This is a genomic window from Catenovulum maritimum (genome assembly GCF_001050375.1).
Classification (GTDB): Bacteria; Pseudomonadota; Gammaproteobacteria; order Enterobacterales; family Alteromonadaceae; genus Catenovulum; species Catenovulum maritimum.
Map to the genome: position 1 here is coordinate 1 of NZ_KQ130510.1, position 42,734 is coordinate 42,734.

Consider the following 42,734-nt stretch of genomic DNA (forward strand, 5'->3'; position numbering starts at 1 on the left):
AGCTCTATATAAAAACCAAAAAATACATTTCTAACAAATAGCGCTAAATCAAAAGAAAACACATGCAGAATAAATATTGTAAAGTAAATGCTTACACCTTTATATCTCGAGCTTCACTAAGCAGGTTGTTTTACAGCGTCAAATATATCTTAATCCAAGTGTTCAGGGCGTAAATCCATACACCTAACAAATAGAATAAACACATATGGTGTAAAGATTTACTATGTATGGCAAGTCAAGGTGTAACGATTTACGCGCTAAAAGTTGAATTCCCCCAAATGGTGTATAGATATACTTCAAATAATGCTGGGCTTTAGCCAAGGTGTAGTATTTTACTAGAGCAAACAGCTAAGGAAGCTATAACTAAAACGAAAAATATAGCTAAAGTGTAGAAATATACGCTCTAAGCACTGAAAGGTGTAGTGATTTACTCTTATGTTTGCTTTAAAGGTGTAATAATTTACGACCTTTCTTAATAAAGGTGTATATATATGCGATCTTTGCGTATTTCAGGATAAGAGAGAAAGAGTTAGGGCCTTTACAGTGAAATAACTAGATAAAGCGAGCTTAAACGCCAAAAACTCGCTAAAAATAAAGGCTAAGGTGTAAGGAAAAACTTGTGTAATAGCACATAAGGTGTAGTTATATACTTCTAAGGTGTATGATTATGCGCTTTTTAAAAAGTAAAACATTACACCTAAACCAAGTAAAAAATTACACCTTGGTAAAACAAAACAAGTAAAATTATACACCTAATAAGTAGATGCATACACCTTAAGCAAGTACAACACTACACTTAGCAAGTAAACTTCTACACTTTAAGTATCTAAGTGATTGAAAAATAGTAAGCAAAAACGATCAGATCAGATCTAAATTGTTTTTAAATAAAAAAGATCTAGATCTTAAACAGAGCTAATAAATATTAGTTTTTCATATTAAGAAGTAAAATAATACACCATTAAAGTAAAAGCTTACACCTTTAATATATAAGTTGTTGTTTTTTATAGGGCACACAGGGATCGTAAATGCAATAAAAATGTAAAAATAACCTTGAACATAACACTGTGTCATGATAATTTTGTATGATTAAAGGTGTAAAGAAATACGATTATGAGAGAAGAGTTAGAAATTGTAGGTAACAGTAATGAAGATGATCACGTCATCGTAAAAAGTGACAGGATTGTATCTTTTGCTACGCCCAATGGCTCACTCACATCTGCTGTTTACAAATGTATGAACGCCGTAATCCTTGCACTACAAAATGATGTAAAGCAAAAGTTTGAAAATTTTGAAGATGTCGATAGAGCATATGGGGATAGTGTTGTATATGAATTATCTTTACCATTTGTTAAATTTGTTGATTACATGGGGTGGAAAAGCAACAACCGTACCGGTGCAAGAAAAGCGATAGATTTACTTGCAAATTTAAAAGTCGAGTGGGACATTTTAGAGAGCCAAGATGGCAAGGGTAATAAAGTCTCAGGCGATAGAATCGGCTTTAGACATTATGTTATGGCTGCTGAAATTGATGATGGCAGCCTTAAAATCCAAATTGCGCCTGAGATCAGAAGAGAACTTTTAAATTCATATAGTTCTAGCTTTTTAAATTTAAACTTAAGAATCGCGAACGATATCTGGTCAGATAAATATACACCTAGATTGTACGAACATTGTTTAATGTTTAAACGTGATGGCGTTAAAAAATTCGAATGGAGTGTGGCTAAATTCAAAGAATTGATGAATGTCCAGTACAACATAGTCGATGGCAAAAAAGAGTACGCTTATCCTGATTTTAAAGAGCTAAAAAGGATTGTTATTAATAAGTCTATTAATAACATCAATAATACCAATTTCATCGACTTTACCGTTACAGCTCAGTACGTTGGTAAGCCGGTGCGAAATATAATGTTCTTTATTCAAGATAAGGTTCCTAACTTTAGCGCTTCTCCAAGATATATTGAGCTGAAAGACAAAATAGTAAAAGAGCTAAATGAACTTGGTTTCCTTCAAGTTGCTAAAGACTATTTTGATAAGAAACATTCTACAGAAGACTATTTTGACAAAGAAATATCGGTCAAAGAATTACATTACCTCAATTATAATCTTAATCTTTATACCAACCAAAAACGTGCGGTTGAAAAGCCTTTAAGATATTTTCAAACTATCCTTAATAAAAATACCGCTTCTTTTGAAGATGCATGGCTAAAAATCAAAGAAGACGAAAAAGTGCTTGAAAAGCAAGAGCAGCAGCGTAAGTCGATTGCTCAAGCTAAAAAGAATGAAGCGATGCAAAAAATAGAAAACGATGTTATTAAAGAATACAGGAAAGAGCTAGTAGACTCGTATTTATCGACACTGACAACGATTGAATATAATGAATTAGAAGCCAAGTGTAAGAAGCATAATCCTACACTTAAAAACAACCCATTGATATTTAAAGCAATGTTTCATAGTTACATTGTTGATCATTGTTTAGGTGATTTATTCGATCAAAAAGAGTTAAATAAGCTGATTAAAAAAGCTCAAGCCGAAGCAGAGCTTATTCTTGATTTTTAATCGTAACAAATAGTTATATACCTAAATACTAATAAAAGGAGCGTTTTAAGTGTTTTTAGGTATATAGCGTTATCCCAATTTGTTCATATTTAAACAATTACCTACTTAAATTAAATTTATCAAAAAACTTACAAAAATTTACACTTCTTCAGAATAAAAAAAATTACTTGTAACCAACTGTATTTTAATTAAAAAACTCATTTCCATAATAGTTTTGGGGATTTTTAGCATTTTCTTATTTGATAAATATTGTTAACAATGTACAATTAACCTTAAGTTGTGAATGTTATTGGTGGTGTCGTGGTTGTAGCAAATATGAAATCAGATATATTAAATGTAGATAATACGCCTTCGTTAATTAAGTCGGTTAAAACTGAGTATTATCAAATCCCACTTGCTGAAGTGTTAAGTGATGCTAAACATGGCGATCATACACACTTTGAAGTGATCGTATGTAAAGTCTTATGCCAAGATGGTTTTGAAGGTGTTGGTTATACTTACACTGGAGGAAAAGGGGGCAGGGCAATTTATTCATTAATTGAAGATGAACTAAAGCCTAGCTTAATTGGTAAAGATGCTTCTAGAATTTCTCAGTTATGGGAAGAAATGACATATCACCTGCATTATGTTGGTCGTGGTGGTTTACTGAGCTTTGCTATTTCTGCCGTTGATATTGCATTATGGGATATTCGGTGTAAGCGTCTAGGCGAGCCTTTATGGAAAGTTGCAGGCGGACATGCCGATCGCACAAGATGTTATGCTGGCGGTATTGACCTTAACTTCACACAAGACAAATTACTTTCAAACATACAAGGTTATTTAGATTCAGGTTTTAAAGGAGTCAAAATAAAAGTTGGCAAACCTGATTACCGTGAAGATGTCGCTAGAGTAGCAGCTGTTCGTAATTTAATTGGCGATGATACAATTTTTATGGTTGATGCTAATTACTCATTACCAGTAGAAACGGCAATTCGCTTCGCTAAAGCAATCGAACAATACGATATTAAGTGGTTCGAAGAGCCTACGTTACCTGATGACTATGATGGTTTTGCTCGCATTGCTGAAAGCACATCTATCCCGCTTGCTATGGGTGAAAATCTACATACAGTTTATGAATTTAATTTAGCAGTTCAAAAGTCTAGATTAGGTTTCTTACAACCAGATGCATCTAACATAGGTGGTATTACTGGTTGGATGAAAGTCGCTAATTTAGCGTATATCAATAATTTACCTATTTGTACTCATGGTATGCATGAGCTTCATGTATCTCTAATGTCTTCTCAGCCTCATGCTGGTTACATGGAAGTACATTCATTCCCGATTGATCAATATACCATAGAGAAGTTTACGGTTGATCAAAACGGTAATGCTGTCGCGCCAAATGTGGCGGGTACAGGTGTTGAGTTTGATCCAGCCCTAGTTGGTCAGTATTTAATTAAACAATCTTAAGAAAGGTGTAACAAAATGATTGCAGCAGAATATATCGGTAATAAAAGTTTTAAATTAGTAACCGCAGCAGAGCAAAAACCAGCAGCAGGTGAAGTAAAACTTGCCGTGGGTTATGTTGGTATATGTGGAACAGATATGCATATTTATCATGGTGTTATGGATCAGCGTGTTGCGCCTCCACAAACAATTGGCCATGAAATGTCAGGCACAATCACTGAAATAGGTGAAGGCGTTGAAGGATTTGAACTAGGCGATCAAGTTGTCGTTAGACCATTAGATTGGTGTGGTACATGTCCAACTTGTGAAGCTGGCCATACTCACATTTGTCAAAATTTAAAATTCATGGGTATTGACTCTCCGGGTGCTTTCCAAAAGTACTGGACTGTAAAAGCAAGAACATTACATAAATTGCCAAAAACAGTAGACCTAAAGAAAGGTGCGTTAATCGAACCTTTATCAGTTGCTTGTCATGATATCCGTCGTTCTCGATTAAAAGCTGGCGAAAAAGCGGTCGTTATTGGCGGTGGTCCAATTGGTCAATTAGTTGCTGCAGTAGCTAAAAGTGTTGGTGCTGAGGTATTAATCTCAGAAGTTAATGAAAGCCGACGTGAATTTGCTAACAAAATCGGTGTAGAGTCAGTAAATCCGTTAGAAACAGATTTAGCAGCTTACGTTGATGAATGGACAGGTACAAAGGGTGCAGACGTTGTATTTGAAGTATCTGGTGTACAACCTGCTATTGAAGCAATGACACAAGTTGCTGGCCGTAGAGCTCGAATTGTAATGGTTGCGATTCACTCACAACAACCGCCGATTGATTTATTCCAATTCTTCTGGAAAGAGCTAGAGTTATTAGGTGCTCGTGTATACGAAGCTGAAGATTTTGACTGGGCAATTGAATTAATTGCGTCAGGTAAAGTTGATGTTGAACCTTTCATTAGTTCAGTTAACTCACTACAGTCTATTGGTGACGCATTTGCTTCTATGGATAACAATCCACAGGGTATGAAAGCATTAATCTCATGTAACGAAGAATAAGGGTCGAAAAATGTTAGAAAAATTTAGTTTAGAAGGTAAAGTCGCTCTAGTTACAGGTTGTAAACGAGGCATAGGTAAAGGTATAGCGCTAGGTTTAGCCGCTGCAGGTGCTGATATCATTGGCGTTTCAGCTAATTTAGAGCTAGAAGGTTCTGAAGTTGAGAAAGAAGTAAAAGCATTAGGTAAGAACTTTAAAGCATATCAGTGTGACTTTTCAGATCGTGATGCTCTGTATCGTTTTATTACTGAAGTTAAAGCTGACTTTCCAAAGATCGACATTTTAGTTAACAATGCAGGGACTATTTTAAGAGCGCCTGCCGCTGAGCATGGTGACGATATTTGGGATAAAGTAATTGACGTAAACCTTAACTCTCAATTCATCTTAAGCCGAGAAATTGGTAAAGAAATGGTTGAGCGTGGCGAAGGTAAAATTATCTTCACAGCATCATTACTTACTTTCCAAGGCGGTATTACAGTACCTGGCTACGCGGCAAGTAAAGGTGCTATCGGTCAATTGGTTATGGCATTATCAAATGAGTGGGCTGGCAAAGGTGTTAATGTTAATGCTATCGCTCCAGGTTATATCGATACAGATAACACAGAAGCTTTAAGAAATGATCCAGAGCGTTCAGCTGCTATTTTAGGTCGAATTCCACAAGGCAGATGGGGCAATCCTGAAGACTTTAAAGGTCCAGCAGTATTTTTAGCTTCAGATGCTGCAAGTTATGTTAATGGCGCCATTCTTTTAGTAGATGGCGGCTGGATGGGGAGATAATCTCATGCAATTTAAAAACAATGTAAACTTTATTAATGGCGAATATATTGCTTCAGCTACTGATGGCATAATTCCTGTTCTTAGCCCTTCAACGGGTGAACAGATTGCCGAAATACCTTCAGGTTGTGCAGAAGATGCGCAGCTTGCTTTAGATACTGCTAATGCTGCTCAGAAAAAATGGGCTAAGTTGACTGCAAGAAAGCGTCAAAGTATTTTACGAGGTTTTGCTCAAAAAATTCGTGAAAATAAAGATTTATTAGCACCAATGTTAGTGGCAGAACAAGGTAAATTGCTTTCTGTTGCTGAAATGGAAGTTGAGGTAACGGCCACTTTTATTGAATACGCTTGTGATAATGCGTTAACAATCGAAGGTGATATCGTTCCTTCAGACAATGAAAATGAAAAAATTTATATTCATAAAGTACCACGTGGTGTTGTTGTTGGTATTACCGCTTGGAACTTTCCATTAGCATTGGCAGGGCGAAAAATTGGTCCGGCTTTAATCACTGGTAATACGATTGTTTTAAAGCCAACTCAAGAAACCCCTTTGGCGACGACTGAACTTGGTCGAATTGCAAATGAAGCTGGTCTACCACCTGGCGTATTAAACGTTATCAATGGCTCAGGTTCTGTGGTTGGTCAAGCGTTATGCGAAAGCCCAATTACTAAAATGATTACTATGACTGGTTCTACATTTGCAGGTAAGCAAATATATAAAACGAGTGCAGAGTACATGACACCTGTAATGCTTGAGTTAGGTGGTAAAGCACCTATGGTAGTGATGGATGATGCTAACATAGATGAAGCTGTGGATGCTGCACTATGGGGCCGTTTCACTAACTGTGGTCAAGTTTGTACTTGTGTTGAACGTTTATATGTACACGAAGCTGTGTATGACACTTTCATGGATAAATTTTTGCCATTGGTAAAAGGGTTAAAAGTAGGTGACCCTATGAACCCTGAAACACAAATGGGACCTAAGTGTAATAAGCGTGAAATTGATAATATTGATCATATTGTCCAAGAAAGTTTGAAGCAGGGCGCTACACTGGCAACAGGCGGTAAAGTTGCCAATATTGAAGGTTTTGAAGGCGGTTGCTGGTATGAGCCAACAGTATTAGTTGATGTTGCTCAAGATAATATTGCTGTACATGAAGAAACTTTTGGTCCAATTTTACCAATCGTTAAAATTAGTAGTATGGATCAAGCTATCGAGTATTGTAATGATAGTATTTACGGTTTGAGCGCATATGTGTACACCCAAAGCTTCTATGATATTCAGAAAGCAATTAATGAATTAGATGTCGGTGAAGTATATGTGAACCGCGGTATGGGTGAACAACATCAAGGCTTCCACAATGGCTGGAAACAAAGTGGTTTTGGTGGCGAAGACGGTAAGTTTGGTTTAGAACAATACCTTGAAAAGAAAACAGTTTACTTGATGGAAAAGTAAACAGATATCAATAAGGTGATAGTAAAAACTATCACCTTTCAATTATCTCAAATTTATATTTTTGGTAGATCACAAATCGCGCACGACCTTGTAATTGAATCAAAATGTTCACACACCAGTTTGCTCATTTTATAAATTCGTATGCTGCCATTTGTAAGGAAATAGGAAATAACGGACTCAGAGATACCTACCACAACCAGTCAAAGAGGTTTTAATGCTTAAGTTTCCTTTATTTTTATTTTTACTTACTTTCAGTTTTAATTCTTTTGCTAAGTTATCTGTAACATTCGCTACAGGCGCGCTTGCTAATATCAAAGATGAATACGAATATAATGTCCTAAAGCTCGCACTCGATCACTCAATCGAGCAATATGGTGAGTATGAGTTAAATATTCGTCCTGGTAATGATGTACCAAGTTATACGCGCCTTAGAGTTGAAACTGAAAATAATCGTTATGAAAACATGGTGTATAAAGACTCTGTTTCTAATGAGTTAATGGATAAATTACTTGGAATTCCTTTTCCGGTTGATTTAGGTGCTGCTAGTTATAGAGTCGGTTTTGTTTCACCTGAATCTAGTCAGAAAATAAAGCATATAAAGACTAAAAATCAATTAACCAGCTTAACTATGATCCAAGGCCGAGGCTGGTTAGATGGCGAAATATTAGAGTCACAAGGCTTTAAAGTCGTCGAAGGACGTTATATTGAAGGTTTATTTCATATGGCTGCTAACATGCGCGGTGATTTATTCCCATTAGGCGCGCATGAGCTTAAAACGGCTTGGGAACAGTTTAAACATATTGAATATTTAGATTACGATAAAAGTATTTGTATTTACTACCCATTACCAAAATTCTTTTTTACACATAAAGATAATGTTGAATTTGCCGAAAGGGTGAAAACTGGTTTAGAGAATGCTTATCAGTCTGGTGATTTGTTTAAGTTATGGAAAAAATATTTTTACGACAAGGTTATGTTTTCAAATTTATCTCAGCGAAAAATTTTCAAATTTGAAAACCCTAAAATAAGTGCTGTTGATAAAAGTTACGAACAATACATATTGGATCCAAGCACGCTGTAAGAAAACTTTGGCCTGTAAAAAGGCACCTCTGTTGCCTCATTCTATGAGGCTTTTTTTTGCCCAAAATAACCAAAATATTAAATTAGCTCTGTGAGCTTCTACTTGACGATATTTAGCTAAATCATTAAATTGTATTGGGTGCCCTACAATATCCTCTTAGAATTGATTTAAAAGGCCATTTTTTTGCAAGGAAGGTGATAATAAAGGCGGGGGACGTAATTCTTTACACCATCAAATTTAACTAACCTTAACTCGTGGGTCTTAATCTTTGTTTTATTTCTGCCTTGTCCAAGATCCTAAGTTAACGCTCAACTCTAATTATAAAGAAGGCAAAACAACTCACTAATTGATGGTTTCGTTATGGATTTAAGACTGACCAGTCGTTTGCTAGATCGTTTATAAATCCTGTCTTATGCAAGAGGTTTTTTATTTGACCGGACTGCTTCATTTTAGCTAACCCTAGCTGCAATGCGTTATATATTTTATCCGCATTTGGTGCTTGCTTATTAATTATAAAGTGTCTGCTATCTCTAAAAACTACCTTTACACCTGGTATATTAAATAATGTGATGTCGCCAAATTTGAATTGCATATTATTTGAAAACTCACCAAAACAAAAATCAGCTCTACCAGCTTGGATCATTTTGTGGATAGATATTTGATTTGGAGCATCAACAATAAGTGGTGTTATTGAATTGATAGCTTGCCAATCATATATCCATTTAGATGGCGTGATACCGACGTACCTTTTTTTGTTTTTCACAAAATATTCCGCAGAGGAGCTTCTGAGTACATGTTCTTCAGAAGTAAATAATGCTTTTTGGAATTGACCAGAATTAAAAATCGGACTACTAATATTTACATTTAATACCTTGGCTTGCTCGTACCAAATAGTTTCTGCAATGGTATGTAAATCTTGGTTGACGAGTAATAATAAATTTCGCGTATAGTTACCTGACTCTATCAGGTTCATCTTGTAGTTAAAGTTTGCAGCATTAAGGGCTTGGCAAAAAATCAGTAACTCGATAGCGCCTCTTGGGATACTTTCTTTTGGGAAATCAATTACGGCTTCACAAGCGGTGTTTTCAGTCCATCTTTGAAATATTTCATTTACTTCAATCGCAATACCAACATTGATATTAACCGGCTCTGCTGAAAATGTTTTAAAATGAATAGGCAAAAGCGAGACTACAAATAATATTTTTGTAATGGATAATAATAATTTTCGCATTGGTTTCTCTTTATCTACTTGCGCTTTAAATATAGCGCCTATTCAGAGTATCTACAATTAACGCTTTTTAGTATTCTGTCCTAATCAGAATGAGCTTTATCTACTATATAAAGTGTCACACGATTTAAATGTTTTGCAAAGAATAAAAATTATTCCACACTGTACCGTTCAATTTTACGGCTCAAGTAGGCTGCTAGTATCAGTATTCTAGTAAATCACGATTTAGATTCTTAGGATTTAACCTGTTGCCTATAGTAAATATAGACAATTTTAGGTGGAAAGGGGATTTCCACCTAAAAATTTTATTTAGCTATGCGAAATTCAAGTATATATTGATTAAGCTTAGATCCTGTCTCTTCTAGTTCTTTAGATGCTTGCTTGGTCGTATTGGTTTTGTTAGATACTCTATCTGCATCATCTCTAATCGCGATTATGCGTTCATTGATTTCATTGGAAACACTCGTTTGTTCCTCTGCAGCCGTTGCTATTTGAATTGCCATTTGCATTACCTGGTCGAGTTCTTGTTTCATTATAGAAAACGCTTCTGCACTTTTTACCACTAATTCAACAGCAGCCTGGCCTTCTTTTTGTAATAACGCCATATTCGTAGTTGCGTTATTCGCGCCATTCTGTAATGTTTCAATTTGCTTTTTAATTTGCTCTGTCGACTCTTGTGTGCGGCTTGCTAAGCTTCTAACCTCATCCGCTACAACAGCAAACCCTCGGCCTTGTTCACCGGCTCTAGCAGCTTCTATGGCCGCATTTAAGGCGAGTAGATTGGTTTGTTCAGCAATCCCTTGGATAACGTTTAATACATTTCCAATTAGGCTCGCTTCTTGATTCAGTTGCTCTACCACTTGACTCGTTTTGCCTAATTCAAGCGTTAAGTTTTCCATTGTTAATTTACTAACATCCGCATTTTTAGCACTGCTTATTGAGATTTCATGAGCCTTATGTACGGTTTCAGAGGTTGTACTCGCCATGTTTGCAACTTCACTAATCGTGGTTGCCATTTGATTGATCGCCACAGAGATGCTGTCAGTTGCTTGCAGCTGACTATTTGATAAATGAGATGACTCGTTCATTTCAGATGATACTATATTTGTTTTGTCTAGGATCGTCTGCGCTTCTATAGTTACCCCTTTTAAGGTTTGGTTAAAGTTAGCTATCAAACTATTGAAACTTGTTGCGACTTCCGCTAATTCATCAGTACCACTTTGATTCAGCTTAATGGACATATCTTTACTCTCTGCTAGTTCTGAGCACGAATGTACGACGGCTTTTAGTGGACCCGTAATGCTACGAGCAATAACGTAAGAAACGGCAGAAATTAGCACTATCAAAATGATTAGAAACGCGAGCGTTTGGTATACTAAAAATTGAGAATCAGCTAAAAGTTTGTTTTTATTTTCTACTAACTCATCAGAAACAACTTTTGTTGTTTCTTCATATATGTCAAATACATCACTTGTTATTGCATCCCAATCTATTGATGGGTCGATCTTTAATGGTTGATTAACCGTTTTATAGATATTACTTCGCGCTTGTAAGCCAATTTGCTCTGCAATTTTATAATTTTTATCATTTAACATATTTTGGTATGCGTTTAGTGCAGTTGGTGATGCAAAGCTTCTAAATAGCTCTAAATCGCTTTGGGTTTTGGTTGCACCTCGAAATATCTCACCGAAAATATAAACATCAAGTCTCATGTTTTTTGCCGAAAAAACGAAACTATTGTGAAATGTATTTTCTACATTGGCAGCGATTAGGTAGTAGTAAGCATTCGCTAATTTTCCAAGCGTTTCATTTTGAGTTGAAATAACCACAATTTCACTGAGTGACAACAATAGACTTCTGATCGTACGCGTCATCTCATACATAGTATGTAGATCTCCGCCAAGCTCTTTTTTGAAGTCTTTGCTTAAATGTTGTTTTTTATCTGCGGCTTGACGATAGTATTTAAAGTTATTAATGGATACTTTTATTGCTTTTATCTGGTTATGTAGTAGTGAAAATTGAGATAAGGCTTCGTCTTGGTTGTTCACAAATTTAAGAAACAGTGCTTCTTTTTGTTGAGCTGCCTGTCTCGCATTAAGCATTTTTCGTCGATAAAACTCAGTTTTTTCAGGGCTACTATCTATATATAGTCGGCTGTAAAATGTTTCTTTTAAAGTTTGAGAAATATAAGGTGTTGTGACGTCCGCATAGTTAAGTACTACATCTAATGATTTTATTTTATTTTGTTCATCAAATGCTCGATTGAGCCTTTCTATTGATAAGCCTAATGTTGCAATCAATGGGATGAGGACGAGTACAGTAATACGAGTTTTAATTTTTAAATTATTTAAGAATTTCATAATGTCACTCTGTTTAAGATCGGCAGTATTTTCATACCCTGTTTTTATCATTGTTTGAAATATGAATCACAATGAAGACTACAGCCTAGGCTATGCATATACTCTAATAACTATCTTTAGCAAAATTGTAGTCTCTAATTTTAATATTAGCGAATACCCGAAGTACCTTATCTTTATGTATTTAAATGGTTTAGTTTAAATTTTTTGTAACTGTGTTTTAGATCAAAATACGCGAAATAGATTAGGCCTTCTGGACTTTTTGAGATGTCTAATTAAAAACTTCTACAAGGTTTTTGCCCTATAGCTGACGTTCATTGTTTCTTGAATCAGCGGAGTGCTATTGTAATTTTGTTACTACTGTTGCCAGTATCAGATGCGATATCGAGAACAAAAGAGGGATTAGTATTTAACATAATTAGGTGCTTCATTTTTGGAATTTACAACACTTTATCATTTGTTTTGTTTGTTGTTAACAATTTTTAATGTTTCGCTGGGTAGAATTTTATATGAAGTGGGCAGGGGTCATTGATATAAAAAGTAACCGACGTCCGTATCAGTTACTTTGGGGAGATAGTTAATTATATATCTTGGTTATTTCTCTTGTTTGAGATCACCAAACCTTCTTTCATAAAGCTCTGTATGAAGTTCTCTCGCTGCTTTGACCATAGCGTTATACGGAATATCAGTTACAGAAACAAAGCCTACATTATAGTTCTCACCATCATAAGCTCGGCCTGTAATTGGCGAGTCTAAGTACTGGAACCAATGAGCACCGATAAAGTAATTATTATCGATAATTGAATGCATGTAGTCTTTGTACATTCTTGCTCTATCTTCTTGAGTTGCTGCATGGATTAATCCAGGGTGGAAGAAACCTGAAGCTGTTGTACCCATATGGAATTCACCTATTACAGTTGGCATATCTAACTCTTCTAAGAATTTCCATTTTTTCGGAGTTAAGCCTTCTTTGTATAAATTGAAGCTAACAACATCAACATATTTTTTAGAGGCTTGAACAACTGGCATAGGCATGCCCCAGTCAGCAAACCTAACGCCCATGTATAAGTGGTTAGGTAAATACTTCTCCAATGTGGTATCTACAATGCGGAAGTATTCGCTTGCATATTCATATAAAAGTTGTGAGTAATCAGCAATTTGAGCTTTATTGTTGGTATCTAATTTGCTATTGAATCCACCTTTTTGGAAGATATCCCAGCTAGGAATTGAAAGGTTCCAAGCTTGGTTTAATTTACTGATATCACCATATTTAGCTTTCATTTTCTCAGTGAACATGTTTTTGGTTGGAGACTGTTTGCCATCTCGAGTTAGCGTATGAATTACAATACCAAGCTCAGTCACTTTTGATTCAGGACGACCCCAGCTTTTCTCGTTATCAATGAAGACACCGACACACCAAGGGCTATTGTCTACTTCTTTGGCAATTTGCTTAATTGTTACTTCAGCTCTTTCAGCAAATAATGGGTCAAATACGTCTGGTAAACCACCCCAGAAATCATTACCACTAGAAACCGTTTTAAAGTCACCTATGATCCAACCATTAGCAAAATATGGAATACGATCATTGTCGTAGTACATAGGGTCAATCCAGTTACCAAAAGAGGTGAAACCCCAGCTTAGCATGCGATCAACAGTTACTTTAGACCAATCGTTAAGGTATGAATAAGGTGTTGTTTCACCGTATTTACGCTCTAAATTTGCCATGTAGAAGCTAAATACTTCACCTTTTTGTAATGGCCCTGAGTGAGCAGAGCGACGGTAGCCAAAATTATTTGCTAAAGGATGATCGTAATCTTCAGGTAACCACTCAAACATATCAGCACGAGTTTCTGAAACTAAATGACGTGTACCCGTTGCACTTTTTGGCGGTGGGTTTAAGCCTTGAGAATCTTCAGGTGTTACGTCAGATGAAGTTCGTTTATTGATAGCGGCTTGATCAAAATCGTAACCGGTTAAAGTCGTCGCGTTAGACATACGAACATTGTCTATACCGGTTGTAAAATACAGATAACCTTCTGGATCAACTAGAGACCATTTTTCACCTACTTTCTCTGTTCGGAAATAACCTGTCGCTTCTAACTTAGGACCTGATTTCCAACCACTAAATTTAGAGCGGTCAGCAATTTTTTCACCATTGTTTAGACGCTTTATTTCCTTATCTTTAACGGCTAATAATTCATCCATAGAATGGATTTTTTCTTCATACTCTAAGCGAGTTGGTTGACCAAATTTATCAACAATATGTTTTAAATAATCTGGGTTCATTTTTGGATGAGGCATTAATCGAACATTGTCGATAGTGACCTCTTTATCATGCAAATTGTATTGAACACTTAAAGAGATACGCTTGATGCCAGAAGTATCTAAATTTTTGTTACCCCACATCCAGATGAATTGTACATCGTCTGTATCCCATGTTTCAGGGTTAGAACGTAAACCAGAACTTAAATTTAATTCTACTTTTTCGCTATGTGCGTTGTTAGGGCTACCTAGATCATGGCCGGCCATTTTTGAATAATATGTTTTCGCATCGCCAACCGGTACGTTGACACTACGAGTGTAAACTTGACCATTTTTGTCATATACATTTAAAAACAGTTGAGTTGAATACTGACCTTGGTTTGATATATCAAAAGCAATACTAAAACTCTTGTATTTGCTCCAGTCCCAAACACCATTTTCTGGCACAAAATCAACAGAGGTCCATTCATGTTTAGCTGAATTAAATTTCACATTCAGCGCTTTGCTGCCATTTTGATCGGTTAATTCTGTTTTCGCATTCGCTGTTTTAACTTGAAGTGGGATACTGGTATTTTCAAAATCAAATAAGATTTGCTCTTTTTTGATTTCTTTTTCGACTTTCGCAGTAGTTTCACTTGACTGGCAAGCAACTAAAGCTGTCGATAATATAGAGAAAGCTGAGATTTGTATCACTTGTCGCAATTTAGCTAAATTGCATCTTGGACCTTTCATATGTTTCACCTTAAATATAATATGACGGGTATTACTTGTTAATAGTTAACAAAATGTTTTGCTTTTTGTAAAGTAAATAAGCATTTATTTTTCGGTTTTTAATGTTCACGGTTATTGTGACAAGCAAGCTTTATTTTTAATGATCCTTTAAAAACAATCACTTGAAAATAAATTGATGATTATCATTATTTTAAAACAATTAAAATTGTTAACAATATACATTTATTGGTGTATATTCAATTAATGTTTTTATTGTTTTAGTTTTTTATTTGTCTATTTAGTTATAGGCGGCTAAAACTAAGGTTGCAAATTTCAGCATCTCAGACCAGTCTTAATGATGTGGTTGCTAAGTAATATAGGTTCTATAGAGGTTTTAATATGTCGGATAAAAAATTAAGTCTTGCCAGTAAAAGAGCTTTAGAGCGGGGCTATGATCAGAAAGATTCACAATGGTTAATTGAATTTGATGTAGAACCTTTAAAAGGCGATTTCGAATATCAAGAAGGTGTGATTAGGCGAGATCCAACCGCTGTTATTTCTGTTGATGGTGTATATCACGTTTGGTATACCAAAGGTGAAGGTGAGACGGTTGGTTTTGGTTCAGATAATTTAAATGATAAAGTTTTTCCTTGGGACTTAACCGAGGTATGGCACGCAACTTCTGAAGATGGTGTTACCTGGAAAGAGCAAGGCAGAGCGATTGGTGCCGGTGAGCAAGGTCAATTTGATGACAGAGCTGTATTCACCCCTGAAGTTTTAGAGCATGAAGGTCGTTATTACCTAGTTTATCAAACTGTTAAAACGCCTTATACCAATCGTCAGTATGAAGAAATTGCAATGGCACATGCGGATTCCCCGTTTGGTCCTTGGACTAAGTTAGATGCGCCAATCTTAAGCCCTTCAAAAGATGGTGAATGGTTAGGTGATGAAGATAGCCGTTTTCAAGTTAAGAGTAAGGGTAGTTTCGACAGCCACAAGGTTCACGATCCATGCTTGATGTATTTTAACAATCAATTTTTCCTTTACTACAAAGGCGAAACTATGGGTGAAGGGATGAATTTTGGTGGTCGTGAAATAAAGCATGGTGTTGCCATAGCAGATAATATTTTTGGACCTTATATCAAATCAGAATATAACCCTATTTCTAACTCTGGTCATGAAGTCGCGGTTTGGCATGTGAATGGCGGTATTGCTTCATTAATAACAACTGACGGACCTGAAAAAAATACGATTCAATGGGCTGCTGATGGGATTAACTTTGAAATTATGTCTCATATCAAAAGCGCGCCTGAAGCCTTAGGTATATATCGTTCCCCTGTCCACGAAGAAAATCAATTGCCTAATTTAAATTGGGGTTTGTGTCATAAATATGATGAAAGCTGGAACTGGAATTATATTTGTCGCTATAAAATTAAACGCCAAATTTTAGATTCAGGTACTTTTCAAAATTCCAATTAATTTAACTATATATTGATTATTAGGCAGTTATATTTCTATATTAAGCTTCAAATTTTATAATAATCCAAATTTGAAGCTTTTTTAGCTATACTACCCCCTATTAGTGCAGTTCATTCACTGCGTTTGTTTTAATTTATATTATGGTGTGATTATGGGTTCTTTATTGGCGCTTGGCGAAGGTATGGTTGAGTTAAAGCTTGACGAAACAGGCCAATTAATTCAAAAGTTTGCAGGTGATACTTTAAATGCTGCTATTTATGCGAAAAGATGGGCACCGAGCTTAGACGTATATTTTTATTCTGCCTTGGGCAAGGATATGTTCAGCGAGCAGATGCATCATTATTTAGAGTCAGAGTCTCTTAAAACGGATTGTATCTTAACTAGCCCTGATGCGAATATCGGGATCTACGCAATACAAACAGATGATACAGGTGAGCGTTCTTTTACATATTGGCGTAAAGAGTCTGCTGCAACTCAAATGATTCAGTTGCTACAAGATGATGGTGGTAGTAAGAGACTGGTTCAAGCTGACTGCGTTTTCTTTAGTGGTATTTCTCTAGCTATCTTATCTGAATCGGATAAAGAGCAATTGCTCACCGTTTTAGCTGAACTGAAGGAGCAGGGTTGTAAAATCGCTTTTGATCCTAATTACCGCGCGAGAATGTGGCGCGATGAAGCGCATGCTAAAGAGTGGATGTCTAAAGCTTACTTGTTAGCTGATATTGTTTTGCCTGGTTTAGATGAACATGAAGATTTATTTGGACATACTAGTATTCAGGATGTTGTAGACTTTATGCAGCAGCATGAGGTTGCAGAGTATGTTATCAAAGCTGGAAAAGATGGTGTTTACGCTTATAACCAGGAAACGAATTGTCACATTGAGTTTAATCCTGCGCCAACTCAAGTCGATTCTACTGCTGCTGGTGATTCATTCGCTGGTACTTATTTGGCTTCTAGGGTATCGGGTGAGACTTTACTTGTTTCTATCCAAAACGCGGATAAGGTTGCAAGAGAAGTTGTACAACACAGAGGTGCTATCGTGGACTCTAAAATATTCAATGCTAAGTTTAAATAAACTTACTCTTCAACTTTAGCTCGACCTCATATAGCTAAAGCTTTGTAATTCATACAAGCTTTAGCTTTTTTGTTTATAAACTATCAAGACTTCAAACAAACCTAGGTTAGCTATTTCACCAACCTAAATTGTTTATTAGAATTGGTAATTAACTTTTACTCTTATACTACGAGGCTCTAGTGGATGGTAGTGAATATCTTCAACTGGTGAGCTTTCTGCTTTTAATTGTGATTCATAGTAATATTCAATGTCATGATCTCCACTATCTAATAGATTCATAACTTCTAGTGCCAACCCTGCTTTATGCCACTGATAGCCTAAAGAAAAATTTATATTTTGGGTACTCGAGCCATTAATTTGGTTATAACTGTCGAGTGCTCTTGGTGCAAAGTATCTATATCTGAGAGCAGCCTGCCAGCCATGTTTTGTTACATAGTTGATGCCTGCGCTTGCTACAAAAGGTAATGCACCATCTATATATTTACCTTCTTCTAACACTGTATCTGAGTATCTTGCTTTGGTCCAAGCTAGCTCTAAGTCTATGTTCCAGTGGTGCTCAAACCAATAATAGCCGCTAAACTCAACACCAGACCTAGTTGATGGCCTGCTTGGCTCTGTATTGCCTGCATCACCTACAAATAAAAGTTCTGAGTCTAGATCTAGCATCCATATCGCAGCTGAAATGTTTAAATTTTCATTATTATGCCAACGGAATCCTGTTTCCGCTCCAAAAGATGAAACTAAAATATCTACAGCATCTTGCTTTAGCGTTGCGCCGCGGGCATCGTTTGAATGGTATCCTTCGCCGCTACTTAAATATAATTCTAAATTATCATTCCATTGATAACTTAAATTTGCTTTCAAGCTGACTAAGCCGTCGTTTTCTTTTCCGCTGTCGGCTGCTTGTTGGCTTTCTACTTTTAAAGCAAAGTAGTCATAACGTGCGCCTAGAGTTAAGCGCAGCGCCTCATTTAACTCAACACCTAATTGGCTCCATAATCCAATGGAGTATTCATCGACTTTATCTTGTTTGAGTGTGTTGTAAGCGATTTTATTTTCTGTTTGGTATAGCCCCACTTGGTTAATGCGGTCGAAGCGAGTTTGTAATCCTGAGATAATTTTTATCGGCTTGTTAAACCAGCTCAGGTAGTCAGAGCTTTTTAATTCACCGCCTAATATCTGGCGCTTATCGACTTGTTGAAATTGATCCCCTTGCTCTGGGTTATCTAAGAAATAAGTAAAATTAGAAAATAACTCTAATTCAGAATCAATGAGATAAGCCGATGCATCCCAATCATTTTTTTGCCAGTTGGCTGATAAGCTATAACGTTTGCTTTTGCCGCCTAAATTAGTATCTAAAGAACCGTACTCTGTGATTAAGCCTTGGTTTATAGCTCTAGTCGGTATTTGATCGGCTGATTGCCAAGTGTTTTGATATAGCATGGCCGTTATAGAGAATGACTCATTGGCTTGGTTTGAGCTGAGTCTCATTATTAAATTGGTTTTATTAATGTTTTCATCAACATCATCCCAAGGACCTGAGTAGTATTGTTTTTCTCCACCGAGTAAAAGTTGATACTGGTTTAATTGGGTCGAAGCTGCGGCAAATAATCTTTTATATTGAAACTCGCCAAGCGTTAAGCTTGCTTGTGGTGATTGATTCACATTCATTAGATTAAAGTGAGCTGCGCCTGCAGAAGAAAAATCACCTACATCAGCATAGTAACTGCCTTTTCTGTATTGAATGCTAGCAATTAGTTCAGGGATGATGAAATTAAGATCTGTATAGCCTTGGCCGTGTCCATGTGTTCGCATATTGACCGGCATGCCATCGATTGAGGTACTAAAATCTGTGCCATGATCTAAATTAAAACCGCGTAAAAAATATTGATTAGCTTTACCACTACCACTGTGTTGAGTTACAACCATACCCGGAACAAACTCTAGAATTTCGCCTGTTCTTAACAGCGGTCGAGTCCCAATTTCTTTATGATTAACATAACCCTGAGAAGCTGAAAGAGATTGGCCGATAGAGTTTACTTGGTATCCTCTAATATTAATTGTTTCTGTATCTTGTTTATTGTTTGTTTCATGGGCTATAACGCCAGAACTAAGGAAAAATGTAGAAAACAATATGTTTTCTAGCGAAGAAAAACGCATACTAGCCTCTAATTAGTTTTTTTGATAATTTCTAATTGATTGTTTTATATATCAATAAATATTTTTAATGATTCTTATTATCATTATGTATTATTTTAATGGTACTTTCTATATTTTTACGGGTTGGTGAATTAGGTGTAATGGTTTACGTGTTATTCATCTAATAATGTGTGATTGGGCTCTCTTATTAAATTTAATGCATTTATCTTGCTTATAAAATGGATACAAGCGAGTCGCAAGTTTCTACACCTTAGTATACAAAGCGTGCAGCCCCCTTTTAAATTAAGTAAATATTTACACCTTTGTGTGTATATTGCTCAGCGTGAATAAATAGTGCGAGTCACTTCTTTTTATGTGACTCGATGCAAAGGCAAATTTAACGACCATATTTGTTCTTTTTTGCAGAACTTTGTTGAATATGTGATACCAACCTAGAATGTGTAGCCGATTTATATACTTAGAGTTAGCTAATCTACTTGTATAGTATCAACAAAGTAAATAACTACACTTTTGTATATAAAATGATTAGTTTAATCAGTGTATTAATCAATATAGACGTAAAGTGCTACACCTTCTATGCGTCTTAGGTTATCTAACTTGATTTAAGGACGTAAAACACTACACCTTGTATGCGTTTTAGGTTACCTAACTTGGTTTAAGGACGTAAAATACTACACCTTGCATGCGCGTCTTAGGTTATCTAACTTTGTTTAGGACGTAAAATACTACACCTTGCATGCGCGACTTAGTTTATCTAACTTGGTTTTGCACGTAAAATACTACACCTTGCATGCGTATTAGGTTATCTCACTTGGTTTAAGGACGTAAAATACTACACCTTGTATCCGGTTTAGGTTATCGAGCTTGATTTTTCACGTAAAACACTACACCTTGCATCCGGTTTAGGTTATCTAATTTGATTTAGGACGTAAAATACTACACCTTGCATGCGTCTTAGGTTATCTAACTTGGTTTAGCACGTAAAATACTACACCTTGTATGAGCCTTAGGCTATTTAGCTTGGTTTAGCACGTAAAATACTACACCTTGTATGAGCCTTAGGCTATTTAGCTTGGTTTAGCACGTAAAATACTACACCTTGCATGCGTCTTAGGTTATCTAACTTGGTTTAGCACGTAAAATACTACACCTTGCACGAGTTTTAGGTTATCTCACTTGGTTTAGCACGTAAAATACTACACCTTGCATGCGTTTAGGGCATCTAACTTGGTTTAGCACGTAAAATATTACACCTAGTGTTAAGTGTTGGTCTTCGTTCAAAGCAGGGGGGAACCTGTGATAGACTTTAGCCATAATTATCTATTTTTAGGTTTATTAACTGAAAAATGAACGTAAAAAGATAGATCGAGTGCCTTTCTGACTAGCCTAATCAAGGTGAGCCGAAAATTATTTAACTTTTTGTGACCACTAACTCAAGTAAAAGGTAGCGCCTTATAATCTTAATCTTATCCAAACTCACTGTTTAGTTGTGAATATAGACATTTTGCAAATTTTTTAGATGAAAAGTGAAGTAATAACTAAAGCAATCACTAAGATTAAAACTACATAGAAGACGTAAATGTTTACACCTTCTATGCGGGAGAGGGAAGGGATTAAAAAATAGGCGTTAAACCGTATCTAGGCTTTGTCTTTCCTTGATTCCAATTGAGCAAAAAATTGTATGGTTTTTTGCACGTGATTGTGCCAATAAGACCATTCATGCCCACCTGGAAATGAATAAAATTGATGTGGAATATTCGCGCTGGTTAAGCATTGTGTAAACGCTAGGTTGCCAGAATACAGCTCATCTTCTGTTCCGCAATCAAACCTTATTTCAGGTAAAATATCTTTATTTTTTTGCATCCAATATAAGATATCTGCTTCGTTTTCTTGCTCACATTCGTACTCAGAGAGTGGTGTATCTACAAATTGGTTTAACTCAGTTATTTGAGTAATGGCGGAGTGGGCTGAAATTCCTTTAAATTTATCTGCATGCTTAGCACCTAACCTGAGCGCACCGTAACCACCCATGGATAAACCTGAAATGTATAAAGCACTGTGAGTTGTTACAGACTCAACAGTTTGCTGGACTGCTTGTATAACATCCTCCATTATCCAGCTTTCATAGTTACCATGCTTTAAAGTTGGTAAGTACCCACTGCCGTCAAAAAGTCCACCATCTGATGGCATTGCGAGAATAAACTCTGGTATAGATAATGAAGCTTTCACTTTTTGGTAGGCGCTTTCAATACCGCCTAAGTGACTCCAAACCCAGCTATTTCCATAAACGCCATGTAGTAAAATAATGACGGGTAAATCTTTGCCCAATGCATCGACATTGTAGATGTTAATATCATGCCGGCCTTGCAGATTGGACGAGTGTACCGTCACAATTTGATTATTGCAGGGAGTATATTCTGGGTTTGAAACTTCTAAACGAATGATTGCCATGACGCTTCCTTAATCAATTAAGATTACACCTTTAGCTATTCTGCCATTAAGCATGTCGTCGAAACCTTCTGCTAAGTTTTCTAAGCTGTAGGTTTTGGTGACTAACTCATCCAATTTCAATTGACCGTTTTGGTGAAGTGCTAAGATTCGAGGAAAATCACGGTCTGGATTACATTGACCATATAAAGGGTTAATATATATTTTATCCCATTCGAATAATTCACAGTCAAAATCGATTCTTTGTTCAATACCACTTACTTGTACAGCTGTGCCTGCATTTCTAATTAATGCCAGAGGCGCAGAGCCTAGAGCTGGTATTGCTGTACATTCAAAAGCGTAATCAGCCCCCGCACCATTATTTAAGGATTTTACCTGAGAAGCGACCTGCTTAAAGTCTATATCTTCTTTTGTCGCTATAACGCCGTGTGTTGCTCCAAATTGTTTTGCTTGATCTAACCTATCTTGATTTATGTCGATCGCTATTATTTTTGCGGCACCTGAAATTTTAGCGCCTTGTATTGCATTTAAGCCAACACCGCCACAACCAATAATACAAACAGTTGAACCCGCTTGTACTTTAGCTGCGTTTACGACTGAGCCCCAACCTGTCATTACGCCACAACCGACAATTGAAGCAGACTCAAATGAGATATCTGTATCAATTTTAACCACAGCGGATTCTTTTACGACTGTGTATTCTGACATAGTGCCTAGATGAAAAGACCTTTCAAGCGGTTTGGAATCTAACTGGCAAGCTTCTGGATGAGCGTGCCCGGCTAAACCACAGCCACACACGGGAGAGTTATTATCACAAATATGAGTGTTGCCTTCTAAGCATTGAAAACACTGTCCGCAAGGAATTGCCCAGTTCAATACAACTTTATCACCAACTTGGACTTTACTGATTCCCTCACCAATTGCTGTGACTATGCCCGCACCTTCGTGCCCAACGATAAATTCTTTGTTCCAGTTTTGCACTGAATCCCAGTCTGTGTGACAAATACCAGAAGCTTTAATATTAATTTGAACTTCACCATAACTTGGTTCGCCTACTTCGACACTTGTTAATTTAAAATTGCCTTGACCGTCAGATACGATTGCTCGGGATTTGATCATCTTAATAACCATTTAGTGATAAAAGTAAGATTAAATCATGTCGATACCATTTTTACTGTTAGATAGTGGCTATAAAATGTCAAAAATTTGCTATTTTTGTTTTTGTTTGCTGTAATTTGTAGACAAGTCTGGTGGGTGCTATGAAAAATAAAAAAGTATATTGTGAGCCTTTTACCATAGAAAAAGGCTATAACTTCGAAGTTCATCGGGTTAATTATGCAGAAAATGATGATTATTCATGTTTTATGCATTTTCATCAGGTACATGAAATTATTATTTTTGACCAAGTTGATGGTGTTTATTTTTATAGCCAAGGCCAATCTAAATTGCAAGATAATGATATTGTTTTTACTCCGTCATTAGAAACGCATGACTTTGAATTAACGCCTGCAGAAAAATCTTGGCATATTATTCAATTTTTACCTGAGTTTTTAGAGCAGCAAGGTTTACTCGAAGTTGCAGATTGTTTCCAACATGGTATGCATTTACGTTTGTCTGATGAGCATATTACTGATATTAAGACTCAGGTTCGCTGGTTAGTCGCTGCTTATCAGCAAAACCCACATAGTGACAAAAGTCTGACATTGCTTAAGTTATTATTGATTTGGATATCTGAAAATGCCATTTCTGTTGCCACCGAATCGAACCAAGCAGTCAAGAACCATTCCAGTTACTTAAGGTTAAAGCCGGTGATTGATTTGTTTAGGCATCAAGCTTGTGTTGATATGAATTTGGATCAAGCTGCTGGGTTATGTCATTTGTCTCCTGCGTACTTTTCTCGGATGTTTAAATCTGTATTTAGATGTAATTACTCAGAATACGCCAATCAGCATAAGATCTATAGCGCTGCCAGAATGCTGAGCCAAACAAACTTATCCATTACAGATATTAGTTTTGAGTTAAATTTTTCTAGTCCATCTCACTTTATTGCGTTATTTAAAAAGCAGTTTGGAATGACGCCGAAAAAATATAAGACGGAAATAGAAAGTCGAATTTAGTAGCAGAAAACAAAACACAAAAAATAAAACGGAGGTTTATGCCTTCAAAAATCTTATTTGAGCCAGTATTTATCTTGCTTTAGTAATGCTTTGGTTTGATGTGATAAATTAGGATTAATTAAATTGAATGATTTACGTTTGTGGAAATTAATTTTATCCATTGCTTCAGAATAGATGGGATGGTTGTTAAATAATTGGTCGAATTGACCTGTATCGATAAGGTGCTCTAGCCCCCAGGTTAATCTTTGGTGTAAAGCTTTATTGGCCGGGTTTACAAAGAAATATATTGGTAGAGGGTAATTAAGCATTAAATTTTTTTCTATGCTAATTTGGATATCGGGCTTGAGCTCAACCCAAGGCTCATGTATACCACGAGAGTAGATATCGAAGCGCTTAGCTAAGAGCATTTTAACGAGCCCACTGGCTTCTGCTTCTAATACGGTAAAACCGTTATGGCGTAAAATAGCATTGTCATTCCAAACTTTACCTTGTCCAATTGTAAACTGAGTGAGCTCTGCTAATGTGCTGATCGAATTAAATCTAGCTTGCTCCTCAGAGCGGATTAAAAATATTCTGTAGCCTAAAATACCTTTTATGACAGGTACATAAACGGCCGATAATTCGGTTTCTAATTCCTTAGAAGTCGTGTTCCAAGTAATTGCATTGTTTTGTGATTTTACTAGGTGGAAAACTCTAACTTTAGGGTAGGGGGTTGTGACTATTTGTATATCATAATCGCCAAATTTACTTTTTCCAGCTTCTAATGCTAATAGCAATAACTCGACAGGATAGCTAAGCTTTTTTACTGAGTTGTTGTAATTTTGTGAGTATCTATCATATAAAGTAAAATTTGGTTTTAGATTATCTGCCGCAACCTGAATGCTGATTGCGTGTATCAGTAAGATGAAACAGGTTAAGCGCGCTAACATAATATAATCACCTGCTTATTTTGTTTTAGCTAGAGCTTGCTGCGTTTAAACGTGATGAGTTAAAAGTATAGCTGAGGTTATTGAATTTTACGTAATAGGGGATGGCTATAATTAGAGTAGCGTCTTTTAAAGTATATAAAAAATTAAAAAACCGATGCTTTATTGCATCGGTTTTTTAGGTATCTGGAAGTATTATTCGCTTTCAATTTGCTTAGTTTTACTTCCAATTGGTATTGTTCTTGGTTTCAGTGCTTCCGGTACTTCACGGTATAGCTCTATGTGTAGCAATCCATTGTCTATATCTGCACCACTAACTTTTATGTGGTCACTCAGCTGAAATTTTCGTTCAAAATTACGCTCTGATATTCCTTTGTAAATAAAGCGCTTTTCGTCTTTAGTTTCTTGAGTTTGGGGTTTTTCACCCGTTACTGTCAAGGTGTTGTTTTCTATACCTAAGGTGAGTTCTTCTTCGGAAAAACCAGCAACGGCTAGCGTGATACGGTATTTATCTTCTGCAATTAGCTCTATATTGTACGGAGGGTAGCCAGAAGATTTATCACTTCGAGCTGCTGCATCCATCATAGACGCTAAGTGATCAAAGCCAATAAAAGAACGGTATAGTGGAGAAAGGTCAAAAGTTTTCATAATTCATATCCTCGCAATTAAGCAATATGTTAAATTTAAATTGTGTGCCACCTAGTTAGGCTGGCGGTTTTGAGCCCGTTATCGGCGCTCAATTAATAGATAGGGTCGGTTAAATATGTTTCAAGCATTTTTTGAAAAAAAATTTAAAAATAATTATCCTTTAGTTGACTCTCATTGCCATTTGGATTTATGTAATAAATCTAACCAGTTGAATAATATAATTAAAAAATCAGAATCTAAGCACGTTAAATTTTTTGTTCTACCGGGTATAAATTCAGATAATTGGATTGAAATATTAAATATTGCAGCCCATTATCCAAATGTATTTTTTGCTTTAGGTATACATCCGTACTTTATTCAGTGTGAAGTGGATGCTCAAAACCAATTTAATCAATTGCAAAATATGCTAGAAGCGACGGACTTTATTGCGAGTCAACAACAGTTTATTGCGATAGGTGAAATAGGTATAGACTCGAGTAGATCGGATATTAAACTACAGTCATTGATTTTTAAGCAGCAATTATTATTAGCACAAAAACTTGCTTTACCCGTTATTATTCACCATAGAAATTCCATTGATTTAATTTGCCAGCTTGTTCGCCAAACAAATTTTAGCCATGGAGGCGTAGTTCATGCTTTTTCTGGGAGTCAGCAACAAGCTGATAACTTAATCGCTCTTGGTTTTAAATTAGGTGTGGGTGGTGTAATTACCTACCCAAGAGCAAGCAAAACCAGAAGGGTCATTCAATCTGTCAGTTTGGCGTCATTGTTAATTGAAACTGATTCTCCAGATATGCCGCTTGCTGGCTATCAGGGCCAAGACAATCATCCCAGCCAAGCTGTCTTGGTGTTTAAAGCTTTATGCGAGTTAAGACAAGAACCGCCCGAGGTGATTCAGCAAGCGTTATGGCACAATGTTAAAGCTTGCTTTCCAAGATTCTTAGTCAGTTTGTAAGTGTTCACTTTTAAATAAGGGATTAAGGCATCGTTTATTTAATTATTCTGACGATACCATCTATTCTCAGCTGTTGTTTGATTTCAGCTTTAACTTTTATCGCCATTTGTTCTGTGTAATCTGCTGCAACTGAAACTAATTGAAAATTCCCTGATTGCGTTATTTTGCACTGGTAACCTAAATTAGCTAATTTAGTCGCTAATTCTTTTGCATTGGCTGGATTAGAAAACGCTGCAAGTTGAACTTTATAAAAAGTTTCATTGGTTTTCGTATTGGCTATCACTTCAGTTTTCGGGGTAACAATTGGTTTAGATTCAACTTCAATCTTAGGTTTATTTGATTCGGCTGCTACAGGTAAGTTTAAATTACTCTGCTGAGTCTGGCTTTTCTGCGTTTGGGTTATGGCTTGAACCTGTGGTTTGTTTAGTATCTTGGTTTCTGTATTAACCACAGACTGATTTGCATTACTACGAATTCTTTTATCTTGTGCAGAAGCTTGGCTTGAGCCTGTGAACCATGCAACTTTTTCTGTTTTGGCTTTTTTGGGGCTAGTAGATGAAAATTTGTATCTAAGACCTAAATTAGCGGTTGTTACTGAGCCGATAAAGTCCATATTGTTCACTTTATCCATTCCCAAATTGACAGACCAGCTTGGTGTAAGTGACCATTCAATTTCTGCCGCTAAATTTAATCCAGTGGTGCCTCTTTCGTGTTCAATTCGGTTAACGCCCGTTATTTGTGCTAACGAAGTTGCAGCACCTAAATGGATATTTAAGTTGATATTGTCAGTGAGCTCTAAAGGTAATTTATAGCCAAATTTTATTATGGGCAAGTCATGTGCTTGCTCAAAACCATCTTGGTCAATAAAGGCATATTGGCTGATTTGACCATAGCTAAGGTAAACCCCGCCTAAGTCACTATTGAGATAACTCGCTTGAAGCCTATAACCGCTTTGCTTATTAAGTTGATTCGCTTGACTAGCATAAACAGAAGTGGATATTTGATTTGAGCCTTCCGCCTGAACCAATTGAGTGGTTAAGCTCGAAATCAGTAGCGCTTGGCAAGTTATTTTTATTAGATCCATTTGATAACATCAATACTGTAAATTTCATTTAGTTTAATTCTTTTTTAACTTGAGTCAAAAAAACCTCATAGTTTAATTAACCACTCCTAACGCAACTGTAAAAATAATGGTGATTTCATCCTCTCGTTAAATTAGAAATGATCTAAACTTAATGGTAGTTTCATTATCAATGAGTACTTTGGTCTTACTTGTTTGTGATAATTTGGGAGGTTTTGATGACAAAAGCATATTTTGTTAATTACCTTGATAATATTCTGGCAGGTAAAATAGATGAAGCTAAGCAGGGTATAGGGTTAGGTGTAAATGGAAGCCTTAAACAGCTTACTGCTGGTGTCATTCAGTTTCAGCCTGTCGCCTCAACGAATCGAGCTTTGATTTTATCTTGTGGTGTGCATGGAGATGAAACAGCACCTATGGAGGTAATTCAGGTTTTGATTCGTAACTTGATCTGCAATCGAGTTGCGCTTAACTGCAATTTATTAATTATCTTTGCTAACTTAGATGCTGTTCAACAGCAAAAAAGGTTTTGCCAAGAAAATCTAAATCGATTATTTAAACTAGATGAAAGCAAGCTTGATAATTTAACACTTGAGGCTTCAAGAGCTAAGTTATTAATTGAATGTCTAGAAGAATTTAGTTCGTGCTACCCTAATTTCTATCATCTTGATTTACATTCTTCTATTTATGATTCGTATTTTCCGATCTTTACTATATTGCCTAAAATTATGAGTAGCGTTAAGGGTAATATGGGGAATGGGCGTTTGAGCTTAAGTTGTGATGCTTCAATACAATCGAATAGTCCTTCAAATACATTTAGTTATTATACTGCTAATCGATTTGGTGCTGTTTCTGCGACTGTTGAATTGGGCCAAAGCAAACCGTTTAAGCAAAATGATCTTACTCAATTTAATCAGTTTTACGCAGCGGTAACAGATTTTATTCAAGGGCTTGATTCAGCTACGCAGTTACCTTTTATTGTGGCAAAACATCAGTTTAAGGTGCACCAAGTGCTAATAAAGAAGACCAAACAATTTCGTTTTACAGCACAGTTGCCGATAGTTAATTTTACTCAATTTTCAGCTGGATACTGTGTCTCAACTGACGGTGAAAATCAGCCTTATCATGTTGGCGATGAAAGTGAATATATATGCTTTGCCAACCCAGGAGTGCCCATTAATGCTAGAGCAGGCTTGATGTTAAAACAGCTTTGAATATATTAATAGGACGATGTTTGAAGCCAGTCCTCTGCGCTTTTCGGCTCTGCTAAATAGTAGCCTTGGGAATAATCAAAGCCCATAGATTTTACTTTTTCATATAAAGCGGCTGAATCTACAAACTCGGCAACCGTTTTCATACCTAAATTTTGTGCTGACTCAATAATGGTTTGAACGACTAATTCTGCTTTTTTATCTATCAAAATACGCTGAATTAAACTGCCATCTACCTTTAATTTATTCGCTTGCAAATCGAGAATATGACCGAAATTAGAGTAGCCAGTTCCAAAGTCGTCAATGGCAATTTCTGAACCTAATGCCTGTAGGTTTTTAATGATGGCACTGAATTCTTTATGATTTTCAATTTCTTCTGTTTCAGTTATTTCAAAACCTACTTTGTCTGCTAATTGGCTTTGCTTTAACGTGGTGAGTAGGTTTTCAAACTGGTTGTTGGCAACATCTAGTTGACTTATATTGATAGATACTAGAGTATTTTCTTCTCGAACAAACTCTAAAGCTCGATGAAAAACGATATGTGTTAATTTATGGTAGAGGCGAGATTGTTTGGCGACTTCTAAAAAAAAGAATGGACCTACGACATTACCCTTGGTATCAATTAAGCGAATTAAGGCTTCATAACAAGCTATCTTGCCCGTTTTATTGCAGATTATAGGTTGAAAATAAGCCGTTATCCGATTGTCATTGATGGCTTGTTTTAGTTTATGGTGCCATTCTAAATTTTGCTGTTTTTTCTTTTGTTCGATCTGATTGTCGTTGTGAGTGCTAATTGGTGAATTGTGTTTTTTGGCGAATAGCAAGGCAGAGTGTGCTTGATTGATTTTCTCTGCAGATACATGGTGACTAATGCCTGCAGTAAAAGTTACATTAATGGCAATTGTTTCTGGTAAAAATTCAACTTGTTCAACCATGAATAGTAAGTTTTCGATTTCTTTAGTTAGGGCTTCTAATGGCGTTCCGGCAGGCACGATAAGTGCAAAATTATCACCCGAAATCCTGTATAAATTAAATGTGGCTTTAATGTTTTGTTGTAACCATAGACTGACATTACAAAGTAGTTGATCTCCAATATCGCTACCATAAAAGGCATTAACGGTTCTGAAATTATTGATGTCTAGCAGAACTAAGCAGCAACTTGATTGTTTTTTTAGGTCTTCCACTAACTTTGTTCGGTTGGGAAGTTTAGTTAGCGTATCTGTAAATTGTTGATGAATTATATTGTTTCTATGCCTTAATAAGACAATGAGTCCTAATGAAAAAACGAAAAACATAATGCCAAAAACTATAGAAAAGAACGATATTTTTGAGTGATGTTTTTGATAGAAACTACTGGGCTGATTTAACACTATTGCAGAGTTAAAAAAATCATTAGATAAATCTACTTTAAGTTTTTCAGCCACTTGGTAATCTATCACTAGCCTTTTTTTTGTACTCAGGGGGATAGGATACTTGTTTTGTTCGCTTGCACCTTTAAGGATATTAATCGCTAAGTTAGCTGCACCTTCACCATATACAGCCTCTAAGTGGTAACCTGCAAGTGCACCGATTTCAAAGTTACCATTTAGAACAATGATAGGGTATCTTGGTCTTAAAACACTTAACAGTTGATGTATGTTTACTAAAATATCATCGTCATCTTTAATTGCGCCGACAGAACCGATAATGACGGGGAGATTCTGATACTCATCAAGCACTGCTAACAGGCTACCTAGTCGTTGTATGCTAATGTGCGTAATTTTAGAGTGGTTAATATGTTGACTGTTGTAACGTTGAACCGCTGCTGAATTGACCTGATCAGTGACTGAATCATCCCCAATTAATAAAATGTCTTTTGCTTTAGGTGAGATTAGGTTTATTAGTTGGATACTTTGTTTTATTCCTTGCTTCTCAATGACGCCTGTCGTTTTATTATGTTTTGCTTGAACAATAATTTGCTCATTATTTACACCGGAAAAGACCACGGGAATATCTTTAATAAAATCAATTTCATTCTTTACGATAATTTCTGCAGCGTAATCATCCGTTAAATAAATTAAATCGGGCAAATGATTAGCGTACTTCTCTTCTAAGTATTGAATGATACGTAAGGAAAGCTCAGGAGTTGGCGTAATTTTTTTCGTATTTAGATATTCGGTAGAATAATTAAATTGAATATCGGGTCGTGCTTTAGCTAACCCAGATTTAAAAGAATCAAATTGATTTTTTGTCCAAGGAAAATCTTCATGGTATGAATGGATGGATAGAATTTCTATGTTTTCTTGAGTAAGTACTTGGAACGTGAAACAGAGTGATAATATCGTGGCTTTAGACAGATTAACTAGGATTGATTGCCCCGAATTGATTAACAAACCTAACTGTCTAAACATATTAAAATAAAGTACATTTTTAAACCATGTTTAATGTATAACACATAGTTTGTAAAACAGTTAGTTAGAAATAGTTTGTTCTATTGGATCTATTGCCGTTAAATTAATTTTGGTTTATTACCAACTTATTTAGGCTCTCTACTTATTTGTCGCTTTTTCCAATTATTCGCAACAGACATTCGCCAGATTAAAGAAATACCAATATAGCCTAATAGAGAAAATGTTACTGCGGCTATACCACAGCCTGTCAGCAATGCTGGACCAATAGTCGCCATGCTTTCAGTTAAAAATTGCCAACTCAATTCAAATTGGAAATTTTGCTGTTCTTGTCCTAAAACAAAAGAGCCTAGTAAATAACAAGCATAAAAAATAGGCGGGATAGTAAAAGGATTCGTTATCCAAACAATGGCGACAGAAAGCGGTAAATTGGCTCTAAAAATAATAGCCCCTGCTGCTGAAAGCCACATTTGAAATGGAACGGGTATAAAAGCATTAAACAAACCAAGCGCAAAAGCGGTTGTTACAGAATGACGATTAAGGTGCCATAAATTTGGATCATGTAACAAGTTGCCAAATATTTTTAATGATTTTTGATTTTTAATGGTTTGGTGATCAGGTAAAAATCGCTGTATAAATTTTTTAGGCATACAGTCTTAACTACTCTCTAAAAGGTTGACACATGGAAGCGTGTTTAATTTGGTTCATTCTTGGTAACTTAACTGCTAGTCAGTTTCCTAAGTTAATTAGTTTTGATGAACTAATAATGACAACTGCTTTAATGTTTTTAGCAATATTCTTCAAGCGCTTCCAAGCAGCTTGTTTTGCGCTGGGGTTTAACCTTTTATTTGCAGTTGTGCTGTTAACTATTTCAATACCAAGCAAGCATTTTAATTTGGGGAGTGACATTAGCATATCTGGACAAATCATCACACTAGTAAAGCAAGAAAAAAATAAAATTCGCTTCGATCTTGAAGTCGATTGCATATCAGTTAAAGCTCAGCAGAAAGATTTTATATGCGATACAAGCTTTTTGCTGAATCCCAAAGTACGTCTCGTTTGGTATTACCCTAAAACACAGCTTAGTTTGGGTAACCGAGTTCAGCTAAGCGTTAAGCTTAAAGAGTTGACTGGTTTGCACAATCAGGCGGGTTTTAATTACCAAAAATGGTTATTCTCTAAAAATTACCTGGCAACTGGCTATATTAAACAGCTACTAAAAGTAGAGGATATTCCCAATAGTCGAGCAAATTACTTCAGTCGGTTTTTAGCTGAGTACGAGTCATACCCACATAAAGGTTTTATGCTTGGGCTTTTACTCGGCAACCGAGATTATATTTCTGCGCCAGAGTGGCAGGTCTTAACTCGAACGGGGACAGGGCATTTATTAGCCATATCCGGTTTGCACTTAGGTTTGGTCTTTGGTTGGAGTTGGTTAGTTTTTAAGGTAATGGTTAGGCCGCTATCGCTATTGTTAAAGATCAATTTAGAATCTAGCTTACTGCTATTAGCGCTTTCTTCAACTTGGTTTTTTGCTTATTTTACTGGGTTAGCGACCCCTAGTATCAGGGCCGGCATATTTATCTCTATTTTTGTTGTATCGATTTATTTAAAGCTTAATTTGAGTTGGCGATTAAAATATTTTCTTGCCATGGCTATGATTTTAACCATAGATCCGTTAGCCAGCTTGAGTATTTCTTTTTGGTTATCTTTTTATGCAGCTGCAGTTGTTTTGGGTCTAGTGTGGTTTTTGCGGCAATGGCAGTTTAAATCGACTGGATTAGTTCGCTACTTATATTATTTCTTAATTTTCCAAGCAGTTTTATTTATAACTTTACTACCGGTACAAATCGCTTTTTTTTCGCATATACCTCTGGTTAGTTTTTTTGCTAACACAATCGCAATTCCAGCTGTGAGTTTTATTATTCTCCCCGTTCTTTTATTAAGTGCTTTGTGCTTGAGTTTGTCGAGTTATTTATCTATTTTTCTGGCGGATATCGCTAGCTATGTTTTAACTATTCTCTATCAATATCTATCTTGGCTTAGCCACATTAAATGGGCTTATGTAGCTGTGCCAAACAACTTTATATTTGAAATTTCTGTCGTTTTATTAGTGCTTTTATTGTTTGTAATTGCTTACATACTTAATTCGAATCGTAAGGTTTTTGTGAGCATCTTGGTGGGGTATAGCTCAATTTTTTTAGTCTATGTTCTGGGCGAAAAACCAACTTGGCAAATTGATGTAATGGACGTTGGTCAGGGGCTGGCTATTGTCATTAGCCATAATGGTCAAGCTGTTGTATACGATACTGGTGATGCATTTAATACAGGCTTTAATTTATTTGAAGCGGCGGTTGAACCTAGTTTAAAAGCTCAAGGGTTAAAATTGGTTGCTGTGATTACCAGTCATGCAGATAAAGACCATGCTGGGGGGCTTGAATATATTCAAGCCAATTATCCTAGTACGAAAATTTGGTTCCCTGAACAGCACTGTCAAAATCTGGAGCAAAATTTAATAGGCTTATCATGGCAAGTTTTATGGCCTACCGCACAAGCTTTGCTAAATAAAAATCAAATCTCAAAAAATAACCTATCTTGCGTTTTAAGGGTCTCTAAATTCGGTAAAAGTGTTTTGTTAACGGGCGACATTGAAGCGGATACTGAAGCCAAGTTGGTTAACTTGCACTCTGACGAATTAATTTCAAATGCCTTCCTAGTGCCACATCATGGGAGTAAAACCTCAAGCCAGCAATTGTTTATTGACTCAATTTCGCCTACCTATGCCATTATTAGTCGAGGTAAGGATAATCGCTTTGGTCATCCACATTTGAGCGTGGTAGAAAAGTTAAATGCGAGCGAAATTCGAATACTAGATACAGCCGTTCATGGCCAAATACGCTTTCAATTTACCGCTAAGCAAGCCCCTAAACTGAGCTATTATAACCAGTCTGCTTTTATTCCTTGGCATAGTAAAATTTTTAGGGGTGATCTTTAAATTTAGAGCGATTAGAATAGCGCCATCTTCTTACAGTAGTTAGCATAATGACAAACACTCAAAAATCATCTTCAGATCCTGTTTTTCTTCGTTTACTAGGCTATGTTAAGCATTATCGTATCGGCTTTATTGCCGCTATTTTAGGTATGATTGCTTATTCCTCGATTGATATTTTCTTTTATTCACAAATTCAAACCTTTATCGATAATGGATTGGTGGACAAAGATTATGAGCTCATTTACATGATGGGTATCGCTGTGCCTTTTGTCTTTTTGGCTCGAGGCATTGCTAATTTTATCGCTACTTATAGTCTAAATTGGGTTGGAACCCGAGTCGTTGCTAGATTAAGGCAAGATGTATTTACCCATATGATGAAACTCCCCGTTCCATTTCATGACGAAAACTCAACGGGAGATTTAATTTCTAAAATCACCTACGACATAGCTCAAGTTCAGCAAGCTTCAAGTAAGGCATTAATGACCTTGGTTAGAGAAGGTGCTTTTGTCATTGGTTTAGTTGCTTACATGTTTTACTTAAGTTGGCAATTGTCGGCTATTTTCTTATTAATAGGGCCTCTAGTTGCTGTCATAGTTACCTTTGTTAGCAAGCGTTTTAGAATGGTTAGTAAGAAGTTGCAGCAAGCTGCTGGTGGGGTTACAACCGTATCCGAGCAAATGCTGAATGGGCATAAAGTTGTCGTAATGAACAATGCTCAGCAGACTGAGTTTGAAAAGTTTTCTGAAGTAAATAACCTTAGTCGCCAACAGCAAATGAAAATGGTTAGTACAACTGCGGTAAGTGTTTCGGTTATTCAAATTATAGCCTCGCTAGCTTTATCAGTGGTGCTCATTATTGCAAGTAACCCTGAATTTATGGAGACATTAACTGCAGGTACTTTCACAACTATTATCACCTTTATGATGACTTTGCTTAGACCACTTAAGTTATTAACGACAGTGAATAGCGAATTTCAACGAGGGATGGCGGCTTGTGCAAGTGTGTTTGAATTGTTGGATGAGAAAACCGAAAAAGACAAAGGGAAATTAGAAGTTGAGCGAGTTGCAGGTGAAATAAAGTTTGATAACTTAACTTTTACTTATGCAACTAAGGATGAGCCAGCGTTAAACTCGGTAAATCTACATATACCAGCAGGCAAAACTTTTGCTCTCGTCGGTCAATCAGGTAGTGGTAAATCGACAATCGTCAGCTTATTAACTCGTTTTTATGATTATCAATCTGGGGTGATTGAAATCGATGGTCATAAAATTACCGATTACAGTTTAAGCTCATTAAGAGATCAGTTTGCTTTGGTTTCTCAGCAAGTTATTTTGTTTAATGACACGATTGCCAATAATATAGCATACGGTATCGATGGAGTAACACGGGAGCAAGTGGAGCAAGCGGCTGATGCTGCTTATGTAACTGAGTTCACTAACGGTTTACCCGAAGGGTTAGATACTGAGATTGGTGAAAACGGTGTCAGTTTATCTGGTGGACAAAGACAAAGAGTGACGATTGCTCGAGCTATCTTGAAAAATGCACCTATATTAATTTTAGATGAAGCGACTTCAGCTTTAGATACAGAATCGGAACGCCGTATCCAAATGGCATTAGATGAACTCAGTGAAAATCGCACTGTTATCGTAATTGCGCATAGGCTTTCTACTATTGAAAATGCAGATTCAATTGTGGTGATGAGCCAAGGTAAAATTGTTGAGCAAGGTAGCCATGCTGAGTTGTTACAAAAACAAGGGTTTTACCATCAAATACATAGCTTACAATTTTCAACAGAGGTTTAAACTTGAATTGGTTTGAACGAGGCTGGTATCAGCAGCACAAAGGCACCTTACTATTTTTGCCATTAAGCGGGGTGTTTTGGCTACTGTCGACGCTGAGACGAACTTTGTTTAAATTGGGTGTTAAACAAAGTGTTGAACTTGAAAAACCTGTTATTGTGGTTGGTAATATCACAGTTGGCGGCACAGGAAAAACACCTTTTGTAATTTGGTTAGTTGAGCATTTACGAAGCAAAGGTTGGAACCCAGGTGTTATTTCCCGTGGTTACGGTGGCCAAATTAAAACTGAGGTACATCTAGTTCAACCTCAAGATAGTGCGAGCTTTATTGGTGATGAAGTTAAGCTGATATTTAATCGCACTCAGGTGCCAATTGCTGTGTCTAGTCAAAGAGCCAATGCAGCTAAGGCTCTGATTGAAAAATGTCATTGCGATATTATTATTTCTGATGACGGCTTACAGCACTACCAACTAAACCGAGACGTTGAAATTATTTTGATCGATGGCAGCCGTCAATTAGGTAATCAATTTTTATTGCCAGCAGGGCCTTTAAGAGAAGGACTGTGGCGTTTGAATACCAGTGACTTGGTGATTCAAAATGGTCAAAGTTCACAAGCGTCGTTTACGCCTCATATGTTTACTACCCAAATAAGTGAACCTAAGCCGGTTGTTGGCACTGATTCCTATCAAATATTCGATTATTCAGCTACTTACCATAGTGTTTGCGCTATAGGTAACCCTCAGCGATTTTTTGATTCTCTCTCGCAAAAGAATATAAAAATTGCATCTGAAAGTGTGTTTTTAGATCATTATCAATATATTCAGTCAGACTTTGGTCAGTTTGAGCAAGAGATTATAATGACAGAGAAGGACGCGGTTAAATGCATGGACTTTGCTCAAACAGGTTGGTGGTATTTGCCAATTTCAATCCAACCAGACCTTTTATTTATTGATAAATTGGACAAGAAATTAAATTCTTTAAGGTAAAAATATGCTTTTTGACAAAAAATTATTAGACATAGTCGCTTGTCCTATTTGCAAAGGTAAATTAGAGTTAAAAAATGATTTAAATGAGCTTTGGTGCCGTGGTGATAGATTGGCATATTCGGTCAAAGAAGGGATCCCTGTATTGTTAGACAGCGAAGCTCGCACTTTAACTATGGATGAACTTGAAAAATGAGCTATACAATTGTAATTCCAGCAAGATATGCATCCACTAGATTCCCAGGCAAGCCTCTTGTTGATATCGCTGGCAAAACTATGCTGCATAGAGTTTACAAACAATGTAAAAAAACTCATGCTAATAGAATCATTATTGCGACAGATGATCAACGTATCGCAGACGAAGCTGAAGCGATAGGGGCTGAATGTTGTATTACTTCTGTTAATCATGAATCTGGCACTGAGCGAATCGCGGAAGTGATAGATCAAATGAACTTGGCTGCCGATGAAATCATTGTCAATGTTCAAGGTGATGAGCCGTTTATCCCTAGCGCTATTATCGATCAAGTCGCGAATAATATGGGGTTATATACTGAAGCTGACATGGCAACTTTATCTGTACCTATTACTGATGTAGAAGAAGTATTTAACCCCAATGTGGTTAAAGTGGTAACAGATAAGAGTGGTTATGCGCTTTATTTTAGTCGCAGCACTATGCCATACGATAGAGCGCGTTTTTTAAATCAAGACGATATTAAAGAAATCGGCAATTATTATTATCGTCATATTGGCATTTACGCTTATCGAGCTAAGTTTGTAAAACAGTATTTGAATTGGCCGGCTAGTCCGCTTGAACAAGCAGAATCTCTTGAGCAGTTAAGAGTTTTATGGCACGGCGAGAAAATTCATGTTGGCGTTGCAAGTGAAATACCACTTGGGGGCATAGACACCCCGGAAGATTTAGACAATGCGATTATTCAATTTAAAGCTAGGAAGAAAGAAAAATCATGAGTACGACAGAAGAGAAAATTGAAGCTGCGGCGTTTAGACGCCTACTTGCACATTTAGATGCCAATAAAGATGCGCAGAATATAGATCTTATGATATTGGCAGGTTTTTGTCGTAATTGCTTGGCTAAATGGTATATGGCTGAAGCGGAAAAGCTTGGTGAATCAGTTGATTATGATCAAGCAAGAGAAAAAATATACGGCATGCCATATTCAGAATGGAAAGATAAACATCAAGAAGACGCAACGCCTGAGCAACTTGAGAAGTTTGCACAAAGGCAAAAGAAGTAGTTGGTCATAAAGTTCTATTGTGAATAAACTTGGGTTTTCCTTGGTTTATTCACATTCCTCTTAAGATAAATATCCATTTATTTTTGCACTAACACTACAGTTTTATTCAAAATTGATTAGAATAGCATCTTTGTTTTATTAAAATTTTGCCAAGTGCTTTATTTTTTAATAAAAAACCATATTTACAGCAGTATATTGCAGAAACGCTTACTTATAACTGGAATTCTTAATGTTAAAAGATAGATTGAATAACGTACACGTTAACGACGAAAAAGTCATAATTACCCCTGAAAAATTAAAACAAGATCTACCGGTTTCTGCAAATGCTCTAAACTATATCGCAACTGCAAGGCAGACTTTATCAGACATCATCCATAAGAAAGACAAACGCTTTATGGTGATTAGTGGTCCTTGTTCTATCCATGATGTAGAAGCCGCACTAGATTACGCACGTAGATTAAAAAAATTACAATTAGAATTGTCAGACTCTATTTATATTGTAATGCGTGTTTATTTCGAGAAACCTAGAACAACAGTGGGTTGGAAAGGCTTAATTAATGATCCTAATATTGATGGCACTTTCAGCATAGAAGAAGGCTTATACAAGGCAAGAAAGCTATTGCTTGAATTAGCTGAAATGGAAATTCCAATGGCGACTGAAGCGCTTGATCCTATCAGTCCTCAGTATTTAGCTGAGCTTTTCTCTTGGTCTGCAATCGGAGCCCGTACCACTGAATCTCAAACGCACAGAGAAATGGCTTCTGGTTTATCTATGCCTGTTGGTTTTAAAAATGGCACAGATGGCAGTTTAGATACGGCCATTAATGCGCTTAAAGCTGCCGCTGAAGGCCATAGCTTTATGGGTATTAATCAAGAAGGTCAAGTCGCTGTGATATCAACATCAGGTAACCCTGATGGCCATGTTATATTACGTGGTGGTAAAGCACCTAACTATGATTCAGACAGTATCAAACTTTGTGAAGAAAAATTACTTAAAGCCGGTTTAAATGATGCGTTAGTGGTTGACTGTAGCCATGGCAACTCTTCTAAAGACTATAAGCGTCAACCTGTTGTTACTAAAGATATTATTGAGCAAATCCAAAATGGCAATAAGTCGATCATTGGTATTATGCTAGAAAGCCATATTAATGCAGGTAACCAATCATCTGATAAATGTGTTGCTGACATGGAATATGGCGTTTCTATTACGGATGCTTGTATCGATTGGGAAACAACAGAATCTCTATTAAGAGAAATGGCAGACTCTCTGAGCAAGCCTTTAGCTGATAGAGTTTAAATTTTTACATGGTAGAAGTTGTACTCAAAGCTAACCTTGAAACGATTGAAGCACAAATCTCTGAGCTTCAATCGAAAAAAGCGCAATTAGAAAGCCTGCTGGAAGATATTTATTTTCAACAAAGATTGGCTCAAAAAGCGGTTATTGCTAAAAATATTACTGTCATTGGCGGTGCGGGTAAGCTTGGTTCACTATTTGTTCGAGTGCTAACTCAGCTCGGGCATAATGTAAGTGTATTTGAGACTCAAGATTGGCCGAATGCAGAGGCGCTTCTCACTAATCAAGATTGTGTCATCGTTTCTGTTCCGATTAACCTAACCCTTAGTTTAATTGAAAAAGTTGCCCAAATTATTAGCCCTGATACTGTATTGGCCGATTTAACCAGTATTAAGGTAAAACCTCTGCAAGCTATGCTTAGTGCGCATGCTGGACCTGTAATCGGCTTGCATCCTATGTTTGGCCCTGATGTTGCTGATATTGAAGATCAGGTGATTGCTTATAGTGAAGGTCGAAACACTCGAGCTTGCCAATGGCTTCTGGACGACCTCTCTATTTTAAATCCTACTTTATATCCTGTCTCAGCTGAAAATCATGACAAGGCTATGGCTTTCATCCAGGTCATGCGTCATTTTTCTACTTTTGTCTATGGGGTGCATTTAAAGGATGAAGATCCTTGTCTACGCGAATTAATTGCAATGAGCTCGCCAATTTATCGCTTAGAACTCGCTATGATCGGACGATTATTTGCTCAAGACTCTCAACTTTACGCAGACATTATATTTTCAAATCCTGACAACTTTGAGTTGTTAAAAAGGTTTCAACAAAGATATCAAAGTGGTATCGAACTGTTGGAGTCTGGAAATAAGGAATTATTTAAGCAATCTTTTGCCGATGTAAACCTCTGGTTTGGAGAGTTTGCAGAACACTTCCTTGAAGAAAGTCGTTGTTTACTGGAAGCTGCACATCAATATCGCGTTAAATAAAGCGTTTGATTAAACACTATTAATCCCCTGAAACAGTTAAATTTTTTTTTAATAAATTTAGCAGTAATCCATTCCTAGTCTAATATTAATTTTATTGAATAAATTAATTTTAGGCTCCCTATGTCAGATATGGATTTTTTGTCTTGCGAAGAAGATGAAAGCCAAACCCCAGCGGATTTATCCGGTTGGAAAGTATTGGTCGTAGATGATGATAAATTTATCCATCAAGTAACAAAGTTAGTTTTATCTAACTTGGTCATTGAAGGGCGTCATATTGACATATTAGCTGCCTATAGCGGCCAAGAAGCACGCGAGGTGATTGCTCAGCATGATGACATTGCGTTAGCATTTGTCGACGTTGTGATGGAAACGGACGACGCGGGTCTAGAACTCGTTAGATGGATTAGAACTGAGCTGAAAAATCATATTACTCGTCTAATATTGCGCACAGGCCAAGCAGGTAGTGCCCCTGAAGAAAAAGTAATCCGTGAGTACGATATTAATGATTACAAAGAAAAAACGGAGTTAACCGCTAGTAAGCTCACGACAGCTGTTTATGCTGGTATTAGATCTTACCGAGACATAGTCACAATTAAGAACAGTTTGGATGGCTTCGAAAGACTTGTCCAAGCCTCAACACGTATTTTAAAAACCCACTCGTTAATGGATTTCGGTACAGCTTCTTTACAGCAGTTGTTTAATTTACTTGAAATGGAGTGCTCCTCTTTATATGTAGCCCATATTACGGAAGACATATACCACGATTCAGAGCGAACTGTGCTGGGCGCAACAGGGGATTATGTGGGCTTTGGTTATAGTTACGAAAGTGTTGAAATTCCAGCTGAATATAAAGCTCTAATCGATGAGGCATTTGAAGAAGGATGTTCAAAATTTACGGATGAAGTTTTTGTTGGTTATTATGCAACAACGGATAACACCACCTCGGTATTATTAGTTAAATTTGACCAGCCATTAGATAAGTTTCAGCTCAATTTACTTGAAATCTATGCAACCAATGTCGCGCTAATATTTGAAAATGTAACTTTTAGAGATGACATTGAATCAACACAAGCTGAGTTAATTTATATTTTAGGCGATGCAATCGAAGCTAGAAGTAAAGAAACCGGTGCCCATGTTAAACGGGTCGCTTTTATTTGTTTTGAACTTGCGCAACTTTTTGGTTGCGATGAAAAGTTCTCAACTATTTTGTCTAGAGCTGCGCCTTTGCATGACATAGGAAAAATTGGCATACCTGAATCTATTCTTCATAAGCCTGGTAAGTTAGAAGGCGAAGAGTGGGAAATAATGAAAACCCATGCCGCTTTAGGTGGTGATTTACTAAAATCATCGCGCAAAGCGATCGCTAAAGCAGGGGAAAAGCTTGCTAGGTACCATCATGAAAACTGGGATGGAACAGGTTACCCAGAAGGGTTAGCTGGAGAAGATATACCACTAGAAGCCAGAATAATGGCTGTTGCGGATGTATTTGATGCACTTGGCTCAAAAAGGAGCTATAAAAGCCCTTGGACAGAAGAGAAAATAATCGATTATTTTAAAGAAGAAAGAGGTAAAAAATTTCAACCAGAATTAGTCGATTTATTATTAGAGAACTTTGAAGCCTTTACTCTAATTAGACAGTTGAATCCTGACTAGTAATATTAAATAACATCATTCTAGCATTAGCTTGAGTTGCATTCGTTGAACTATTTAAATCTATTATTCGGTAGTGTTTAGAAATCTATGTCATTTCAATCTATTATTTAGATAAAACAGGAGTGACATATGACTCAAGAATTTGACTTCAATGCAGCGTTAAAACAACTTCAATCTGGGAAAGCGCTAGTTGGTAAAGATGGTGTTCTTACTCCATTAATCAAACAACTGACCGAAGCCGCTTTGAAAGCGGAACTAGAGCAGCATCTTGAAGATGATATCCAGCCCAATCGTAAAAATGGCTCAATATCCAAAACGATTAAAACCTCAACCGGTGAATTTGAATTAGAAACCCCCAGAGACAGAGCGGGTAG

32 protein-coding genes are annotated in these 42,734 nt (G+C 36.5%); 21 read left to right on the forward strand and 11 right to left on the reverse strand.

Annotated elements, in window-relative coordinates:
- Positions 1-1,110 precede the first annotated feature (1,110 nt).
- The 6 genes from XM47_RS17520 to XM47_RS17545 all read left to right on the forward strand — a co-directional run bounded on the left by XM47_RS17520 (position 1,111) and on the right by XM47_RS17545 (position 8,352).
- Positions 1,111-2,556, forward strand: a complete 1,446-nt coding sequence (locus XM47_RS17520; protein ID WP_048695479.1) for a replication initiation protein — start codon at positions 1,111-1,113, stop codon at positions 2,554-2,556.
- Positions 2,557-2,871: 315 nt separating this feature from the next.
- Positions 2,872-4,005: a mandelate racemase/muconate lactonizing enzyme family protein gene (locus XM47_RS17525; protein ID WP_048695553.1), complete on the forward strand. Its 1,134-nt coding sequence runs from the start codon at positions 2,872-2,874 to the stop codon at positions 4,003-4,005.
- A gap of 15 nt (positions 4,006-4,020) precedes the next feature.
- A complete protein-coding gene (locus XM47_RS17530) occupies positions 4,021-5,043 on the forward strand; it encodes a (R,R)-butanediol dehydrogenase (RefSeq protein WP_048695481.1) in 1,023 nt (340 codons plus the stop codon).
- A gap of 10 nt (positions 5,044-5,053) precedes the next feature.
- A complete protein-coding gene (locus XM47_RS17535) occupies positions 5,054-5,818 on the forward strand; it encodes a 2,5-didehydro-3-deoxy-L-galactonate 5-reductase (RefSeq protein WP_048695484.1) in 765 nt (254 codons plus the stop codon).
- Positions 5,819-5,822: 4 nt separating this feature from the next.
- On the forward strand, positions 5,823-7,271 hold the full coding sequence (gene aldA, locus XM47_RS17540) for an aldehyde dehydrogenase (protein WP_048695486.1): 1,449 nt from the start codon (positions 5,823-5,825) through the stop codon (positions 7,269-7,271).
- Positions 7,272-7,485: 214 nt separating this feature from the next.
- The gene (locus XM47_RS17545; protein WP_048695489.1) at positions 7,486-8,352 is read left to right on the forward strand and encodes a hypothetical protein; all 867 of its coding nucleotides are present in this window, start codon (positions 7,486-7,488) and stop codon (positions 8,350-8,352) included.
- Between the two features lie 358 nt (positions 8,353-8,710).
- Here the strand turns inward: XM47_RS17545 and XM47_RS17550 are convergent, their stop codons facing one another.
- From XM47_RS17550 to XM47_RS17560, 3 genes are all read right to left on the reverse strand, one after another.
- Positions 8,711-9,583 carry a hypothetical protein gene (locus XM47_RS17550; protein ID WP_048695490.1) on the reverse strand — a complete coding sequence of 291 codons (873 nt, stop codon included), beginning with the start codon at positions 9,581-9,583 and terminating at the stop codon, positions 8,711-8,713.
- A 302-nt stretch (positions 9,584-9,885) separates the two neighbouring features.
- Complete coding sequence (locus tag XM47_RS17555; RefSeq protein ID WP_077066609.1) at positions 9,886-11,940, reverse strand: methyl-accepting chemotaxis protein; 2,055 nt, start codon at positions 11,938-11,940, stop codon at positions 9,886-9,888.
- Positions 11,941-12,531: 591 nt separating this feature from the next.
- Positions 12,532-14,931, reverse strand: a complete 2,400-nt coding sequence (locus XM47_RS17560) for a hypothetical protein (protein ID WP_048695494.1) — start codon at positions 14,929-14,931, stop codon at positions 12,532-12,534.
- Positions 14,932-15,309: 378 nt separating this feature from the next.
- On the opposite strand from XM47_RS17560, the gene XM47_RS17565 reads away from it, so the two are divergent.
- Positions 15,310-16,389 (forward strand): glycoside hydrolase family 117 protein, encoded by a 1,080-nt coding sequence (locus XM47_RS17565; protein WP_048695496.1) that lies wholly within the window; start codon positions 15,310-15,312, stop codon positions 16,387-16,389.
- A gap of 151 nt (positions 16,390-16,540) precedes the next feature.
- Complete coding sequence (locus tag XM47_RS17570; RefSeq protein ID WP_048695499.1) at positions 16,541-17,464, forward strand: sugar kinase; 924 nt, start codon at positions 16,541-16,543, stop codon at positions 17,462-17,464.
- Positions 17,465-17,599: 135 nt separating this feature from the next.
- Here XM47_RS17570 and XM47_RS17575 read toward each other — a convergent pair whose 3' ends face one another.
- The 3 genes from XM47_RS17575 to XM47_RS17585 form a co-directional block, all read right to left on the reverse strand.
- Complete coding sequence (locus XM47_RS17575; protein WP_048695501.1) at positions 17,600-19,624, reverse strand: TonB-dependent receptor; 2,025 nt, start codon at positions 19,622-19,624, stop codon at positions 17,600-17,602.
- Between the two features lie 1,638 nt (positions 19,625-21,262).
- Positions 21,263-22,075: an alpha/beta hydrolase gene (locus XM47_RS17580; RefSeq protein WP_048695503.1), complete on the reverse strand. Its 813-nt coding sequence runs from the start codon at positions 22,073-22,075 to the stop codon at positions 21,263-21,265.
- 9 nt (positions 22,076-22,084) lie between these two features.
- Positions 22,085-23,191: a Zn-dependent alcohol dehydrogenase gene (locus XM47_RS17585; RefSeq protein WP_149865552.1), complete on the reverse strand. Its 1,107-nt coding sequence runs from the start codon at positions 23,189-23,191 to the stop codon at positions 22,085-22,087.
- A gap of 140 nt (positions 23,192-23,331) precedes the next feature.
- Here XM47_RS17585 and XM47_RS17590 point away from each other — a divergent pair, with 140 nt between their 5' ends.
- On the forward strand, positions 23,332-24,189 hold the full coding sequence (locus XM47_RS17590) for a helix-turn-helix transcriptional regulator (RefSeq protein ID WP_048695507.1): 858 nt from the start codon (positions 23,332-23,334) through the stop codon (positions 24,187-24,189).
- Between the two features lie 53 nt (positions 24,190-24,242).
- On the opposite strand, the gene XM47_RS17595 is transcribed toward XM47_RS17590, so the two are convergent.
- Together XM47_RS17595 and XM47_RS17600 are read right to left on the reverse strand one after the other, a co-directional pair.
- Positions 24,243-25,118: a hypothetical protein gene (locus XM47_RS17595; protein WP_048695510.1), complete on the reverse strand. Its 876-nt coding sequence runs from the start codon at positions 25,116-25,118 to the stop codon at positions 24,243-24,245.
- Between the two features lie 192 nt (positions 25,119-25,310).
- Positions 25,311-25,763 (reverse strand): Hsp20 family protein, encoded by a 453-nt coding sequence (locus tag XM47_RS17600; protein WP_048695513.1) that lies wholly within the window; start codon positions 25,761-25,763, stop codon positions 25,311-25,313.
- 115 nt (positions 25,764-25,878) lie between these two features.
- On the opposite strand from XM47_RS17600, the gene XM47_RS17605 reads away from it, so the two are divergent.
- The gene (locus XM47_RS17605) at positions 25,879-26,718 is read left to right on the forward strand and encodes a TatD family hydrolase (protein WP_048695515.1); all 840 of its coding nucleotides are present in this window, start codon (positions 25,879-25,881) and stop codon (positions 26,716-26,718) included.
- Between the two features lie 34 nt (positions 26,719-26,752).
- Here the strand turns inward: XM47_RS17605 and XM47_RS17610 are convergent, their stop codons facing one another.
- Complete coding sequence (locus XM47_RS17610) at positions 26,753-27,802, reverse strand: SPOR domain-containing protein (RefSeq protein WP_048695517.1); 1,050 nt, start codon at positions 27,800-27,802, stop codon at positions 26,753-26,755.
- Positions 27,803-28,017: 215 nt separating this feature from the next.
- On the opposite strand from XM47_RS17610, the gene XM47_RS17615 reads away from it, so the two are divergent.
- Positions 28,018-29,013, forward strand: coding sequence for a succinylglutamate desuccinylase (locus XM47_RS17615; RefSeq protein WP_048695519.1), 996 nt, complete (start codon positions 28,018-28,020; stop codon positions 29,011-29,013).
- A gap of 5 nt (positions 29,014-29,018) precedes the next feature.
- Here the strand turns inward: XM47_RS17615 and XM47_RS17620 are convergent, their stop codons facing one another.
- Positions 29,019-31,400, reverse strand: a complete 2,382-nt coding sequence (locus XM47_RS17620) for an ABC transporter substrate binding protein (RefSeq protein WP_048695522.1) — start codon at positions 31,398-31,400, stop codon at positions 29,019-29,021.
- 125 nt (positions 31,401-31,525) lie between these two features.
- Positions 31,526-32,047 (reverse strand): DUF2062 domain-containing protein, encoded by a 522-nt coding sequence (locus tag XM47_RS17625; RefSeq protein WP_048695525.1) that lies wholly within the window; start codon positions 32,045-32,047, stop codon positions 31,526-31,528.
- Positions 32,048-32,079: 32 nt separating this feature from the next.
- Here XM47_RS17625 and XM47_RS17630 point away from each other — a divergent pair, with 32 nt between their 5' ends.
- From XM47_RS17630 to XM47_RS17675, 10 genes are all read left to right on the forward strand, one after another.
- Positions 32,080-34,392 carry a DNA internalization-related competence protein ComEC/Rec2 gene (locus XM47_RS17630; protein WP_048695528.1) on the forward strand — a complete coding sequence of 771 codons (2,313 nt, stop codon included), beginning with the start codon at positions 32,080-32,082 and terminating at the stop codon, positions 34,390-34,392.
- Between the two features lie 47 nt (positions 34,393-34,439).
- Positions 34,440-36,191: a lipid A export permease/ATP-binding protein MsbA gene (msbA, locus tag XM47_RS17635; protein ID WP_048695531.1), complete on the forward strand. Its 1,752-nt coding sequence runs from the start codon at positions 34,440-34,442 to the stop codon at positions 36,189-36,191.
- A gap of 2 nt (positions 36,192-36,193) precedes the next feature.
- Complete coding sequence (gene lpxK, locus XM47_RS17640) at positions 36,194-37,174, forward strand: tetraacyldisaccharide 4'-kinase (RefSeq protein ID WP_048695534.1); 981 nt, start codon at positions 36,194-36,196, stop codon at positions 37,172-37,174.
- Positions 37,175-37,178: 4 nt separating this feature from the next.
- Positions 37,179-37,367: a Trm112 family protein gene (locus tag XM47_RS17645; RefSeq protein ID WP_048695537.1), complete on the forward strand. Its 189-nt coding sequence runs from the start codon at positions 37,179-37,181 to the stop codon at positions 37,365-37,367.
- Complete coding sequence (gene kdsB / locus XM47_RS17650; RefSeq protein ID WP_048695540.1) at positions 37,364-38,140, forward strand: 3-deoxy-manno-octulosonate cytidylyltransferase; 777 nt, start codon at positions 37,364-37,366, stop codon at positions 38,138-38,140. The genes XM47_RS17645 and kdsB overlap by 4 nt, the downstream gene beginning before the upstream one ends.
- Positions 38,137-38,427 (forward strand): DUF1244 domain-containing protein, encoded by a 291-nt coding sequence (locus tag XM47_RS17655; RefSeq protein ID WP_048695543.1) that lies wholly within the window; start codon positions 38,137-38,139, stop codon positions 38,425-38,427. The genes kdsB and XM47_RS17655 overlap by 4 nt, the downstream gene beginning before the upstream one ends.
- Before the next feature lie 229 nt (positions 38,428-38,656).
- The gene (locus XM47_RS17660) at positions 38,657-39,724 is read left to right on the forward strand and encodes a 3-deoxy-7-phosphoheptulonate synthase (RefSeq protein WP_048695546.1); all 1,068 of its coding nucleotides are present in this window, start codon (positions 38,657-38,659) and stop codon (positions 39,722-39,724) included.
- Positions 39,725-39,732: 8 nt separating this feature from the next.
- Positions 39,733-40,707, forward strand: coding sequence for a bifunctional chorismate mutase/prephenate dehydrogenase (tyrA, locus tag XM47_RS17665; RefSeq protein WP_048695548.1), 975 nt, complete (start codon positions 39,733-39,735; stop codon positions 40,705-40,707).
- A 120-nt stretch (positions 40,708-40,827) separates the two neighbouring features.
- The gene (locus XM47_RS17670; RefSeq protein WP_077066608.1) at positions 40,828-42,360 is read left to right on the forward strand and encodes a DUF3369 domain-containing protein; all 1,533 of its coding nucleotides are present in this window, start codon (positions 40,828-40,830) and stop codon (positions 42,358-42,360) included.
- Between the two features lie 129 nt (positions 42,361-42,489).
- The coding region (locus XM47_RS17675) for a transposase (protein WP_048695550.1) at positions 42,490-42,734 on the forward strand (245 nt) is incomplete at its 3' end.

What these genes read in the sequence shown, in the direction of transcription:
- XM47_RS17520 (WP_048695479.1), top strand. Translation starts at nt 1,111, where the DNA reads ATGAGAGAAGAGTTAGAAATTGTAGGTAACAGTAATGAAGATGATCAC.
- XM47_RS17525 (WP_048695553.1), top strand. Translation starts at nt 2,872, where the DNA reads ATGAAATCAGATATATTAAATGTAGATAATACGCCTTCGTTAATTAAG.
- XM47_RS17530 (WP_048695481.1), top strand. Translation starts at nt 4,021, where the DNA reads ATGATTGCAGCAGAATATATCGGTAATAAAAGTTTTAAATTAGTAACC.
- XM47_RS17535 (WP_048695484.1), top strand. Translation starts at nt 5,054, where the DNA reads ATGTTAGAAAAATTTAGTTTAGAAGGTAAAGTCGCTCTAGTTACAGGT.
- aldA (WP_048695486.1), top strand. Translation starts at nt 5,823, where the DNA reads ATGCAATTTAAAAACAATGTAAACTTTATTAATGGCGAATATATTGCT.
- XM47_RS17545 (WP_048695489.1), top strand. Translation starts at nt 7,486, where the DNA reads ATGCTTAAGTTTCCTTTATTTTTATTTTTACTTACTTTCAGTTTTAAT.
- XM47_RS17550 (WP_048695490.1), bottom strand. Translation starts at nt 9,583, where the DNA reads ATGCGAAAATTATTATTATCCATTACAAAAATATTATTTGTAGTCTCG.
- XM47_RS17555 (WP_077066609.1), bottom strand. Translation starts at nt 11,940, where the DNA reads ATGAAATTCTTAAATAATTTAAAAATTAAAACTCGTATTACTGTACTC.
- XM47_RS17560 (WP_048695494.1), bottom strand. Translation starts at nt 14,931, where the DNA reads ATGAAAGGTCCAAGATGCAATTTAGCTAAATTGCGACAAGTGATACAA.
- XM47_RS17565 (WP_048695496.1), top strand. Translation starts at nt 15,310, where the DNA reads ATGTCGGATAAAAAATTAAGTCTTGCCAGTAAAAGAGCTTTAGAGCGG.
- XM47_RS17570 (WP_048695499.1), top strand. Translation starts at nt 16,541, where the DNA reads ATGGGTTCTTTATTGGCGCTTGGCGAAGGTATGGTTGAGTTAAAGCTT.
- XM47_RS17575 (WP_048695501.1), bottom strand. Translation starts at nt 19,624, where the DNA reads ATGCGTTTTTCTTCGCTAGAAAACATATTGTTTTCTACATTTTTCCTT.
- XM47_RS17580 (WP_048695503.1), bottom strand. Translation starts at nt 22,075, where the DNA reads ATGGCAATCATTCGTTTAGAAGTTTCAAACCCAGAATATACTCCCTGC.
- XM47_RS17585 (WP_149865552.1), bottom strand. Translation starts at nt 23,191, where the DNA reads ATGATCAAATCCCGAGCAATCGTATCTGACGGTCAAGGCAATTTTAAA.
- XM47_RS17590 (WP_048695507.1), top strand. Translation starts at nt 23,332, where the DNA reads ATGAAAAATAAAAAAGTATATTGTGAGCCTTTTACCATAGAAAAAGGC.
- XM47_RS17595 (WP_048695510.1), bottom strand. Translation starts at nt 25,118, where the DNA reads ATGTTAGCGCGCTTAACCTGTTTCATCTTACTGATACACGCAATCAGC.
- XM47_RS17600 (WP_048695513.1), bottom strand. Translation starts at nt 25,763, where the DNA reads ATGAAAACTTTTGACCTTTCTCCACTATACCGTTCTTTTATTGGCTTT.
- XM47_RS17605 (WP_048695515.1), top strand. Translation starts at nt 25,879, where the DNA reads ATGTTTCAAGCATTTTTTGAAAAAAAATTTAAAAATAATTATCCTTTA.
- XM47_RS17610 (WP_048695517.1), bottom strand. Translation starts at nt 27,802, where the DNA reads ATGGATCTAATAAAAATAACTTGCCAAGCGCTACTGATTTCGAGCTTA.
- XM47_RS17615 (WP_048695519.1), top strand. Translation starts at nt 28,018, where the DNA reads ATGACAAAAGCATATTTTGTTAATTACCTTGATAATATTCTGGCAGGT.
- XM47_RS17620 (WP_048695522.1), bottom strand. Translation starts at nt 31,400, where the DNA reads ATGTTTAGACAGTTAGGTTTGTTAATCAATTCGGGGCAATCAATCCTA.
- XM47_RS17625 (WP_048695525.1), bottom strand. Translation starts at nt 32,047, where the DNA reads ATGCCTAAAAAATTTATACAGCGATTTTTACCTGATCACCAAACCATT.
- XM47_RS17630 (WP_048695528.1), top strand. Translation starts at nt 32,080, where the DNA reads ATGGAAGCGTGTTTAATTTGGTTCATTCTTGGTAACTTAACTGCTAGT.
- msbA (WP_048695531.1), top strand. Translation starts at nt 34,440, where the DNA reads ATGACAAACACTCAAAAATCATCTTCAGATCCTGTTTTTCTTCGTTTA.
- XM47_RS17645 (WP_048695537.1), top strand. Translation starts at nt 37,179, where the DNA reads ATGCTTTTTGACAAAAAATTATTAGACATAGTCGCTTGTCCTATTTGC.
- kdsB (WP_048695540.1), top strand. Translation starts at nt 37,364, where the DNA reads ATGAGCTATACAATTGTAATTCCAGCAAGATATGCATCCACTAGATTC.
- XM47_RS17655 (WP_048695543.1), top strand. Translation starts at nt 38,137, where the DNA reads ATGAGTACGACAGAAGAGAAAATTGAAGCTGCGGCGTTTAGACGCCTA.
- XM47_RS17660 (WP_048695546.1), top strand. Translation starts at nt 38,657, where the DNA reads ATGTTAAAAGATAGATTGAATAACGTACACGTTAACGACGAAAAAGTC.
- tyrA (WP_048695548.1), top strand. Translation starts at nt 39,733, where the DNA reads ATGGTAGAAGTTGTACTCAAAGCTAACCTTGAAACGATTGAAGCACAA.
- XM47_RS17670 (WP_077066608.1), top strand. Translation starts at nt 40,828, where the DNA reads ATGTCAGATATGGATTTTTTGTCTTGCGAAGAAGATGAAAGCCAAACC.